52 protein-coding genes, 1 tRNA gene and 1 riboswitch (1 of these 54 only partly in view) are annotated in these 57,671 nt (G+C 45.2%); of the genes, 43 read left to right on the forward strand and 10 right to left on the reverse strand.

The genetic code is table 11. The features are described from left to right. The first annotated feature begins 163 nt into the window (after positions 1-163). The 3 genes from ACT89M_RS10305 to ACT89M_RS10315 all read left to right on the forward strand — a co-directional run bounded on the left by ACT89M_RS10305 (position 164) and on the right by ACT89M_RS10315 (position 3,418). The gene (locus ACT89M_RS10305; RefSeq protein WP_090924760.1) at positions 164-1,441 is read left to right on the forward strand and encodes a DNA polymerase IV; all 1,278 of its coding nucleotides are present in this window, start codon (positions 164-166) and stop codon (positions 1,439-1,441) included. A gap of 120 nt (positions 1,442-1,561) precedes the next feature. Beyond that, positions 1,562-1,804, forward strand: a complete 243-nt coding sequence (locus ACT89M_RS10310) for a ferredoxin (protein ID WP_090924741.1) — start codon at positions 1,562-1,564, stop codon at positions 1,802-1,804. Between the two features lie 174 nt (positions 1,805-1,978). Continuing rightward, on the forward strand, positions 1,979-3,418 hold the full coding sequence (locus tag ACT89M_RS10315) for a L,D-transpeptidase (protein ID WP_154886560.1): 1,440 nt from the start codon (positions 1,979-1,981) through the stop codon (positions 3,416-3,418). 86 nt (positions 3,419-3,504) lie between these two features. Here ACT89M_RS10315 and ACT89M_RS10320 read toward each other — a convergent pair whose 3' ends face one another. After that, on the reverse strand, positions 3,505-3,642 hold the full coding sequence (locus ACT89M_RS10320) for a hypothetical protein (protein WP_167375854.1): 138 nt from the start codon (positions 3,640-3,642) through the stop codon (positions 3,505-3,507). A gap of 254 nt (positions 3,643-3,896) precedes the next feature. Here ACT89M_RS10320 and ACT89M_RS10325 point away from each other — a divergent pair, with 254 nt between their 5' ends. The 3 genes from ACT89M_RS10325 (at position 3,897) to ACT89M_RS10335 (ending at position 6,452) form a co-directional block, all read left to right on the forward strand. Then, positions 3,897-4,994, forward strand: a complete 1,098-nt coding sequence (locus ACT89M_RS10325) for a quinone-dependent dihydroorotate dehydrogenase (RefSeq protein WP_154886558.1) — start codon at positions 3,897-3,899, stop codon at positions 4,992-4,994. Between the two features lie 134 nt (positions 4,995-5,128). Then, on the forward strand, positions 5,129-5,944 hold the full coding sequence (gene yjbM, locus ACT89M_RS10330; protein ID WP_090924744.1) for a GTP diphosphokinase: 816 nt from the start codon (positions 5,129-5,131) through the stop codon (positions 5,942-5,944). Then, positions 5,931-6,452 (forward strand): DUF309 domain-containing protein, encoded by a 522-nt coding sequence (locus tag ACT89M_RS10335; protein ID WP_154886556.1) that lies wholly within the window; start codon positions 5,931-5,933, stop codon positions 6,450-6,452. Before yjbM ends, ACT89M_RS10335 begins: the two co-directional genes overlap by 14 nt. Positions 6,453-6,559: 107 nt before the next feature. Here the strand turns inward: ACT89M_RS10335 and ACT89M_RS10340 are convergent, their stop codons facing one another. Beyond that, positions 6,560-7,108 (reverse strand): thioredoxin family protein, encoded by a 549-nt coding sequence (locus ACT89M_RS10340; RefSeq protein ID WP_090924746.1) that lies wholly within the window; start codon positions 7,106-7,108, stop codon positions 6,560-6,562. A gap of 220 nt (positions 7,109-7,328) precedes the next feature. On the opposite strand from ACT89M_RS10340, the gene ACT89M_RS10345 reads away from it, so the two are divergent. The 6 genes from ACT89M_RS10345 (at position 7,329) to ACT89M_RS10370 (ending at position 14,076) form a co-directional block, all read left to right on the forward strand. Then, on the forward strand, positions 7,329-9,023 hold the full coding sequence (locus ACT89M_RS10345; protein WP_154887417.1) for an RsmB/NOP family class I SAM-dependent RNA methyltransferase: 1,695 nt from the start codon (positions 7,329-7,331) through the stop codon (positions 9,021-9,023). Beyond that, positions 9,020-9,781, forward strand: coding sequence for a pseudouridine synthase (locus tag ACT89M_RS10350; RefSeq protein ID WP_487345221.1), 762 nt, complete (start codon positions 9,020-9,022; stop codon positions 9,779-9,781). The genes ACT89M_RS10345 and ACT89M_RS10350 overlap by 4 nt, the downstream gene beginning before the upstream one ends. Before the next feature lie 22 nt (positions 9,782-9,803). Beyond that, positions 9,804-10,607, forward strand: a complete 804-nt coding sequence (locus ACT89M_RS10355) for a Cof-type HAD-IIB family hydrolase (RefSeq protein ID WP_253495647.1) — start codon at positions 9,804-9,806, stop codon at positions 10,605-10,607. Positions 10,608-10,736: 129 nt separating this feature from the next. After that, positions 10,737-11,828 carry a hypothetical protein gene (locus tag ACT89M_RS10360; RefSeq protein WP_308722071.1) on the forward strand — a complete coding sequence of 364 codons (1,092 nt, stop codon included), beginning with the start codon at positions 10,737-10,739 and terminating at the stop codon, positions 11,826-11,828. A 202-nt stretch (positions 11,829-12,030) separates the two neighbouring features. Continuing rightward, positions 12,031-12,579, forward strand: a complete 549-nt coding sequence (locus ACT89M_RS10365) for a GNAT family N-acetyltransferase (RefSeq protein ID WP_308722070.1) — start codon at positions 12,031-12,033, stop codon at positions 12,577-12,579. A 372-nt stretch (positions 12,580-12,951) separates the two neighbouring features. Further along, entirely contained in the window at positions 12,952-14,076 is a 1,125-nt protein-coding gene (locus ACT89M_RS10370; RefSeq protein ID WP_154886547.1) for a glycosyltransferase family 4 protein, read from the forward strand. 69 nt (positions 14,077-14,145) lie between these two features. Here the strand turns inward: ACT89M_RS10370 and catA are convergent, their stop codons facing one another. Both catA and ACT89M_RS10380 read right to left on the reverse strand, forming a co-directional pair. Continuing rightward, positions 14,146-14,796 (reverse strand): type A chloramphenicol O-acetyltransferase, encoded by a 651-nt coding sequence (gene catA / locus ACT89M_RS10375; protein WP_154983993.1) that lies wholly within the window; start codon positions 14,794-14,796, stop codon positions 14,146-14,148. Positions 14,797-14,944: 148 nt separating this feature from the next. Further along, complete coding sequence (locus ACT89M_RS10380) at positions 14,945-16,003, reverse strand: YkvI family membrane protein (protein ID WP_154886543.1); 1,059 nt, start codon at positions 16,001-16,003, stop codon at positions 14,945-14,947. A gap of 204 nt (positions 16,004-16,207) precedes the next feature. On the opposite strand from ACT89M_RS10380, the gene ACT89M_RS10385 reads away from it, so the two are divergent. From ACT89M_RS10385 to ACT89M_RS10400, 4 genes are all read left to right on the forward strand, one after another. Continuing rightward, the gene (locus tag ACT89M_RS10385) at positions 16,208-16,789 is read left to right on the forward strand and encodes a xanthine phosphoribosyltransferase (RefSeq protein WP_090924753.1); all 582 of its coding nucleotides are present in this window, start codon (positions 16,208-16,210) and stop codon (positions 16,787-16,789) included. A 98-nt stretch (positions 16,790-16,887) separates the two neighbouring features. After that, the gene (locus ACT89M_RS10390; protein ID WP_024629266.1) at positions 16,888-17,217 is read left to right on the forward strand and encodes a hypothetical protein; all 330 of its coding nucleotides are present in this window, start codon (positions 16,888-16,890) and stop codon (positions 17,215-17,217) included. A gap of 119 nt (positions 17,218-17,336) precedes the next feature. Further along, positions 17,337-17,555: a hypothetical protein gene (locus tag ACT89M_RS10395; RefSeq protein WP_090924754.1), complete on the forward strand. Its 219-nt coding sequence runs from the start codon at positions 17,337-17,339 to the stop codon at positions 17,553-17,555. 182 nt (positions 17,556-17,737) lie between these two features. Continuing rightward, the gene (locus ACT89M_RS10400; protein ID WP_090924755.1) at positions 17,738-18,067 is read left to right on the forward strand and encodes a carboxymuconolactone decarboxylase family protein; all 330 of its coding nucleotides are present in this window, start codon (positions 17,738-17,740) and stop codon (positions 18,065-18,067) included. A gap of 138 nt (positions 18,068-18,205) precedes the next feature. Here ACT89M_RS10400 and ACT89M_RS10405 read toward each other — a convergent pair whose 3' ends face one another. Then, positions 18,206-18,670, reverse strand: a complete 465-nt coding sequence (locus ACT89M_RS10405; protein WP_145412618.1) for a C40 family peptidase — start codon at positions 18,668-18,670, stop codon at positions 18,206-18,208. A gap of 5 nt (positions 18,671-18,675) precedes the next feature. After that, positions 18,676-18,807, reverse strand: a riboswitch (cyclic di-AMP (ydaO/yuaA leader). A 375-nt stretch (positions 18,808-19,182) separates the two neighbouring features. On the opposite strand from ACT89M_RS10405, the gene pelA reads away from it, so the two are divergent. Further along, positions 19,183-20,136: a pectate lyase gene (pelA, locus tag ACT89M_RS10410; RefSeq protein WP_261769170.1), complete on the forward strand. Its 954-nt coding sequence runs from the start codon at positions 19,183-19,185 to the stop codon at positions 20,134-20,136. 202 nt (positions 20,137-20,338) lie between these two features. Beyond that, positions 20,339-20,423, forward strand: a tRNA-Leu gene (locus tag ACT89M_RS10415). A 187-nt stretch (positions 20,424-20,610) separates the two neighbouring features. Here the strand turns inward: ACT89M_RS10415 and xynC are convergent. Further along, on the reverse strand, positions 20,611-22,296 hold the full coding sequence (gene xynC, locus ACT89M_RS10420) for a glucuronoarabinoxylan endo-1,4-beta-xylanase XynC (RefSeq protein ID WP_154960127.1): 1,686 nt from the start codon (positions 22,294-22,296) through the stop codon (positions 20,611-20,613). Positions 22,297-22,665: 369 nt separating this feature from the next. On the opposite strand from xynC, the gene ACT89M_RS10425 reads away from it, so the two are divergent. From ACT89M_RS10425 to ACT89M_RS10495, 15 genes are all read left to right on the forward strand, one after another. Beyond that, on the forward strand, positions 22,666-24,012 hold the full coding sequence (locus ACT89M_RS10425) for an ABC transporter substrate-binding protein (protein WP_154886538.1): 1,347 nt from the start codon (positions 22,666-22,668) through the stop codon (positions 24,010-24,012). 116 nt (positions 24,013-24,128) lie between these two features. Next, positions 24,129-25,010, forward strand: a complete 882-nt coding sequence (locus ACT89M_RS10430) for a carbohydrate ABC transporter permease (RefSeq protein ID WP_090924368.1) — start codon at positions 24,129-24,131, stop codon at positions 25,008-25,010. Then, positions 25,010-25,834: a carbohydrate ABC transporter permease gene (locus ACT89M_RS10435; protein WP_487345222.1), complete on the forward strand. Its 825-nt coding sequence runs from the start codon at positions 25,010-25,012 to the stop codon at positions 25,832-25,834. The genes ACT89M_RS10430 and ACT89M_RS10435 overlap by 1 nt, the downstream gene beginning before the upstream one ends. 86 nt (positions 25,835-25,920) lie before the next feature. Beyond that, positions 25,921-26,913, forward strand: a complete 993-nt coding sequence (locus ACT89M_RS10440) for a LacI family DNA-binding transcriptional regulator (RefSeq protein ID WP_221786535.1) — start codon at positions 25,921-25,923, stop codon at positions 26,911-26,913. 192 nt (positions 26,914-27,105) lie between these two features. Beyond that, positions 27,106-28,050, forward strand: coding sequence for an alpha/beta hydrolase (locus tag ACT89M_RS10445; protein WP_221786536.1), 945 nt, complete (start codon positions 27,106-27,108; stop codon positions 28,048-28,050). A 146-nt stretch (positions 28,051-28,196) separates the two neighbouring features. After that, complete coding sequence (locus ACT89M_RS10450; RefSeq protein WP_221786537.1) at positions 28,197-29,174, forward strand: carbohydrate kinase family protein; 978 nt, start codon at positions 28,197-28,199, stop codon at positions 29,172-29,174. Then, positions 29,164-30,633: a sucrose phosphorylase gene (gtfA, locus tag ACT89M_RS10455; protein WP_154960128.1), complete on the forward strand. Its 1,470-nt coding sequence runs from the start codon at positions 29,164-29,166 to the stop codon at positions 30,631-30,633. The genes ACT89M_RS10450 and gtfA overlap by 11 nt, the downstream gene beginning before the upstream one ends. Before the next feature lie 27 nt (positions 30,634-30,660). Further along, the gene (locus tag ACT89M_RS10460; RefSeq protein WP_308722069.1) at positions 30,661-31,476 is read left to right on the forward strand and encodes an alpha/beta hydrolase; all 816 of its coding nucleotides are present in this window, start codon (positions 30,661-30,663) and stop codon (positions 31,474-31,476) included. Positions 31,477-31,587: 111 nt separating this feature from the next. Then, a complete protein-coding gene (locus tag ACT89M_RS10465) occupies positions 31,588-33,366 on the forward strand; it encodes a sensor histidine kinase (protein ID WP_260510643.1) in 1,779 nt (592 codons plus the stop codon). Continuing rightward, positions 33,366-34,979: a helix-turn-helix domain-containing protein gene (locus tag ACT89M_RS10470; protein WP_154960082.1), complete on the forward strand. Its 1,614-nt coding sequence runs from the start codon at positions 33,366-33,368 to the stop codon at positions 34,977-34,979. Before ACT89M_RS10465 ends, ACT89M_RS10470 begins: the two co-directional genes overlap by 1 nt. Before the next feature lie 198 nt (positions 34,980-35,177). After that, on the forward strand, positions 35,178-36,713 hold the full coding sequence (locus ACT89M_RS10475; protein WP_308722067.1) for an ABC transporter substrate-binding protein: 1,536 nt from the start codon (positions 35,178-35,180) through the stop codon (positions 36,711-36,713). Positions 36,714-36,794: 81 nt separating this feature from the next. Continuing rightward, a complete protein-coding gene (locus ACT89M_RS10480; RefSeq protein WP_090924376.1) occupies positions 36,795-37,718 on the forward strand; it encodes an ABC transporter permease in 924 nt (307 codons plus the stop codon). Between the two features lie 12 nt (positions 37,719-37,730). Then, complete coding sequence (locus ACT89M_RS10485; protein WP_154886526.1) at positions 37,731-38,624, forward strand: carbohydrate ABC transporter permease; 894 nt, start codon at positions 37,731-37,733, stop codon at positions 38,622-38,624. Between the two features lie 30 nt (positions 38,625-38,654). Continuing rightward, positions 38,655-39,461, forward strand: a complete 807-nt coding sequence (locus ACT89M_RS10490; RefSeq protein ID WP_154886524.1) for a Nif3-like dinuclear metal center hexameric protein — start codon at positions 38,655-38,657, stop codon at positions 39,459-39,461. A gap of 112 nt (positions 39,462-39,573) precedes the next feature. After that, the gene (locus ACT89M_RS10495) at positions 39,574-40,446 is read left to right on the forward strand and encodes a divergent polysaccharide deacetylase family protein (protein ID WP_308722066.1); all 873 of its coding nucleotides are present in this window, start codon (positions 39,574-39,576) and stop codon (positions 40,444-40,446) included. Here ACT89M_RS10495 and ACT89M_RS10500 read toward each other — a convergent pair. Then, positions 40,421-41,170, reverse strand: coding sequence for an N-acetylmuramoyl-L-alanine amidase family protein (locus ACT89M_RS10500; protein ID WP_154886520.1), 750 nt, complete (start codon positions 41,168-41,170; stop codon positions 40,421-40,423). The genes ACT89M_RS10495 and ACT89M_RS10500 overlap by 26 nt on opposite strands. Before the next feature lie 191 nt (positions 41,171-41,361). Between ACT89M_RS10500 and ACT89M_RS10505 the strand changes: the two genes are divergently transcribed. Next, on the forward strand, positions 41,362-41,559 hold the full coding sequence (locus tag ACT89M_RS10505) for a YqzE family protein (RefSeq protein ID WP_090924381.1): 198 nt from the start codon (positions 41,362-41,364) through the stop codon (positions 41,557-41,559). A 116-nt stretch (positions 41,560-41,675) separates the two neighbouring features. Here the strand turns inward: ACT89M_RS10505 and ACT89M_RS10510 are convergent, their stop codons facing one another. The 3 genes from ACT89M_RS10510 to ACT89M_RS10520 all read right to left on the reverse strand — a co-directional run bounded on the left by ACT89M_RS10510 (position 41,676) and on the right by ACT89M_RS10520 (position 45,634). Further along, positions 41,676-42,629 (reverse strand): hypothetical protein, encoded by a 954-nt coding sequence (locus ACT89M_RS10510; protein WP_154886518.1) that lies wholly within the window; start codon positions 42,627-42,629, stop codon positions 41,676-41,678. A 129-nt stretch (positions 42,630-42,758) separates the two neighbouring features. Next, a complete protein-coding gene (locus tag ACT89M_RS10515; protein WP_261769168.1) occupies positions 42,759-43,868 on the reverse strand; it encodes a YqhG family protein in 1,110 nt (369 codons plus the stop codon). A gap of 5 nt (positions 43,869-43,873) precedes the next feature. Then, positions 43,874-45,634 (reverse strand): DEAD/DEAH box helicase, encoded by a 1,761-nt coding sequence (locus ACT89M_RS10520; RefSeq protein WP_308722065.1) that lies wholly within the window; start codon positions 45,632-45,634, stop codon positions 43,874-43,876. 227 nt (positions 45,635-45,861) lie between these two features. On the opposite strand from ACT89M_RS10520, the gene ACT89M_RS10525 reads away from it, so the two are divergent. The 9 genes from ACT89M_RS10525 to ACT89M_RS10565 form a co-directional block, all read left to right on the forward strand. Continuing rightward, a complete protein-coding gene (locus ACT89M_RS10525) occupies positions 45,862-48,558 on the forward strand; it encodes an adenosylcobalamin-dependent ribonucleoside-diphosphate reductase (RefSeq protein ID WP_308722064.1) in 2,697 nt (898 codons plus the stop codon). A gap of 340 nt (positions 48,559-48,898) precedes the next feature. Further along, entirely contained in the window at positions 48,899-49,075 is a 177-nt protein-coding gene (locus tag ACT89M_RS10530) for a hypothetical protein (protein ID WP_167375840.1), read from the forward strand. A 23-nt stretch (positions 49,076-49,098) separates the two neighbouring features. After that, positions 49,099-49,947, forward strand: a complete 849-nt coding sequence (locus tag ACT89M_RS10535; RefSeq protein WP_308722264.1) for an ATP-binding cassette domain-containing protein — start codon at positions 49,099-49,101, stop codon at positions 49,945-49,947. Then, a complete protein-coding gene (locus ACT89M_RS10540) occupies positions 49,947-50,663 on the forward strand; it encodes a hypothetical protein (protein WP_308722063.1) in 717 nt (238 codons plus the stop codon). Before ACT89M_RS10535 ends, ACT89M_RS10540 begins: the two co-directional genes overlap by 1 nt. Before the next feature lie 493 nt (positions 50,664-51,156). Beyond that, positions 51,157-53,253, forward strand: coding sequence for an acyltransferase family protein (locus tag ACT89M_RS10545; protein WP_308722062.1), 2,097 nt, complete (start codon positions 51,157-51,159; stop codon positions 53,251-53,253). A gap of 294 nt (positions 53,254-53,547) precedes the next feature. Further along, the gene (locus ACT89M_RS10550) at positions 53,548-54,861 is read left to right on the forward strand and encodes an extracellular solute-binding protein (protein WP_154886506.1); all 1,314 of its coding nucleotides are present in this window, start codon (positions 53,548-53,550) and stop codon (positions 54,859-54,861) included. Positions 54,862-55,013: 152 nt separating this feature from the next. Next, on the forward strand, positions 55,014-55,895 hold the full coding sequence (locus tag ACT89M_RS10555) for a carbohydrate ABC transporter permease (protein ID WP_154886504.1): 882 nt from the start codon (positions 55,014-55,016) through the stop codon (positions 55,893-55,895). Positions 55,896-55,910: 15 nt separating this feature from the next. After that, positions 55,911-56,786, forward strand: a complete 876-nt coding sequence (locus ACT89M_RS10560; RefSeq protein WP_154886502.1) for a carbohydrate ABC transporter permease — start codon at positions 55,911-55,913, stop codon at positions 56,784-56,786. 30 nt (positions 56,787-56,816) lie between these two features. Continuing rightward, positions 56,817-57,671 carry the beginning of a sensor histidine kinase gene (locus ACT89M_RS10565; RefSeq protein WP_308722061.1) on the forward strand. The gene runs 963 nt beyond the window's last position, so 855 of the gene's 1,818 nt are visible here — the first part of the coding sequence; the start codon lies at positions 56,817-56,819; its stop codon lies beyond the right edge, outside the window.

The following is a 57,671-nucleotide window of genomic DNA, read 5'->3' on the forward strand; positions in this document are numbered from 1 at the left end:
ATGGGAGAATGTAGTTGTTACAATAGTACTTCTGATTGTGATTGGTCTGGTTGTGAGGGCCGTGTTCAAGAAACAAAAATAGACCTGGATGAAAATAAAGCGAACTCCCGGCCGGGAGGAGAGAAAGGGTGGGGGCGTGAAGTCTTCAGACAACAATCCTCCAATGAATGTAAGCGAGTATTATCCAGCGGCTGGCAGAGTGATTCTGCATGTCGATATGAATGCCTTCTATTGCTCCGTACATGAAGCAGAAGAGCCGGAGTTATATAGAGGAAAAGCGACTGCTGTTGCGGGTAGCAGCGAGTTGCGTAAGGGTGTTATTGTCACTTGTTCTTACACAGCCCGAAGCAGAGGGATTTCAACCGGCATGGTTGTGCAACAGGCGATGAAAAAATGTCCTGATCTGATTGTCATTCGACCGGATTTCCACCTGTATCGTCAATACTCCAGGGCGTTTATGCAGATTGCGTATAGTTATACGCCTTTGCTGGAAGCAACCTCAATTGATGAGTGTTATCTGGATATTACGGGTTCGAAACAATTCGGTACACCTATTGAAATCGCTGAACAGATTCAGCAGAGAATCATGGAGGAACTTGGCCTGCCCTGTTCCATTGGGATTGCGCCGAACAAGCTGCTTGCCAAAATGGCTTCGGATCTGAAAAAACCGAACGGCATATCGATTTTGCGAATGAGGGACGTGCCGCGCATTTTATGGCATAGACCATGTAACGAGATGTTTGGCATTGGGAAAAAGACGGCCGAGAAGCTTAAAAAGCTGGGCATTGATACGATCGGCCAACTGGCTAAGTCGGACGAAAAAATGCTGATAGACCTGTTTGGTGTAAATGGAACTTGGCTCAAAAATTCGGCTAATGGCATTCATCATTCGCCTGTCGTTGCGGAGCGGGAAGCGAATAAATCGATTGGGCATACAACAACACTGCCAGCCGATGTCTCTGAAATGGGGGATATCCACCGCGTGTTTCTCAACATCAGTGATCAGGTAGCCCGAAGATTACGCAAACACGAAATGCTCAGTCAAGGCATACAGATCACGATTCGTACACCTGATATGAAAACGATCACGAGGTCCCGCATGATGGATATACCTACAGAGGACGCGGCAGTCATCTATCGTGAGGCCTGTAAGCTTTTTGCAAAACACTGGGGAAATGGAAAACCTGTACGAATGCTTGGCATCACGTTGCAGACATTGATTCCGCGAGAAGAGTCGGCTGTACAGATGGATTTGTTTGAATATGAACAAAAGCCGAAAAAGGAAAGTTTAATTCGAATTATGGATCAGCTCCGGGATAAATTCGGTGAGAATGCGGTAGTGACTGCAGGGATGCTGGGGGATGACCCTTCCGTATTGCTTCGTAATCACAAAGTAAGGGGAACGTCACTGCAAAAAGATAACTTGCAAAGTTTCGACTAAACAGGGATAATATAAAGTTGTGGTTGTTGCAATTTGATTTGTAATTATTCAAACTTTGGTTTAATATGTTTTTAGATAAAAACACGGTTCGTGGTGAACTCTAGGAGGAGAGATTGTACAATGAGTAAATATACTTGGGTTGAAAAAGACACATGTATTGCATGTGGCGCTTGCGGAGCAACAGCTCCAGATATCTATGATTATGATGATGAAGGTTTGGCAGAAGTGATCTTTGATGGCGATGCTAACAAAGGAATCAAGGCCATCCCTGATGATTTGTTCGATGATATGCAGGATGCATGCGATGGTTGCCCTACAGACTCCATTAAAGTAGCGGACGAGCCTTTTAATAAAGAAGGTTAAGTTTTTTTATTTCATGTACATCAAAGCACATTTTTTGTCGCAGAGACAGGAGGTGTGCTTTTTTATATGTTAAATTCAAATGGTTAGTACCAAGTACTGAAGTCCTATGCATATTTTGACGCTGGATGCCGATATATAACTCTATAAGCTTAAGCCGGAATAATGGAGGATTAGATGCAAAATACGGATCTAAGGTCATATGTCAAGAAACATCCAGATAATAAAATGGCATGGTATTTGTTAGGCAAAGAGTACCTTGGCGAAGGACAGGAAGGAAAGGCCAATTATTGTTTTCAGCAAGCGGGCGAAGTGTATGAAGCTTTCGAGCGGAGTAAAGCTCCTGCTGACATATGGATGGACTATCAGGATAAGTTAGTAGAGATGTCTGAGCTTAAGGAGAAAAAGAAACGCAGACGCAAAATGTGGCTGACTCTGTTAATGGTACTACTTTTGGCGGGTTTACCGCCTGCAGATGCCCCTGGTGCCCAGAAAGGGGCGACGGATGCCCTGTCTGAAGCCTTGGAGTCAGAGGACGACACACCTCCTGCAGAGCTTGCTAAAGAGCAACAAGGAGTGAGTCCAACGTCCACAGAGCAGAGCAATGTATTCACAGCGGCCGGATTTGGCAATGGAAATGATGGAGGGGATGCTCTTGCTGCTGCCTGGTCCGGATCAGGTGCCGGAATGAATACGACGGCTGTTCTCGGAATGCAGACATCAGAGAAATGGTCTGTCTGGAAGCGGGATATGCCAGTCAAATACATTATGCAGACCAATGAAAAAGGCAAGCTCACGGCCCAGAGTTATGATGCAGAACAATGTAACTGTGAACCGCCTAAAGTATCCTCTAAGATCAAACGTATGGCCTCCGCGTGGACAGCTAAACAGGAGACAGCCGCAGCGTTGTCAAGTGCAATCCTTTCATATCATAAACAACACAAAGCCTGGCCAAAGACTGTCACAGCACTGGCCCAGCCGTTTCCTAACAATATTTTGGGAGAAACTTCAGCTGAAATGAGTGAGATGTTTCCACAGCTGTTAGCCACTCATCAAGCCAAGGCTCAAGAGGCAAGTTCTAACGGTAACGGGAAACAACAGGCTACCGCATCATCCAAGAAGACAAAGGCACCGTTTGCTGATACGTTAGGGGGACAGCCATTTTTTGAAGAGCCGCTTGAGATTGTGATCGACAAGAGTAACCACAGGTTGGCACTCATCAGCGGAGATACGATCATTCGGATGTATGAAGTGGGTCTGGGCGGAGAGCGGACGCCTGAGGGTTCTTATGTCATTACGGATAAAGTGGTTAACCCGAATGGCCACTCTAATGGGGAGTTCGGGACTCGAGGCATGCAGCTCTCGAATACGAATTATGCCATCCACGGGACTAATGAGCCTGATAGCATCGGCCTTGATGAGTCCCTTGGATGTGTGAGGATGAGCAAAGCGGATGTGGAAGAGTTGTTCGCTCTTGCTCCACAAGGAACTCCGGTGCGCATTGGTAAAAATCTGCTCCCAGAGCTAACATCTGTGCCAAAAGCCGAACAGCGGTATAAGTACAAACTTGTTCCTCAGCAGAACAATCCAAACAAAACATATCACTGGCTAAATTGACCCTGCAGTTCTCTGATATAATCGTAAAGTTCCCTTTAAGCTCAGAGATTACTATATGTAAGTTCGGTTAGTCGATGCTGATTCAACTACATATTGGCAATAATAAGCAAAGCACCAATGATAACGATCAAACCGCCAACGCTGGCTGCTGTCCATATGATGGCTTTGCGATTGACCTCTTCTTTTTTTTGTTGCAATGCAGGTGGTTTACGTTTCTGAGCCATGGCTTTTTTCCTCCTTCATAGGTATCGAAATGGTCTAGAGTAACCATGCTTTCATTGTAAAGAATTCAGCCTGCTATTTCCAGTGGGTAGGTCGATTTCTTATGCTTAGATCATCTGATTTGAAATTTGTTTGTCTATGCGTAAATGACTTTCTTTTTGAAGGAGAAACGGCTAGACTTGTGTGTAGAGTTTTTTTACATATAAGAGACGGAGAGCGGCCATATGGCGTACCGAACCAGAACGGAGTGAGTGATTTGTTATACAAAAGTCTTGCTAAACCTTTATTGTTTAAAATGGACCCTGAACAGGCCCATCATCTGATTATTGGTGGCCTAAGCGGTGTGGGTAGTGTCCGTCCAGTTCCATCCGGACTACGTGTCATGTACGGCGTGCGTGAAACCCCGGATCTGGCGGTGGACATGTTCGGTTGTCATTTTCCTACACCGGTTGGTCTAGCCGCAGGTCTGGATAAAAACGGACAGGCTGTTACCGGTTTCTCTTCGATTGGGTTCGGATTTATGGAGGTTGGAACGGTGACACCGCTCGCACAGTCCGGTAATGATCAACCCCGTCTATTCCGTTTACCGCCAGATGAAGCGCTGGTGAACCGGATGGGCTTCAACAATCTCGGTGCAGAAGCGATGGCGGGTGAACTTGCGCGTCTTCAAGAGCGTCGTATCCCTGTAGCGGTCAATATTGGAAAAAATAAAGTCACTCCAAATGAGGAAGCTCATCTGGATTATGCGAAATGTATACAAGCGTTATATACTTATGCAGATTTGTTTGTGGTCAATATCAGTTCACCAAATACACCGGATTTGCGTAATCTGCAACATGGGAATGAATTGAAAGAACTGCTGGCTGCAGTAATGGAAGAGATGAATCGCCAACAGGCTAAGGTTGGTGGAGCAGCCAAATCCGTACTTGTCAAAATAGCTCCTGACGTGAATGAGCAAGAACTCGAATATATGGTTGGTACGATTGCGGCGAGTGGGGTGTCGGGTATCATTGCGACGAATACAACGATTAGTCGTGAAGGTCTCTCGCATCAGCACGCGAAGGAAACGGGCGGGCTCAGTGGAAAGCCGCTACGTGAACGTTCAACAGAAATCATTCGTCAGGTATACAGACAGACTGAAGGCAAGCTCCCCATCATCGGCTCCGGTGGCATTTTTACCAGTGAGGATGCTTATGAGAAAATTAAAGCCGGAGCAAGCCTGGTAGAAATCTATACTGCGTTAATCTATGAAGGACCAGAAGTAAACCGTAAAATCCATGCTGGATTGCGCGAATTACTGCGTAAGGACGGATATCATCATATTTCAGAGGCGGTTGGTGCAGACCACCGTTAAAGAGCGATATACCCCCAGAACACGGAATAATAGAAGCGTGGGAGAGTGTAGAATGGATCGGGACTCTTCCCCCCGGCAAACATCATGTATAATGGATAAGAACAGGGGATGCTATAGAGACAGGAGGCTTAACGATGGACGGTAGAGACTGGGGTACATTTTTACTTCCTTATGAACAAGCGGTAGAGGAATTGAAGGTCAAATTCAAAACGATGCGGGCCGAATTGAAGAAACGGGAAGAATATGCCCCGATAGAATTCGTTACGGGCCGTGTCAAAAAAATCTCCAGTATTCTGGAAAAATCAAGACGTCTGAATGTGGCACTGGATGATGTGGAGACGGGGATAGAGGATATTGCGGGTATTCGGATTATGTGTCAATTCGTGGATGATATTAGGCGTGTTGCCGAGTACATCAGAGCACGGAAAGATTTAACCGTATTGATTGAAAAAGATTATATAACCAACTTCAAAGAAAGTGGTTATCGCAGTTTTCATATGATCATTGAGTATCCTGTACAGACGGCCTTGGGGCAGAAAAAAGTGCTTGCCGAAATTCAGATTCGGACACTTGCCATGAATTTCTGGGCAACGATTGAACATTCTTTGAGCTATAAATACCGGGAAAGTCTGCCGGAAGACATGCGAGCGAGACTTAAGAAAACAGCAGAGGCCGCTTTCGTCCTCGATAATGAGATGTCAGCGATCCGTCTGCAGATTCTGGAAGCGCAGAAGGCTTTCGAGGATGATTCCAATATTGTGTCAAGAACGCTCAGTATCATTCAACAGCTTTATTTCTATCATCTGGTTCATGAGGCAATTGAAGCACAGAGACGATTCAATGACTGCTGGGAACGGAATGATATGGAGGGGCTCAAAGTGCTGCTGGATGATGTGAAGGAACTTCTGAACAACGCCAGAAAGGGCGAAAATCCAGATGAGCAGTTATGAACCGCTCTACATTGATTATCTGATTTATTTTAATCGGGATCGGGATTATTTCGAGTGTCATGAGGTGCTTGAAGAATTGTGGTTGGAAAGAGATCGAGACCCGCTATACAAAGGCCTGCTGCAAATCGCGGTGGGACTGTATCACTATAGAAATCGTAATTTTCGCGGTGGACGAATGATGCTGCAAAGTTCTCTCGAACTGCTGGAATCGTATCCTGACAGTATTCTCGGTATCCATCTGGGCGATTTGAAAGCTGACGTTCACAGAATTGTAAACGAGTTACAAGATCATGATTCTGAAAAACTGGAGTATCGTGATCTGTCTATCCTTATTGAGGATAAGGCACTTGTACAGCATATACAGAAAAGGTCGCTGGAGCTGAAACCTAATGTTCCGCAGCGGCGAAGTCCAACCCGGGGACGAATTTACGAAGAGAAAATGAAGGCACTACAGCAGACGGAGTTACAAGAGCACGACGAGAACGCTAATCATCAAGCAAATAATTAGGGTCCTACATCCTATGTTTGTATAACAAGACACCCCGACGACTCCTTTACAGGAATGATCGGGGTGTTTTTGGTTTATTGAATTTAATTTTACCAAAGTTCATTGAACTAGCTTTTACTTGGAGTTGCACTGCCTTTATACTTATCAAAAAATTGCTTGTAGTCGTCCAGAGTATAACCGTTGTCGCTTCCGTTCTCTTTCAAACCGCCAACCATGCGGTCTTTCTCAACGCCATCTTGGTAATAAACGAGAGTAGGTGTGAATTCAATGTTGTAATCTGTCCAGCCGGATTCGAACTCGCGCAGGTTAAACTGTGGAAGCTTAATTCCTTCACTGTCTACCAGCGGCATCAATTGTGGTGTCGTTGCACGGCAGTGTGAGCAGTCGGAAGCAAAGAAATAAACAAAGAAGCTATCTTTGTTATCAATTCTGGTTTTCAGATCAGCCGGCAGAATGATTTGTTGATAGTTAGGATCTTTGAGCAACTCTCTTGTAGCCGGATTAAGCTTGGAAGCTGCAATGCCATAAGCGTTTTCTACAGTATCCATCTGTTTCTTGGATTGTTGGTTCACGAGAACCAGCGCAGCAATCATGACGACTAGTATGCCGAGGAAGATAAGGATTGTAGCGCTTTTCTTTTTCTTCTTGGAATTCATTGTTCATCCCCCATTTTTCATATCGAGATAAAATTTGCAACAAAAATGCAGGCTGGGATAATATGCATAAACAACCGAATTTTTGCTGATAAAACAATCTATTAGCATTATACTACATTACACGCTGTAGTGGAATACACATGATAGGATAGGCAAGCAAAATCAGGATATGATAACATAGAGCAATATGTCATTTTAACAGGATAGGATGAGTGGAACTATGGCCGTACAGTTGCCTTTGGACTTCGCAGAGCGAATGAAACGTTTGCTTGGCGATGAATTTGAATCTTTTATACAATCGTATGAACAATCCCCGCATGCCGGGCTCCGCGTAAATACGCTTAAAATATCAATGGAACAATTTAAAGAGATTGCCCCGTTTGACTTAAGACCTATTCCGTGGTGCGAAACGGGTTTTTACGTGCCTCATGGGGTGAAGCCTGGCCTACATCCTTATTACCACGCGGGTCTCTATTATATTCAGGAACCGAGTGCAATGGCTCCCGTGGAGCAACTGAACGTCCAGCCTGGAGATCGCGTGCTCGACTTGTGTGCTGCTCCTGGGGGGAAAACAACCCAGATTGCTGCCAAGTTGCAAGGTAAGGGGGTGCTTGTCACGAATGACATTCATTCAGAGCGTACCAAAGCACTTGCCAAGAACGTGGAGCTGTACGGCGTAAGAAATGCCGTTGTGCTGAATGAGTCACCTGAGCGCATCGCGGATGCGTTTCCTCATTATTTTGATAAAGTGTTGATCGATGCACCGTGCTCAGGCGAAGGCATGTTCCGTAAGGATGAAGACATGGTGAAATCCTGGGAACATCATTCTGTGGAGAAGTGTGTGTTGATGCAGCGAGATATTCTCGAAACGGCAGCGCGGTTATTGGCTCCAGGAGGAACGATTGTTTATTCGACCTGTACCTTTGCGCCGGAGGAAAACGAAGCGATGATTGCCGAGTTTTTGAAGTTAAATCGTGATTTTGCTGTAGTTAATATTGCTGATACCGCTGGATTTGCCCCAGGACGTCCGGATTGGGTGCGTGAGATGTTGCCAGATCAGGCGACGGAGACAGAAGAAGTGCTGGATCAGACGCGTGGCACAGCCCGATTGTGGCCTCACTTGTTAGAAGGAGAGGGACATTATGTTGCTGTGATCAAACACTCTGATGAATCTAATCTAGAGTTAGGTAAAGAGTTACATGAAGAAAAACGTGGTGCTGGACAACGTGTGCCTGAGTCCAGATTGTTGCATGAACCGAGTGAGGATCGTTCCTTTTTACGATCGGCTTCGCTTCCTATAACCAAAGCCGATCGTAAAAAGGAACGTTTGTTACGGGTTGAATCTAGAGCAAGCAACGACAAAAGTACACGCGGTGGTAAACACACCGCGAAACCAGGCAAGAAAGGGAAAGAGGCTGGTGGTCGCAAGTCTGACCGAGGGCAAGGAAGAGCTTCGGATTCCAGCTCCGTTGATCCATTAGCGGTCTATGCTCAGTTTGTAAATGAGAATCTGGTTATACCGCTTGAAGGTGAAACGGTATGTTACGGGGATCGTGTATACCAGTCAACGGTAGGTGCTGCCCGTCTGGAAGGGTTGAAAGTGATTCGCCCCGGATGGTTTATGGGCACGGTTAAAAATGGGAGATTCGTTCCGTCCCATCCCCTGGCGTGCGCATTGCGTGCATCCGAGGCACATCGAAGTGTGCATCTGTCTTCTGAAGATGGAGAAGCAGTAAGGTACTTGAAAGGGGAAACGCTGAATGTAGAGCAAGAACGGCTTAACCTTCTGGAAGGAGCAGCGCCTAAGGGGTATGTGCTCGTATGCGTGGATGGATATGCGGCCGGCTGGGGCAAATGGTTGGATGGTGTATTGAAAAATGAATACCCTGCAGGATGGAGGTGGACATCGGTATGAGTGGGAAAGGCAAACAAACACAGCGATTGGATAAAATTTTAAGTCATATGGGTGTAGGTACGCGCAGCGAGCTTAAAAAAATGGTGAAGCAGGGACGTATTCATGTGGATGGCAAAGCGGTAAAGGACAGCGGCATTCAGGTTGATCCGGCAATAAACATCATTGAAGCAGATGGTGAGCGGATTGTTTACCGTGAAATGATCTATCTGATGCTTCATAAACCGCCGGGTGTTGTATCTGCGACGGAAGATGCTCGGGATAAAACCGTGCTGGATCTGCTGCGCAAAGAAGATCGGATCTTTCAACCATTCCCGGTAGGGAGGCTGGACAAAGATACGGAGGGACTTCTTATTTTGACAAATGATGGCCCTCTTGCCCATGATCTGTTATCCCCTCGAAAACATGTACCCAAAACATACGAAGCACGGGTGCTCGGGAAAGTGGATGTGGATGACGTGCAGCGTTTCGCAGCCGGCGTTAGACTCGATGACGGGTATGAGGCCATGCCGGCGGAGCTGACTGTGCTGGGATATGAAGAAACAGATGAAGGCGTCGTATCGCTTATTTCGCTTATTATCCATGAGGGGAAGTTTCATCAGGTCAAACGCATGTTCCAGGCTGTGGACAAACGTGTCATCTATTTGAAACGTGTAGCCATGGGAGAACTTAAGCTGGATTCCGATCTGGCAATCGGGAGTTACCGCGAGTTAACTGCAGAAGAGCTGACTTGTTTGCGAAATAACAATGCAACCAACTAAACACAGATGGGATGAGAAGCATATGACGTACAAATTGATTGCACTGGATGTTGACGGAACTTTATTGAATGATGATCATGAATTGACTGAATGGACACAAGAAACACTGATTCAGGCCTCACGCCAAGGGGCAGAGATTGTGCTTTGTTCAGGCCGAGGCCCGGCCAACACGATTCCTTTTATGAAACAGATGGGTCTGAATGGTTATGTTATCACGCATAATGGTGCGGTTACTGCGCATGTGGAGACACGTGAAGTTATTCATCAGTTTGCTCTGGATACCCAGGGACTTGAACCTATTATGACGTACTGCCGTGAAAATGATGTGCATTTTGACATCAATACCGCTTTTGGTCTATATGTGGATCAACCCGAAGGTTTGGAATTACAGGTAAGGCAGATGTATTATAATTTCCTGGCTGAGCCGCTTAAGCTACCCCGTTGGGCAGATATGACTGAACCTCTGGCGAAGTTTACAGCTTTTGGCCCCATCGAGCAGATGGATATGGTCCAGCGCGAGTGGACGTCCTGGAATCTGCCGTATTACATGACACGTAGCGGTGACTTTTTCATTGATCTGATGCATCCCGAAGCTTCCAAAGGTACGGCGCTTAAAAGGCTGGCTGATTCCAAAGGTATTGTGCCATCCGAGATCATGGCCATTGGTAACTATTTCAATGATATTACGATGCTCACTTTTGCCGGTAAAGGGATTGCGATGGATAATTCTCCAGAAGAGGTTAAGGCCGCATCCGATGAAGTGACCTTGTCCAACAATGATGAAGGGGTTGCGCACGCGATCCACAAGTATATTTTGTCCGTATAAATCTTCCGCTTCTTCCTTACTTGATCTACGAAAAAGGCTCCATCATCGTTCGAAAATGTACAGTGCCTCATAAACTACTGTCTCTAGGGGCATCCTAAGAGAATACGTTAGGAATGAGGAGGACTGTCAATGGTACAGATTGATTTAACGGCGGATCTGCGCACAGCAAGTGGTGAAGTGCAGGATATTATGGTAGATGGCAGATATACAGGCTCGCTTTTACTGATCTACAGAGAAGGGGAGCGTCTGTCAGGCAGCCTTCAACTGGAACAGGAGTCTATAGAAGAGGAAGTAGAGCAGCTCATTATTGATAAGGTACATGCTTATGTTCGTACGCTTGCAGATGCGGTGGCGGCATCCTACTATGAAGTTTTGGTGAGCTGTGGCGCGTTGTATTCCGTCCTGCAACCAGCGGAACGAAGTGATGAGACGTTATGGTCTTATCGCGGAACAGCGGCTACGGAAGATGATGACCTGTATGACGAAGAGAGCCGTTATGGTGATGACTTTCCAGGCGAGCTGAATATCATTCCCGCATCTCGGGATGGATCGTTTACATATGAAGACCAGGAACATTTGCTGGAAATGGAGATGATCAGTGCCGGTCGTAACTTATCTAGCTATGTATTCAATGATGTTGAAGGGGAAGAGGTAGCAGAGGCTACGCTCAAACAGTATGGAGCCGATGCACAGGGGGAGATTCACTGGTACGAAGAACCTGACGACATGGTACAGGAAGCTGCGGCAGAATTGCTTGTACGGGAACTGGATGAGGAGATCATCGATACGATTACCATTCGGATATGGCATCAGGGGAACGAGTTGCAGACGCTAGAATGGGTGCATCGTGATTTTTCCGAAGAGCTGGAGGAAGATGAAGAGCAAGATAACTCCATTGATGCGATCGGAGATATGATTGAGCCAGAAGAGGCGGAAGAAGCATGTTATGTAATGCTCAGGAACAAGGATCGGGAGTTCAGAATCTATGATCTTTTCGTTCAGGAGCGCGGAGGTCTGCCCGTGGGCACAGCGACCATCGATACGTCACATTCCGATCTGACAGGTTATATGGATTACGATGTACCAGGCACAAGTGAACAGCGTAAAACCCTGGTAGAAGTGCTAATGAGGGAGCTAAACAGAGAGATTGAATTCGACTCATTACATCTCACCATGCTGTACAGGAATCAAATTATTGATGAAGCCAGAATGGATGGGTAAGAGGCGAAAGCCTTTTATCCATTTTTTTTGTCTTTATGCTTTTTGGTTTTGATTTTGACGGAAAAAAAATTTCCCGTTATTATTACGACTAGTTCTTATAATTAATGCAGTGCGATGGTATCGAATGGGAGCGACTTTTGGATTTGGACGTAGTTCAAACCAAGGGAAGCGAGCAGTCGAAACCGGAGCATATAGGAGGGACATGATGACACACACATTCACCATTCACAGCCAGTACATTAATGATGGCTTTCAAGCTGTTCAAGCACAGCCGGAGGACACGGAAGAGGTGCTCTCATTGCTTGCAGAGACGGCATCCTGGTTGAAAAGTAAAGGCTCTTCCCAATGGGATGCATTGTTACAAGGGGAAGATTCTCATGATACACCTTCGGCCATTCGCCGAGGGGACGTCTTTGTTTTCAAAAAAGAAGCGCAGATTGCTGGAATGGTCATTCTCATGCAGAAGCCGAGTCCATGGGATCTCAAGCTGTGGGGAGATCAGGCCCACGCGGAAGATGGGGCGCTCTATCTACATCGGCTTGCCATACGAAGAAAATATGCTCGAACAGGTCTGGGGAAGTCCATATTGGAATGGTCGAGTCGTGGCATACAATTCGCAAATAAGTCTCTCGTACGATTGGATTGCGGGGCTGACAATGTCACGTTAAACACGTTTTATGCAGGAAATGGATTCGGCTATGCAGGTAAGCATGATGGGTTCAGCATTTACGAGAAACCGGTTGAATTGTAGCAAGAATTCGTAACGAGTTGTTGATGACATCATGAGGAAGGACCTGGAAGCAGTTAAGCTTATGCGTCTAATTTTCTATATTCAGCTTAGTCCTTTGATGAAGAGATAAATGTAAAACATAAGCTTCTGCATGTGGAGTTGACTGAATATGTTGTATATACGACTCAATAATTAAGTTGTCAAAGCGGTGGATGTTCTTGCTTTTCTATGTCATAATAAACATTAATGGTATGCAATAAAATGCATGAAAATACATTTTCGTGTAAAGAACGGAGTTGGAGGCTCAAGAGCCGCTTTACTGAACATATGTTCTAATATATCATAAATGAATGTGGAAAAAGAGAAATGAAGTTGGAAAGGGGGATAATGACGTTGAAATTGCTACAGGCCCTATTCTTTCCTCCGGAGCAGCCCGGAGGTGTATCCTCTATGATTCCTTATATGCAGGAGAGGTTTGCAAGCCCAAGATGGGAGATGGACCTGTTTTCCTTGCCCAAACGTATTCGTAACAAAGGGAGAGAGGAAGTACAGTTTGATACGTTTGACTGGACCATCTATCAGGATAGTCCTGTGGTACAAAAGTATATTCAGACATATCGTGACTATCTATGGTGGACCAAGCTTCGCATTCAGAAGCCCTATGATCTGATTCATGCGCATCATCCTATTGCAGGGCTTGCCATGAAGTCGGTGTTTCCTGAGGTTCCCCTCATTCAAACCATTCACTCCAGTTATGAGAGAGAGCTTATTTTGAATGGCCGTATAGAGCCTGACGGGCTGGAACATCAATTCCTGCAGGCCATCTATGGAGAGCTTGAGTATCGTGCAGAGCGTCTGCTAACGGTATCTGATTCGTTCCGTCGATATTTGAGCCCGTATGTGAAACATCCAGACCGCATCGGCATCATTCCGAATGGTTTTGATGAGAAGCGGTTCAAACCGATTCCCCATGATAATGCGGTCCCGCAACTGGTAACGGTCTGCCGGCTTGTTCCTGCCAAGGGGCTAGATATTTTGTTTAAAGCATGTGCGGAGTTAAAGGATAGGGGACATGATTATGTACTTCATATTATTGGAGATGGACCGATTCGTCCTGATCTGGAAGAGCTCGCACAGCGTCTGGGAATTTATAATGAAACGATTTTTTATGGATATACGCTACATCCTGAAGAGTTTATGCCATTCTTTGATGTGTTTGTACTGCCATCGCGTGCAGAAGCCTTCGGTTCAGTGTTCGCCGAAGCGGCGCTTAGCTGTCTGGCGCTTGTAGGCACCGATGTGGGGGGAATCCCTGAACAGATTGAGGATGGTGTAAATGGACTGCTCGTACCGCCTGAAGATCCAACTGCGCTGGCTGATGCCTTGGAAAAGGTCATGCTGGACCCGGCATATCGCTATGAACTGGCTCGTTCCGCTTGTGAAAAAGCCAAAACATTTTACTCGCTGGGTAGATCGGTGAATGATTTGAAAAAAATGTACTTGCAATTTCAGTCGTAAAACTGGGAAAGCAAATATATGAAACAAGCCGCTGTAGTGATACAGCGGCCTTTTTGTATATAACGGATTTTACAACAGCCAATCCTCTGGATTGTTTGCTAATTCCTGAACAGCATTCATGAACAATCCGGCATGGTACCCATCACAAACTGAGTGATGAACCTGTAGTGATAATGGTAAAAATACCGAATTACCTTTGTGGATGAATCCCCCTGCCGTAATGATGGGAAGAAGGTAACGGTTATTATTGTTGATATTTAAGTTAAATCCAGTAAAAGATGTCCAAGGAATCATCGAAAGGGAAAACACATTTTCAGGTATAGGTGTCTTGGGAAACAATTTGCCTGAACGTTTATATTTTTCTACATCGATAATGTAGGCATCTTGAAACGTGTTGAAATCATCGGTAACACGAGTCCAAATGGCAGAGAACGACTCAGATGAGTGATCAAAGATGGTATAGAGCGGTTCCAGCATATCCCAATATCCCAGATCTCCATCCTTGTTGTAACCCGTTCTAAAAGCACGATTTGAGTTAACCACACTTGAAATTAAAAAGATAAATGCAGGATAGAATCGATATTCTTTTTGTTTGATGAGTTGATATACAGCAGTTACATCCATTTCATTGGTTAGGCTGAATGAAGTATTTTGATTCATATAGTGATGAAATATGTCTGTTCTATTCCAAGTGTTAAAATCAATTTTGTTAAAATTCATTAGATGAGCCTCCTAAATTTTGTATAAAACGAATTTAGGAGGCCAAGTTGTCTGCTTTTTTCATCAGAACCCATCCTTTACTAAGGTTTGCTTTAAATTGTACCATAACTTTATCCATTTAAACGGCTTCAATCTCATATCTAAGCCTTCAATTCATATTATTCCGACCACGAAATGTACCCCAGCGATCCCTAATGAGCTTACCCGCCCAAAAGAGTGCCATGCATCCGAAAATGGGATAAAGAACGGATAAAAGGGAGCTGAATCCAAATTGGCTAAACGAGTAACATAACATCATGATGACTAGTGTAATCAACCGGGGATGAACATCGATATGTTGTCTAAGTTGCAAAGTCATGCCGTAGATGTCGGCAACAAACGTTGTAAATATTTCCATGAAAATCAATGAGACATATACAGATTGCACTATCCATCCCAGTTGAAAAGCGATACTTCCCATAGGGATTTCAAACTGTACGATGCCTGGCATCTGGGCCGACATTGCAAAATGGGCTGCCATCAGCATAAAACCTACGCCAATCCCGCCTAGAATTCCGCCCCATTTTAATGTATTGCGATGACGAATCTGATTGCCTACAGGTACAAGTACCGCTTGAGCGAGCGCAAGGTTAAATGCGGTGTAAAGTAATGGGGAAATCCATACCTGAAACGGATTGCTATCTGTTGTCAGTGTGACAAAACGAAAGACACCCGGATGATGTAGCGTACTGAAAATCATAAGCAGGGACAGCAGAAGCATCATGGGCACCACAATACTGTTCATTTGCAGAATGGCCTGCATTCCACGTCCCAGAAGAAGATATGTACCGATCAAAGTGATGATCAAACCTGTTTGGTAGTGCAAACCCAGATGTTCCATAAAGACAGAACCCGCCCCGGCGAGCATCACGCTGTTTACACCGATCAGAACAATAAGAGTAATCCATGTAATCCATTTGCCAGCTTTGTGACCAAACAGATGTTTGTTAAGATCCTCATAGGAACGCGAACGGGTATCATGAGCAATAAGCATCATTTTGGTTCCGAGCCAGACAAAGAGCATGGTGGACAAAGCAATGGTGATTGTGGCCCACTTGCCATATTGGGTAAAAAACTGCAATATTTCCTGTCCTGTGGCAAAGCCGGCCCCGACAACAGTTCCGATGTATGTGAATGCAATCTGTAGCACCCGGAATACCTGTTTCATGTGTTTCCCCTTTCAGGTCCCGGGATTGTTGGACATGCGGGTACCATAGTACAAGTTATGCTTGACCAATGAAAGTCATGACTGCAGGATCGGCTAACGACTCTGAATTATCAGGTTCTGTGGACTTAGGGTTGATTTCGCTTGAACTTGTAGCTGGATATATGATACTTTATACCTCATAGGATAGGCTTGGGAGGTCAAATCATGGACGTATTAAAACAACGAATTTTACAAGAGGGTGTCGTCATCTCGGATCAGGTATTGAAACTGGATGGTCTTCTGAACCATCAGATTGATCCTGCATTAACGATGGAGATGGGACGGGAATTTGCTGCTCGTTTTCGCGAGAGTGGAGTTACTCGGGTGATTACGGTGGAATCATCAGGGATTCCGGTTGCTTTTGCCGCAGCACATGAACTGGGAGTACCTTTGGTATTTGCCCGCCGCAAAAAAACGCTTCTGGCCGATCCTGATGCCTACTGCGAACGTGTACCATCCTTTACGAAAGGAATCGTAACGGATATTATGGTGTCTCGCGAATACATTCATGAAAATGACCGCATTTTGTTCATTGATGACATTATTGCAAACGGAGATGCCGCCCGCGGCGTAATTAAAATTATTGAGCGTTCCGGCGCAGAACTTGTGGGATTTGGTGTTGTGGTGGAGAAGAGCTTCCAGGCTGGTGCCCGCACCATCCGTGAACAAGGGATTCCAGTAGAAGCTCTTGTACGCATTCGTTCACTGAATAATGGCACCGTGCAATTCGACGATAATGAAATGTGACTTTTTGAAGGAAATTGGGCCTAATTTTTGAAGTATGACTTTGCATGGCCTTAGATTTCCTTTATAATGGGGTTATGTTAGGGAGAGGAGGCAACACCATGGGGAACCAACCGGCAACAGAACAATTCTTTATTGATAAGCTGGCGGAATCGAAAGTTCATTTTGAACGTGCCCTGGATTGTAAACATACGGAATTCGATGACCTTTATCCCTATATGATTGAACATCCTCAATTTTTCTGGTACAAACGCTATGTTGCCTGGTCAGAATTACTGACGATTGTAGGCTTGTGTGAAGAGTTGTCCTTCTCTTGGAAAGAACAATTTACACCGCACCAAGTAGAGTACCTTGAAGAACGTGTGATGTCCGCCAAAGTGCTTGATTTTTGGTTCGAGAAGAACGACAGCAAAGAGCACGCGCAGCGGTAACTCTCAGTCGGGACATTTTTTTTCGAATGACATGACAGTCCAATACAGTCACGTGAGACCTAAATGACTTTTCATTTAGGTCTCTTTTTGTAAAGAAATTTGAGTATAGGAGTTATGACATGATTAGTGATACAGAATTGGATGCCCTGCGTTTGTCAGGGGAGAAGGTAAGAGTAGTGCGGGATGAACTGGAGTCTAATGATGTAACGGGCATCGTGGTAGCCTGGGATGATGAGCAAGTACTTATTCGCAGGCAAAATCGCCGTGTTGTGAAGCTGGATCGGTCTTACCGTTATCAGCTGTTCAGTGAGCCTCGTCAAAGTGTTTTAAGTGAATAAATGACATGAGTGCTTAGCTTAACGGATTCACGTTACCGGAAAGCTCCTTCAAAGAGAATGTCTGCTACACCAAATGTTTGGAATTACCATCAGGATCAGGCATATTTGCGACGCACGCGAGAGAAGATAGGTACAGTGGAACAATTCGCTGTATTTACAGCCGAAAGGGTGTGTTTCAAGTCATGACATTGATGAATGATAAAGTTCATGCGTATAAGGATCAGATTGGCGCATTAAGCGACGTTCTCCCGGATGTGGTGAAATCATATCATGAGTTTACGGGAGAGTGCTTCCAGCCGGGTGTGCTTGACGCCAAAACCAAGCAGTTAATTGCGCTAGGTATCGGTTTGTTTGCTAATAACGAAGTGTGCACGTTCTATCATGTGGAGGAAGCCCGGTCCAAGGGAGCGACCGATCAGGAGATCATGGAGACGGTAGCTGTTGCTGGTGCAGTGGGCGGCGGACATGCTCTGTCACAGGGAGCAATGAGGGTGCAGAAGGCGCTCCATTAGTGAATGAAGTAAAACAAAAATTAACAAGGTCATACACCTCTTTAATAGAGGCGTATGACCTTGTTTTTTTATAGCTCATCTTTACTTTCTTTACTGTAAGGAGGTAGCCAAAGGCTACTCCCCGTTCTTTAAATTCAATTAAAGTTTACCCAACATTTTGTTATACATAAATTGACCTGTCACCCGTCTTGCGGTTACATAACGATCACTGAAATACGGATTGGACAACTTGGTGATGCTGACACCTTTGCTGCTGGAGGCATGTGCGAATTGACCTCCACCGATGTATACTCCTGTATGTGAGATGCCTCTACCTGTTGTGTTGAAGAAGACCAGATCTCCTGTACGAATGCTTGCTTTGGAGACAGGTGTTCCGGCTTTCGCTTGTTGTTGCGACGTGCGAGGGAGCTCAATGCTATATTTGTTGAAAAGATATCTCATAAACCCGGAACAATCGAAGCCAGCCATGGTTGTGCCGCCCCATTTGTACGGGATGCCTGTCATATTGTTAACCATCGTATTAATTGTGCTTGCCTCTGTGCTTGTTGCCCCGGATGTAAATAGTACAGCAGCCCCAAAAATGGAAATAATCAGTTTTTTCAAAATCAATGTTCTCCCTTCGATGCCTACGGAGTTAGCTAAGGGTTCGGTAGAAGGTTCCCTATATTTCCTATGTATAAGAATAATTCACCCAAAATGGTTCCCCCGTTTTCAATCCTGAAACTCGGCAAATGAATAATTAAGTTTTTGTAACTATTTGAAACTATATTGCATAAATGCGTAATTGTCAAACCTGTTTAAAGGTGTTCATTTAGCCTCAATGTTAGCGGAATTATCGATTTTAGTTATCATTTTGTTGAAATTAGGGAGTTAAAGATTACAAAAAAGTCATTTGTGTTTCATATGAGAGAACTTGGATATTAAACAAGATTGTTAAAGGCTAAAATGGAAAAAATTCTGTTTAACAAATTTTTTTGGTTTGTTGCATATATTGACAAAAATATATTTATTGCATATTATAACCATATTAAATACATAATTTGTATTTAAATTGTTTTCATTGGAATATATGTGATATAAGTAATCAAATTTGTGAATGGGGAGAGTGTTGTCGAGTGAAAGCAAAAAAATTAGTAACATTTGTACTGGCGTGTTCTATGGTATTCTCCGTAGCGGGAATGGCTATCCTTCCTGTACCGACCGTATCGGCAGCTGATGCTTCCGGTACAACGGCGAGTATGTCCGATATCTTAAAGAATCAGCGCCCCGATGGAGGCTGGAGAAAAGATTACAGTCAGACGTCAGGTGAATGGGCCAAATCAACGATTGATAACAAAGCTACATACTCAGAAATCAGAAGGCTAGCAAGTGAATTCAAAAAAACAAATGATCCGCGATACTCAGCTGCAGCGATCAAGGGCATCAACTTTTTGCTTAATATGCAGTACTCCAATGGCGGTTGGCCTCAAGTCTATCAAAGTTCCGGCTATCATAAACATATTACCTATAATGATGATGCGATGATTAATGTGATGTACATGCTTGATGAAGTCGCAGGACGTAAGGGGAACTTCTCCTTTATCGACAGTTCTCTTGCAAATCGCAGTAAAAATGCAGTTTCCAAAGGAGTCGATGCTATCCTGAATACCCAGGTGGTATCCGGTGGGAAGTTAACGGCCTGGGGACAACAGCATGATTCCAGTTCACTTAGACCTGCGGGAGCCAGAATCTATGAAGTGCCTTCATTAACTGCAGGTGAAAGCGTGAACATTGTGAAGTTTCTGAAAACGAGACCGGCTAATTCAAGAATCACTGCATCTATCAAAGGTGCCGAAGCCTGGTTTAATAAAGTGAAAATTACAGGATATCGGTATGAGAGAGCGAATGGGGATAGCCGAATTATTGCTGATTCCAGTGCATCACCGATTTGGGCACGTTTCTATGAACTCGGTACGGACAAACCGATCTTTGTGGGACGTGATGGCGTTGTGAAATATAAGCTGAGCGATATAGAAAAGGAAAGAAGAGGCGGTTATGCATGGTACGGCAACTGGCCGTCCAAGCTGTAGAAAATGGTTTATTTAACCGAATTTTCTAATAAGTCCACTACTTACGGATATATAAGCTTAATCTGAAGCAGGCCTGATAAGTGCGAATCGGATACATATCTGTTTCGCACTTATTTGGTGATGAATAGATGTGTTGACATGTTAAACTACGCGTGGTATATTATTTCTTGTCGCCGATAATGATTGGAAAGACACAATATATGCGGTCGTGGCGGAATTGGCAGACGCGCACGGTTCAGGTCCGTGTGGGCTAACCCCCCGTGGAGGTTCGAGTCCTCTCGACCGCATTAGATAGAAAAAGACCTCTTAGGCTATTGCTAAGAGGTCTTTTTCTATCTAATGATATAAAGAACAATCAACAGTCTTTAATTACAGTATTGTCTCAAAATAGACGAGTAGAGCAACTTAGGTCTATTCAACATGGGAGCTTGGCTACTTTTTGCCCAGCTAAAAAAAGGTTTAGAATCAGATAACTTATGATGCTGCTGTCACCGTAATGTTATCAATGTTCGGTCCCTCTGTGCCTGTTGTTACGATTCGGAGTGTATTCGTACCTGAATTCATAGGCACTTGAATTGTTTTTTCACCCCAAGTAGACCAGCTTCCTGTTTGAGTAAAGGGCTCATTACTGAGTACTTTTGTGCCATTAACATAAATATCTAGAGTCCGCGTACCACTTTCCAAAGCGTAACGAAACTTTACATTTTTGGTGCCTGTGATTGTGTTATTGATATCATTCCATTGGATTGCGGAGCCTGTATAAGCGTTGAAGTTAACATATCCAGAACCGGTGAAGCCCGGATAAGCTGTTTCAATGACTGCATCCGTAAGTGTTGTTCCTGTTTCGGCCTCATAAGTGGTGCCCGTGCCTACATTGCCGCCACCGTTGCCGCCAGTAATATTAGCAACAAATGTTGTTACACTCTGTGCTGGGAGTTGAGCTGTGAATGCGCCATTGGAAACGTTAATTGGTGCAAGACTTGCCAGATTACGACTGCTGTCTGTTACATACGAAGATACAGTGGATGCATTGCCATTTTGCAACACAAAGCGTTGACTTTTTGCCGAAGTGCTGCGGTTAATGGCTACGATGACGACCTTGTTATCACCTTTGTAAGCGGACACGTAAGTATTTGTATCCGGATTTTTGGAAGCATCTACTCTGACATAGCCTGGGCGAACAAATTTGGAGAAATGGGCCATATTGTATCCGCGCTTACTGATTGTACCATCTTCCTTCATTGGTCCATATTGCCTGCGGATATACCACCATACATAGGCTTGGAAGTCGCCTTCAACCATGGCATTATGCATGTGGTAGGAGACGTCTAAGGCTTCCGGCCAGCGGTCAGCGGAATTGTTGTCACTGTTAGGATAATACACTTCGGTCATCCAAAGCTCTTTGCCAGCTCCCTTTTGTTTGAAAAGAGGATAGGCAAAATTGTTGACCTGTGTTCCATACAAATGCGCTCCCAAAATGTCCATGTTAGCAAGTGCTTGTGGATCATTCAGGATTGGGTCGGATATGTTTTTCAGGTATTGGAAGGATTCTGGAGCCATGACTTTGGTACCTTGGATGCTACCTGCATTTTCTTTCATGAAACGCAGGATTTCCTGTGGAGTCCACCAGGTCCAGTCATGGGCATAATCCGGTTCATTTTGAACGGATATGGCATACAGATTCACGCCGTTATTTTTCATAAATGTTACAAAGTCATTCAGATGTTGTGCGTAAGCAGCGTATTTGTCATAACGTAACCGCTTAGCATTGGTATCACCATTTCGATTAAACGTCTCAACCATGCTGCTTGGAGGGTTCCAAGGCGAGGCAAAAACGATAGCTCCCTTTTCAATCGCACGTTTGGCTGTAGCAACTTCAAGAGCCCAATTATTGGGGTTCGGGTCTACCCAGATTCGGAGTACAGAGAATCCTAGCTGATTCTGACCATTTCCGAAAGCGGTTTCACGTTGTGCTGCAGTTAAGTCACCAACCCAAACGGGATGGTTGATACCACCAAAGCCACGGATTACTTGTTTTTCCGAGGATAAGTTGATGTTGGCGTCACTTGCTGCAGATACGTTGGTTGGAGTCAACATTAGGGGGAGGGCAGTTAAGCAGGCTAACAACAGGTTGACTGATTTTTTAAATTTAAACCTCATCTTCAATGTGTTCACTCTCCTCAATATAGATGTGACTTGCGAAAGCCTGGACAAGAAAAATAAATTTCTCGGCATAACTTCGAAAAGGGAGGCATCACATCCTCTCAGAAATGATTGGGATAGATCTTTTGACAAAAAAAGGATTTGCTTTGTAAATTCTACTATATTATTCCTGTAAAAAATACCCGATATATTGCAGTTGTTTGTAATTTTTTATGTTTTTTTGACTCGAATGCTATTTTCATAGGATAACAGCGCTGTTTAAAATTTATGTCAACCGGTTGACATATCGAATCATCAGTGTTTATGATAAAGCTGTATTCAAAATGTAAACGCATTCATAACAAACATCAGGGGGGAAGTTAAGAAATGAAAAAGACGTGGGTACCGTTTGTTGGCGTATTGATACTGATGTTGGTCATTACCGCCTGTTCCTCGGGTAAAACAACGGATTCTTCAGCAAAGGGCTCTGACAAACAGGCTGGAGAGGCTTCAAAAGAGGTGAAATTGACCTTTTTTAACACATCCGCAGAAGTCAACGGTGTTTTTGAGAAATTGTTCAAGACGTATCATGAGCTGCATCCTGAGGTAACCATTGAGCTTATTCCTACCCCGATTGGTGGAGCGCAGCTGGAGAAGTTCCAATCCTTGCTTGCTTCAGGCAATCCGGCAACAATTGCCAATCTGGATGCAGGCACAATCTTGCAATATAAAGACAAATTCCTCAATCTGGATTCGGAAAAGTCAACGTATGAAGGGTTAACGAAGCCTGGTGCGGTAGATGGAGCGCTACTGGATGGTCAGTTTTTGGGTATCCCTTGGACAGCACAGGGGTATGGCCTTTTATACAATAAACGGGTTGTAGAAGAGGCGATGGGTGGCCCTTTTGATCCAAACAGCATTAAAACTCGTGACGATCTGGAAGCTGTTTTCAAAAAAGTAGAGGCGGCTGGCAAAGCACCTGTCATGCTTCATGGCGCAGACTGGTCACTTGGAGCGCATTATCTGGGACTTACCTATTCTCTTCAATCGAGCAACGTGGAAGACAATCGTAAGTTCGTGAAGGACTTGGAAAATGGAACTGCGAAGCTCACGGACAATGCTGCATTTAACGGATTAATCGATACCTTCGATCTGCTGAAAAAATACAACGCACGTAGTAAAGATCCACTCGTGGCAGATTACACCAAGGATAGTACGGATTTCGCCAAAGGAGATGCGGCTTTTTATTTCATGGGTGACTGGACATGGGCTGTTATAGGTAATCTGGAAGGCCGCGACAAAGAGTTTGGCATTATCCCTGTTCCGATTAGCAACAACCCTGAAGATTACGGAAATACTCAAGTAGCTTACAGTGAACCGAAACTCTTTGCTATTGATAATTCAGGTTCTACGGAAGCGCAACAGACTGCGGCCAAAGCATTCATTCAGTGGATGGTGACGAGTGATGAGGGGCAGGATGCGATTGTAGCGCAAATGGGGCTGGCACTGCCATACAAAGACGTCAAAGTGAAAAGCAGTAACATTTTATCTGAAGCAGTGAGTAGTTACGTAGACCAAGGTAAAGTGTTGAATATCAGTGTGATTAATTATTTACCACAGGATTATTGGGCGAAGACGGGTGCATCTATGCAAAAATATTTGGCTGGTGTAATTGATCGAAATGGACTGGCAGAGGAAGTGCAAGCTTACTGGGCTAGTCAGGCAGGAAAATAGAATTATAAACGTTCGAAAGGGGATGTGCATCCATACAGGGGGCGCATCCTCCAATATTCCAATCGTTCATCAAATCTTTCATCAAGCCGTTACCAAGGGAACCACAGGAGGTCAACATGGATAGAAAAATACGGATGAGAAACGCGGGAACCTTCTTACTGTTTGGAGCTCCTTCCGTTGTCGCTTTTCTCGCAGTGGTTGTGATCCCGTTCATCGTTGGATTGTACCTTACGTTCACCAATTGGGATGTTCGTACCGGGGATAACACATTTATTGGTATATCCAATTATATCGCGGTTTGGCAGGATACCGTGTTCTGGACTCAATTATGGTTTACCCTTAAATATGTATTTTTCACTGTCATTATCGCAAACGCTGCTGCTTTTTTTATTGCTCTTGTGCTGACGGGTGGTGGGAGAGGCGAGCAATGGCTTCGCACTGGTTTTTTTACACCCAATCTGATTGGGGGCATCATTCTCGGATATCTTTGGCAGACTTTGTTCTCACAAGTACTTCCTTACTTAGGGCAAAAGTATGGCTGGTCTTGGTTTGAAACATCCTGGTTAACCAATACAGACACAGCTTTCTGGGCGCTCGTCATCACAACGTCATGGCAGTTGATTGGTTATCTCATGATCATCTATATTGCCGGCTTTGCCGGGGTTCCGAATGATGTGCTCGAGGCTGCCAGCATCGATGGGGCAAGCCGCATGGCAACGATACGCCGGATCATGTTACCGCTCACCATTCCAGCCATTGTGATCTGTGTATTTATTTCGATTTCTCGATCGTTCCTGACCTATGATATTAACCTTGCGTTGACCAAAGGGGGGCCGTTTAACTCTACGGAGCTCGCGACTTATCATATCGTGCAAAAGGCATTTCTGTCTAACCAGTACGGGGTCGGTCAAGCGGAGGCTGTGGTGCTCTTCGCCGTAGTCGCCATTATTGCGTTGACGCAATCGTATCTGCTGAAGAGATTGGAGGTCGAGTCCTGATGTCGATCCGCCAATTCCTTCCTTCGTTGAAGAAAATACTACTATACGTGTTGCTGTTTCTTTTTCTCACGCCGTTTTTGTTGATTATTATGAACTCATTCAAATCGACCCAGCAGTTCGTAGAAAATCCGTTATCGTTGCCAACGGGAATTCAACTGGACAACTATGTCAGTGCATTTGACAATATGAATTTTCTGGATGGATTTCTGAACTCGTTGCTGATTACCGTCGGCTCCGTGTTGCTGATTCTTTTTTTCTCATCCATGACGGGGTATCTGTTTGTTCGTTTTAAATGGCGTGTGAATGGCATTCTTTTCTATGCGATGCTGGCTTCACTTGCTCTTCCGTTTCAAGTTTTAATGATCCCACTGGTGATGTTATACGGCAATATGAGTCTGCTCGACTCCAAAATAACCTTGCTGTTTATGTACCTGGGTTTCGGTGTACCTTTTGGCGTATTTACGTTCCATGGATTTATCAAGGGTATCCCTTATGAACTCGAAGAATCTGCTTTTATCGAAGGGAGTTCGCTTATGCGGACGTTCTTCCAGATTGTGCTTCCTTTGTTAAGGCCGGTATTTGTGACATTAATTGTGCTGGATGTGTTATGGATCTGGAATGACTACTTGCTACCAAGCCTGGTGCTGTTATCGCCGGAGCACAAAACATTACCACTATCTACGTACAATTTCTTCTCGTCCTATTCAGTGGATTATGCGCCGCTCATGGCTGGGTTGATTATGACGATTATTCCGGTACTGATCATGTATTTGCTTCTGCAAAAACAGATTATCAAGGGGATTACAGAGGGGGCACTGAAATAGCACTGAAGTACCAAGAAGTGAACTGGAGTGAAATGGAAAACGATTAAGCTTATAATGGATTAAAAAGAGCAAGGTGGTTAACGGTTATGCCCAAGATTGATGATGTTGCCAAAAAAGCAGGAGTATCGGTTACAACCGTGTCCCGCGTATTAAATAATAGAGGATACATTAGCGAAGAAACGCGCGAAAAGGTCTATCGGGTAATGAAAGAGCTTGATTATCAACCCAACGAGATGGCCAGAGCTTTGTTTCGTAAAAAATCGAATATGATTGGTCTGATCATTCCAGATGTATCCCACCCTTTTTTCAGTGAGATGACTTATCATCTGGAGTATTATGCGGACAATTCTGGTTATAAGCTTTTATTGTGCAACTCCAATCGAGATGTTAGTAAAGAAAGCAAATATATTGATATGTTGAAAAAAAACAAGGTGGATGCCATCATTACAGGCAGTTCTGTTCTTGATGTACAGCATTACCTGAATCTGAATCTTCCGATTGTTTCATTGGATCGTGAAGTGGCCGACAACATTCCGGTCGTTTCTTCGGATAACGAGATGGGGGGCAGGCTGGCTACGCAGCTACTCCTTGATAAAAATTGCAGCCAGCCAGCCTTTCTCTATCGAGGGATTGGAGGGCCACACCATGTCGCTTTGCTGGCAAATGGCCGAGCACAAGGATATGAAGCCGTGATGCAGCATGCAGGACTTGAACCGATTCATCTGCAACTGGATGCTTCAGCCGGGGATGAGCTGGAGATTCAAGAGGAGATCATAGGCTTCCTGGAGCAGCATCCAGCCGTTGATGGTATATTTGCGAGCAGTGATGTCATCGCTGCTGAAGCTGTGCAGGCTTCTCGCCAGGCGGGAAAACGTATCCCTGAGGATATGCGAATTATCGGTTATGATGATGTGAAAATCGCTTCTCTGCTCAGTCCACGTCTGAGTAGTATACGGCAGCCAATACAGGAGATGGCTGAACGAATCATCGGCTTGGTTCTACAACAGATTCAGGGAGAAGAAATTGCTTCGGGTACAAACCTGTTCCCAGTCCAGCTGATTGAGCGGGAAACGACATAGAAGGGGTGCTTTCAAGAAAGCACTCTTCTTGTTTGCTATATATGTCAACCGGTTGATATATAAGGTGTAAGCATATCTTTGTTCATTATATTTTTCGTAATAATGTTCTTGTATATATCGATTGTTCAACTTATATCGTTCATGACTATAGCTTCATTAATTAAACATTGGATCGAGACAGGGGGATACAGAATGGATTTTATTAATAGAGTTGCACCGGAGCTAAGGGCGGGTCTGTTAGGACTTGAAGTTATACAGCTGCCTGAAGACCTGATGAGAGCACGTAAAAATGCAGATCCGAATGTATCACAAGTTGATCAGACTTCAGACGCAGTTCAAATCGTAAATGAGTATATTCAAGGATCGGATGGAAACGAACTGCAACTGCGCATTTATTCACCTGTACATGAGAATACACAAGAGAGGCCGGCACTGCTATGGATTCATGGGGGAGGAATGATTCTGGGAAGTCCAGAAGGGGATGACCAGCTCTGTACAGATTTTGCGATTCGAGCTGATTGCATCGTTGTCTCTCCGAATTATCGATTGGCACCCGAACATCCTTATCCTGCAGGACTTGAGGACTGTTATAGCACACTTCAATGGATGTCAGAAGAAGCCGAGGCACGAGGCATAGATCTGAAGCGTATAGCCGTTGGGGGAGCCAGTGCAGGAGGCGGGCTGGCGGTAGCCCTCACCCTTTTGACAAGAGATCGCAAAGGGCCTGAACTGTGCTTTCAGCTACCGCTATATCCGATGCTGGATCATCGGAATGGCACATCGTCCAGCTATGAGATGACACATCCTTCGATATGGAATCGGGCGCATAATGTAGCGGCCTGGAAGATGTATCTCGGACACCAATTTAACATTGAAGTTCCTGTATATGCTTCTCCCAGCCTTGCTACCGATCTTACAGGCCTGCCGCCTGCGTATATTTGCGTGGGTGAGCTGGATCTGTTCCGGGATGAGATCTTAGAGTATGTGTCTCGTCTGTCCAGAGCAGGAGTTAAGGTTGAATTTCACTTGTATCCCGGGTGTTATCATGCTTCAGAGCATGTTGCTCCCGAGGCAGAGAGTAGTCAGCTGATTCGAACGGAGTATATTGAGCGTTTAGCTCAGGCGTTAAAACGTTAACCGGAGAGGGCAACCTCTGATTTTTGAAAAAAGTGATCGTCTTAATGAAAGTATTGTACAGCAGATAGCCCTACAATAAAGGAGTCATGTCAGTCAGGTGACAGCTTTTTGAATGAATACCGTGATTGGTTCAGGGAGGAATCAGGATGATTGGGCTGGATGAACGGATGAAACTGGAGGATCGCTTCAATGATCTCTTGGCCATAGGGGAACTGCTAGTAGACATGATATCGAATGAATATGGTGATCATCTGGGTTCTGACGGGTATACGCGTTTTGTTGGAGGCTCCCCCTCCAACATTGCCATTAATGTCAATCGGCTGGGTATCCGTTCGCATATCGTCTCAGCTGTAGGGGAGGACGGATTCGGCACTTTTCTGCTGAATCGTCTGGGTGAAGCGGGCATGGATACTGGCGGGGTTCGGCGCGTTAATGAAGCGACAAGCATGGTTGTTGTTAGCAAAAGCAAGGGTACACCTGTCCCGATTTTCTATCGGGCGGCTGATTTTCAACTATCATTTGAGGCAACTCTCGTGGAATGGCTTCGCAATTCCAAAATCGTTCATTTCTCTTGCTGGCCGTTATCTCGCCAACCTGCCAGAGAAACCATTGAAAAGGTTATTGTTGAAGCAAGAAAGCATGGTGTATTGATCGGTTTTGATCCCAATTTCCATAAGATGATCTGGCAACCGGGAGAAGATGGTGCGGCTTATGTGCAATCGATTATTCCGCAGGTGGATTTCATTAAACCTTCCAAGGATGATGCAGATCGTCTTTTTGGTGAAGCATCTGCCGAGGAACATCTGAAACATTTTCTAGCGTTAGGGGCACGACTGGTCATTCTGACGTTAGGTGAAGAGGGAGCACTGGTTTCGAATGGCCAAGAAACAGTGGAATTTGCGACCTGTGCAACGAAGGTTGTAGATACTACAGGAGCGGGTGACGCGTTCTGGTCAGGGTTCTATACAGGTCTGGTAAAAGGTTACACAGTTCAGGAAGCCTTAAAATCGGGTTTTGCTGTAAGCGCGTACAAATTGAAGTATCACGGTGCGATTGTAGAACTGCCAGCTCTGGGGGCAATCAGAGAACAGTATGGACTGGAAGAGGGGGAGCATTTTGCTTAAAAATCAGGTTCAGTTAATTACCTATCCGGATTCGCTTGGTGGCAATCTGAGTACACTGAATCATTTGCTTCAGAACGAACTGGCTGGTCTGTTTACAGGAGGCGTGCACATTCTGCCGCCTTTTCCTTCATCAGGAGACCGTGGATTCGCTCCATTAACTTATCTGGAGATTGATCCTGCCTTCGGTACATGGGATGACATTCGATCAATAGGCGAACATACGGATATACTGGTTGATCTGATGGTTAACCATATTTCACAGCAGTCGCCTTATTTTCAGGATTTTCTGCTGAAAGGCCGATCATCCGAATATGCCGATCTCTTCTTGACTCTGGATAAGGTTTGGACGGATGGAGTGCCTGTGCAGAAGGATATTGACCAGATGTTTTTGCGTCGTGAGGTACCCTACTCTACGTTTAAAATCCATGAGAGCGGTGAAGAGGAGAAGGTATGGACAACGTTTGGCAAAACAGACCCCTCAGAGCAGATTGATCTGGATATACGTGCGGCGATCACACAGCAACTGCTGCGTTCATTTTTTGAGAACTTCAAAAGTAACAATGTCAAAATTGTGAGACTGGATGCCGTTGGCTATGTTATAAAGAAGCTGGGGACCAGTTGTTTCTTTGTTGAACCGGATATTTACGTTTTCCTTGACTGGGTGAAGTCACTAGCGGACGAACTGGAGATCGAGTTGTTGCCGGAGGTTCACGCCCATTACAGTGTACAGTACAAACTGGCCGATTTTGGCTGCTGGATTTATGATTTTATATTGCCATACCGGGTGCTGGAGACGTTAGTCAACCGCTCAAGCCGGGAATTACGTCATTATCTGGCGGACAGACCTGCCAATCAGTTCACCATGCTGGACTGTCATGACGGCATTCCGGTCAAGCCCGATCTTGATGGACTGATACGCACAGATGAGGCGCAGCGGCTGGTGGATATCTGTCTGGAGCGGGGAGCCAACCTTAGCTTGATTCTGTCAGATAAACATAAGTCAGAGGATGGTTTCAACGTGCATCAGATCAGGTGCACATATTACAGTGCTTTGAACGAGGATGATGATGCTTATCTGGCTGCGCGTGCCATTCAGTTTTTTGTACCAGGCATTCCCCAGGTCTATTATGTCGGACTGTTCGCCGGGAAGAATGATCTGGCACGGGTAGCCGAAACGGGTGAAGGTCGAGAGATTAATCGGCAGAATTACACAATGGAGGATATCGAGCAGCAGTTGGACAAAAAAGTGGTGCAGCGTCTTATGAAGTTGATCCGCTTCCGCAACAGCCATCAGGCTTTTCAGGGCGAATTCAGCGTTCTGGATTCGCCGGATAATCAGCTCTGTCTGAACTGGAAGCTGGAAGGGCAACAGTGCAGTCTGACGGTTGACCTCCAAACGTATCAATCCATGATACACTACACGGACCCGTCAGGGCATCTCGAAGCTTATCGGATCTAAACCATAATCAGGAAGGAAATTGCTAAAATGGCTACAGTACAGGTGAACTTTTTCTCAAAAAGCATGCGCAGAGAGGTATCGTTTAATGCTCTGCTACCTTTAGACTTGCCTGTCATTCCGGGTCAGTCCGAAGTAGCGAACGAACAGGAGCCGCTGAAGTCTATATACCTGCTGAACGGATACTCTGGCAGCCAGTGGGACTGGATCACCTTCTCGCGTATTCGCGAGCTTGCTGACCGGCACCGGTTCGCTGTGTTTATGCCGGCAGGTGAAAATCATTTTTATCTGGATAATGAAGATAAGGGTGATCTTTACGGCCAATATGTAGGCAAGGAATTGGTAGAATTCACACGCAGGTTATTTCCTCTCTCTATGCGCCGTGAGGACACATATATCGGCGGATTGTCGATGGGAGGGTATGGTGCGATCCGGAATGGTCTGAAATATGCGGAGCATTTCGGTGGCATCATTGCACTCTCCTCGGCGATTTTGCCATACAAAATAGCGAATGCGCAGCCGGGTTACTCTGACGGAGTAGCGGATTATAAATACTTCAGCCGGGTTTTCGGGGATCTGAGCCAGCTGCAAGGTAGTGATAAAGATCCGGAAGCTTTGGTGATGCGGTTAAAGAAAAAGGGCGCGTCGATCCCTGACATTTATATGGCCTGCGGCACTGAGGACTTTTTATTGGATGTGAATCAACGTTTTCGGGATTTCCTGCAACGTGAGCATGTTCCTGTGACCTACACGGAGAGTCCGGGGGTGCATGACTGGGATTTTTGGAATGTCTATATCGCTCTTGCACTGGAATGGGCAGGACAGGGCAGACGGCCTAACGAATAAGCAATTATCATAGATCTGTACCAAGCCTCTGGGGGTCGTGTGTCATCAGCGACTGTTCAGGGGCTGGTTGATTATCCGGTCAAGCACGGAAGACAAGAGAAGAGGGAACGCATGAAGAGAAAACACTTATTCCGTAACAGAAGCATCGTATTCAGACTGTACACCCAGATCACGGTTATTTTGGTTATTCTCTTCGCAGCTCTTCTTTTGAGCAACATTTATTCGCTCCAAGTGGTTCAGAATCACATCGTTAGCAATTCGGAACACACACTGGCGATCTACACGGAATCTATTCATAATAACCTGGATATCTACGCCAAAGACCTGATGGAGGTATTCGAGAATCAAGCCGATTTCGCCAGGGACTATGGGGAGCAATATATACGTTCTGGTCACGAAGGGGACTACTTTAAAGAAATGCGGCTGATCAACGCGCTCAAGTCCAAAATGACGAATAATTATGCCAGCGATGGCATGTTTGTTCAAATTGCACGTGATGAAAGACTGCTGACCTTGTTTGGCAATCGGATCAATTCCTCGAATAAACTGGCTTTATCCGACTTTTTGAAGCACCAGAACTGGCGGGACATTCAGATACAGGATCATAAGGAAGGTCAGTGGAGCATTGTACAAGTGAACGACGTATTTTATTTGTTCAAATGTATCACGTACGGGGAAGTGAGCTTTGGGACGTTTGTTCAGGCTGATCATTTACTTTCACGCACAAGTCGGGAAGCAGATTCAGCCAGCCAATTTATGTTAAGTGGTCAAGATGGTCGTATTCTGACAACGGTCAGTGGAAATGTCATGACAATAACAAAGGATTTGGCAGCGACCGAGCAGGAGCTGGGTAGTCGTTACCTTTTTGTGAGCAAACCGATTGCCGAATTCGGTCATATGACCAATATCGTTGCGAAACAAAGTGTATTTTCCGGACTGAAATTAATTCAATGGCTGATCATCGTGCTGGGTGTCGTCTCCATGGTCGTCGTGCCGCTTGTCATGAGATTTATCACCAAGGAGATGCTTCGTCCGATCCTGGAATTGGTCCGAGCTGCCAAAGAAGTTGAAAAAGGACAGACGTTATTCCCTCCTCCTTCCAGAGAGTATTCGCTTGAATTTATGAAACTGTTCCATGCATTCCAATCGATGGTTCATGAGATTACACATCTGAAGATTCAATCCTATGAAGAGAAAATTGAGAAGAGCCGCGCAGAGTTGAAAGTGTTACAGATGCAGATCAGACCTCATTTTTATCTGAATGCCATATCTACCATCTCCAGTCTCACCTATCAAAACCGGAATGAAGAAATTCGGCGTATGATCCAGATGTTATCCCAGCATCTCCGTTATATGTTCAAGGCGGAACAGATGCTTGTCAGCATTGATGAAGAGATGGGGCATGTTGAAAATTACATTCGTATGCAGGAAATTCGCTACCCGGATCAGATCTTTTATATGACGGACCTGGAAGCGGCAGCGGGTGATATTCGTATTCCGCAACTGTTGATTCAGACATTTGTGGAAAATTGCTTCAAACATGCCCTTACGTATGGAGAAATGTTATCTATTTTTATCCGGGTACACATGGAGCGGACAGCAGATGATGGGGCTTATGTTCAGATCGTGATTGAGGACAACGGTGAAGGATTCCCGCAAGCGTGGCTTCAACAATTCCAAACATCCATAAGGGCAGGGGATGAAGGTGAGCACGTAGGCATCGCAAATATTCATAAAACATTGCAGTTATTATACAAACAGGATAATTTGCTGGTGCTGTCGAGCGGAGGGGAATCTTCAGGAGCCAAAATCGAAATACGGATACCTGTTTCAAACGAAACGATTCCGGTGTCCATTTCTGAGTCTAGCATTAGAGTGGGGGAAAATTGATGAAGTGCATGTTGATTGACGACGATATCCCTACGGTTCAGGTGTTAACAGAACTTATCCCTTGGACAGCATATGGTTTTAACGAAGTATCACAGGCTCACTGTGTTCAGGATGCACAGACGTTGTTTGACGCAGGTATTCCCGATTTGGTCATTTGTGACATTGAGATGCCGAGAGGTTCCGGAATTGAGATGATTCAGTGGATCAGGGAACAAGGATATGACTGTGCATTTATATTTTTTACGTGTCACGAGAGTTTTGACTTTGCTTCCACTGCGATTTCATTTAATGCGGACTCTTATCTGCTCAAACCCTTGAATCAGGAGAAGCTTGAGGCAGCTGTCATGAAGGCGGTGGGTGGATTGAAGTGGAGAAGGCAGATGGGAGAGTATCAGAAATTCGGCATGGCGTGGCTGAAAAATAAAGGACTGGTCGAGGCCAGCTTCTGGACCGATATTCTGATGGCTACCATCTCGCCCCGGCTCGATCTGATTCAGGGGGAGATTCTTAAACGGGAGCTGACGATCAAGACAGAGCAGTCGTATGTGCTGGTGCTTGCAAGTGTATTTTTATCCGAGATCGATGAAAAATGGAATGAAAGTACGTTTCGATATGCATTTGCCAATCTCAGTTCCGAAATTATGCTGTTGCGACTTGAGTATGACCGGATTGTTTCTTATCAGAAAAATAGCATGTTGTATGTTGCTGTTATTTTGGACGAAGATGATACTAGCCAGGTTCAACTAGAAGAACGAGCTGCATTGCTGATTCAATTGATGAATGAATACTTGAAATGTATGGGAACCTGTTATATTAGCGAGGCGAAACCGATTAACGAGCTGTCTGGTGTAAAGACAGAACTGGAACGCATGGATCATTCAAATGTGATGTTTCGAGGCAAAGTTCATGGACAGCATACCGTATTTCAACGAGAACAACCGGAACGATACGATCTGGATACAGAGTTGTATACCAGCTTGTTTATCGAGCGGGAGAAAGCCCAGATTGTGAACCGGCTGAAAAAAGATTTGGAACAACTCGTTGCCAAAAACCAGCTGCATGCTGAAACGTTGCAAGTGATACGTGAGGATTTCCTTCAAGTGGTTTATGCGATTTTGGCTAAGAAAAACGTACAGGCACATCAGCTGTTTACGGATCAGCTTGCGCAGCAGTTGTATGTTAAATCGGAGCACAGCCTTTTTGATTTTATGAAATGGGCTCACCTTGTCACAGAACGTACAGTCGAAACGATTAAGGAAAGTCAACGTTCGGAAGGTATTGTCGATAAAGCGATGCGTTATATACACGACAACTACACCAAGGATCTAAATCGTGATGAAGTGGCTGCTAGTGTATTTCTAACGCCGGACTATCTTGCGAAGGTATTCAAACAAGAAACGGGACTAACGATGAAGGAATATCTGAATGACTATCGAATTAAAGCGGCAAAACTTATGTTAATTGAAAGCCGCCTGAGTATCGGACAGATTGCGATGGAAACCGGATACGAAACTATTTCATACTTTTCTACCGTTTTCAAAAAGCTTACAGGAGAAACGCCCAACGCCTACAGATCCAGACAAAGTTATGACCGGGAGAAGAATGGAGTTTAACGTTTGGAATTCAGGGACATTTGCCCATAATGTACGACTCTGCTTCATTTTGAAGCAGGGTTTTTGTTTTAACTGAACTGATGCAAAATTTAAACCGTTTTTACGAAAAAACAGACCGTTTTTGTTAAAGCTGTAATCACTCCAATTTTATAAAATGAAAACGAATACAAGCACGACATAAGGAGGTCATGAAGCAAGATGAAAACAAAGAGATTATGGGGTTCCCTGCTGTCACTGGTGCTTTGCGGTTCTCTTCTGGCGGGATGTGGGACGGAATCTTCATCTTCAAGTGCGCAAGAGGGGAACGGTTCACAGAAGGTGGACAAAGTGGTGTTCGCCATGCCTTCATTTAACCGTATTCCCGATGATATCAGTAAAGTTACAGCCGCAATCAATGCCATTACCGTTCCGAAAATCGGGGTTGAGGTGGATTTCAGACTATATGGTCCGGCTGATTATGCTCAAAAAGTAAATCTTGCACTACAAAGTGGTGAGCAAATGGATGTGTTCACAACGTTGGGGCAATTCACGAACTATGCATCCAAAAACCAGTTATACCCACTGGAGGAACTATTGCCGCAATATGGTAAAGAGTTGACGCAGATTTTGGAAAAGGACTTTGGTCCGAATCTGCTTGAAGCAACCACGATGGACGGACATATTTACGGTGTTCCGGTAAATAAAGGCATGTCGCTGCCAACCAACATCGTATACAATGCCGACATGCTGAAGGAATCCGGTCTTACAGCGGATCAAATGACGTCACTGGATGATCTGCCGGCTGTATTTGAGGCAGTCAAACAAAAACATCCAGACGTGATTCCCTTCGGTCCAGTCAATGTGAATCCAAGTGATACCAATCTCGTTCTGGCGCTTAAAGGGATGCACAAGATCGATTTCCTGTCAGATACAACCGGTATTGGTGTGGTTGTAGGTAATGACGGAAAAGTTCAAAATTTCTATGACACAGATGCATTCAAACAGGGCACCAAGATGATGAGAAATTGGTTTGAAAAAGGGTTTCTAGAGAAAGATGCCGCGACGACATCCATTTCTTTCTCCGATACGATTGCTTCAGGGCGCGGTTTTTCCTTCCTGGGCGGATACAGCGGGATGGAAGCAGCTAAAGCGCTGAGTGCACAAACGGGCAAAAACCTCGAAATGAAACGTCTGGTGCCGTACTACTTTGATACCGGTGCAGTTAATCTGGTGAGCTGGATGGTGTCCAGTACAACCAAGGTTCCCGAAGGCTCCGTCAAGTTTCTGAACATGTTGTATACTGATCAGCAGTTGATTAATACGATTCTGTACGGTATTGAAGGAGAGGACTATGTCAAAGTAGATGAGCATCATGTGAAGTTCCCGGATGGCATGGATGCATCTACCGTTCCGTATACAGCGATGCTGAGCACGGGGATTGTAGGCTCGGAATCATTGCAATACCAGCTGGAGGGCGTTAATTGGTCGGATGTGGAGTTGAAACTGAAGGAGAACAAGGAGACAGAGCGCTCACCGTACTTCGGATTTATCTTTGATCCGAGTGAAGTGAAGACACAAATGAGTGCTGTTACCAATGTGGTCAATCAATTTTTACCTGCGCTTGTAACGGGTGTTCTTGATCCTGATGCGACGATTCCTCAATTCGTAAAAGCATTAAATGATGCGGGAGCTTCGGATATTATTGCGAGCAAACAGAAACAGCTGGATGAGTGGATCGCGCAGCAGAAGAAATAAAACGTGGATAAACGTTTAATGTGGGGCGCTGTATAGCTAAGAAGCATTGCAGCGCTTTGCATTAAGGATGAGAATGGAGCGATGACTGTGAAAACCAAATCCGGAGGGCTCAGAAAAACATTGCCGCTACTGCTGCTCGCTGCTCCTGGTCTGTTATATTTTCTAATCAACAATTATTTGCCAATGGCCGGTATCTTTATCGCATTCAAGGATGTGAACTATGCCAAGGGCATATTCGGAAGTGATTGGGTAGGCTTTGATAATTTCAAATTTTTATTCCAGACGAGTGATGCCTGGATTATGACTCGCAACACCTTGTTATACAATTTGGCGTTTATCGTACTGGGGACGATGCTGTCGATCTTGATTGCAATTCTAATGTCGGAATTGTTAAAAAGCGTTTGGTCTAAGCTGTTCCAGTCGGGACTTGTTTTACCTAACCTGATTTCGATGGTGGTTCTGTCCTATATCGTGTTTGCCTTCCTGAATGCAGACAGCGGTTTTATTAACAATTCAATATTGAAACCCCTTGGTATTCCAGAGATTAACTGGTATTCCGAGGCCAAGTATTGGCCCTATCTGCTCGTGTTTATACAATTGTGGAAAACAGCCGGCTACGGTTCCATTGTGTATATCGCCTTTATCTCCGGGATTGACAAAAGTATCTATGAAGCGGCCAAGATCGACGGGGCAGGCAAACTCAAGCAGATTCGCATGATTACGCTACCTTTATTGAAGCCAACCATTATTATACTGACCCTGATGTCCATTGGGCGCATATTCAACTCCGACTTCGGCTTATTCTATCAGGTGCCGATGAATGCCGGAGCGCTGTACAGCACAACGCAGACCATTGATACGTATGTGTACCGGGCGCTAATGCAGGTCAATGATATTGGGATGTCAGCCGCTGCTGGCTTGTATCAATCGGTTGTGGGATTCATTTTGGTCATGGCTGCGAATGCAATTGTCAAAAAGGTAAATCCTGAAAATGCATTATTTTAGGGGGAAACACGAGTGATACAAACTAAAGGTGAACGCGCTTTTCATGTGTTTTCCATCGTCGCTATGGTTATGTTTACGTTACTGGCATTTCTACCATTTATGCTGATCATCATGGCATCCTTTACGGAAGAGTCCTCGTTAATTCGTAACGGTTACAGTTTCTTTCCTGAAAAAATGAGCGTGGATGCTTATGTATACATGTGGTCTTCTGCTTCTACATTTGTGCGGGCGTACGGTGTATCTTTTCTTGTTACTACATTGGGAACGGCACTTGGGTTGTTAATTACAAGCATGCTGGCTTACCCGATGTCGCGCCAGGATTTCAAATATCGTAATGTGCTGGCGTTCATTGTATTTTTCACGATGCTGTTCAGCGGAGGAATTGTACCTTCCTACATTCTGTGGACGAAATACTTTCAGATCAAAGATACACTGGCCGCCCTGATTATCCCGAATCTATTAACGAATGGATTTTATGTACTGCTTATTCGAAATTTTTATAAAAATAATGTACCTGTTGAATTGATCGAATCGGCTCAGATTGATGGAGCTTCAGAGCTCCGTATTTTCTACCGTATGATGCTACCTCTGTCTGTGCCTGTACTGGCAACAGTCGGACTGTTTATGGGACTGGCGTATTGGAATGACTGGATTAACGCCCTTTATTTTATTACGAAGCCCCAGTACTATGGAATACAAAATATGCTGATTCGTCTGATGAATAACATTCAGTTTCTCAAGTCAGGTCAGGCCAGCAGTATGCTTGGGGCCAATGCTGCTGATCTGCCAAGTACGGCAGTCCGCATGGCGATGGCGATTATCGGTATATTGCCTATTCTGGTCGTATTTCCTTTCCTTCAGAAGTACCTGACCAAAGGTATCATTGTGGGTGCAGTTAAAGGTTGATAACCATTTTAAAATGTAGGGGGAATCCACGTGAATGTACAGCAAGTGATGGAGACGGTTATGCAGGATTCCTGTGGAGATCAGCGTCTATCACCAACGGGCGATGTTCTTGTTACAGGAGAAGCGGACACTGTAGTGACAGGCATTGTGACGACGTATATGGCAACGGTCGAGGTTATTCGGCAGGCTCATGCAGCAGGAGCTAATCTGATTATTACACATGAGCCTACCTTTTATACCGGGGCAGATCAGCTCGACTGGATACAGCAAGATCCGGTATATGAAGCCAAGCGCAAGCTTATTGAGGATTACGGCATGGCGATCTGGAGATATCACGATTATATGCACATGGCGAAGCCGGATCGAATCTATACCGGTCTGATTCGAGAGCTGGGCTGGGAGTCAAATCAGGTTGATTATGCTTTTCCGTGGATTTATGAGATTGAACCCATGCAGCTTCGCGATCTGGCCGAAGAGTTAAAGGAAAAGCTAAAGATAAATGTATTGCAGGTCGTGGGCAGCCAGGATATGACATGTTCTCGTATCGGAATCCTTGTTGGAGGCGGAAGCCTCGGATTAGGCAAGGAATCGATGCCGATGGAACTGATGAAAGAGCAGCAACTCGACGTCATGATCTGCGGGGAGATTACGGAATGGACGTTGTGTGCGTACGTCAATGATGCATCGATGCTTGGATTAAACAAGGCTATGCTGGTCATCGGTCATGAACGAAGCGAAGAATGGGGAATGAAACATATGGCGGAGTGGCTACAGCCGCTCGTTGGGGATATTCCGGTTCATTTTATCGATGCAAAAGAACCGTTCCTATATTTGTAACACAATCAACAACATTCAGATGTTCCTAGAATGAATTGGGAAAGGGAGCTTACATAGAACTGAGTCTGAAATCAAACAATGAGAACACCACGTTTGAAGGAGGCTGCAGGATATGATACGAAATCAAGCGAAACAGGGATATTCGGTTAAAATGAGGTTTCAAATGCGGATCTTCCTGTGTTTCATCATAGCTGTTATTGGAGCAGGAGGAACTGGGGTTTCTGCCAGGCCAGCCATGTTACCGGAGCCGGCTTCATCATCATCTCAGTTCAATCGAATGGCCATCATCATCGATGATGTGGGCAACGATATGAAGGGCACAGCAGAAATTCTCGATATGCCTGTGAAGCTGACTGTAGCTGTGATGCCTTTTTTGAAAACGACGAAGAAGGATGCGATCGCTGCACATGAGAAAGGCATGGATGTAATTGTGCATATGCCGATGGAACCCAAGAAAGGCAAGCCGGAGTGGCTTGGCCCAGGGGCAATTACATCCAATCTGACAGATGAGCAGGTTCGCCAGCGGGTTGAAAAGGCAATTGATGATGTGCCTTATGCCATCGGCATGAACAACCATATGGGTTCTAAAATCACTTCCGATAAACGCATCATGTCCATTGTGCTGGATGTATGCCTGGAACGCGGCCTCTTCTTTGTGGATAGCCGTACAAATTTTCGTTCCGTGGTTGGCGATCTTGCCATAGCCAAAAATATGCCGCCTGTAGGCAATGACATTTTTTTGGATGATCAAAATTCAAAGGCACATATTCGCAAGCAACTTGATTTGGCTGCTCAGCAAGCAGTTGAGAAGAAAAGCTGTGTTGTCATTGGTCATGTCGGTCATACAGGCATGAATACTTCGGCAGTGATACGGGAGTCGGTCTCCCGCCTGCAGAATCAAGTTCAGTTTGTAGGAATCGGTGATATGGTAAGGGATGTATGGCACTGGCAGGTTGCACCTACACTACCGACAGATAATAAATAATACCATCCGCAATCGACTGGGCAATTCGCTTTTGCTCTGCCGGGTCACTGATTCTGGCCCGGTCGGCTGGATTGCTTAAAAATCCGGTCTCCACAATGACTGCCGGATGTTTCACATAATTTAGCATGTAAAACGGTTTGCCCCAGACCACTTCACGGTGTGTACCGCATAATTGGTTCATGGCATCCTGGATCGATTGTGCCAGCAGATAACTGCGGCCCTCTTTCTGATGAAGCACTACCGGGCCGTGCGTAGCTGAACGAGGGCTCCAGTTGGCATGAATGCTAACGACGATATCGGTGCTGACTTCCTCACTAAGGCTTTTGCGCTGTGCGAGATCCCTGATGTGACGTGAGCGACTGTTTAACCAACGGTTCTCATCACTAAGTGCGTAATCACCTAGACGGTTAATGATGACGGTGTAACCTTTGCCGCGAAGCAGTAAGTATATCTTTTGACTGATCGCTAAATTAATGTCTTTTTCCAGAACACCTGCTTCGGATGTTCCTCCGTCAATACCTCCGTGGCCAACATCCAGCAGGATAACGGGTGCGGCAAAAGCATGATGACTTGAATGATAGGAATCGCCATCGATAATTGGCATGATGGACGGCCGATAGGCAGATGGATCGTGACGAGTCAGTGTAGAAGCAGAGGAGAAACCGGTCATAGGATAAACACTAATCAGCAGGGCTATAGAAGTTGTCAGAAGTAGCTTAAACATCGAATTATACACTCCTTCAAAATATAAGTGTTGAAGCGAAAAAGGCAGGATGGATACCTTTGGCATTAGACTGTGCATTTTAGATCATTTCATACGCTATTTGCACAAAAAAATGTTTAGTTAAATCACGTCTTGCGCACAATAGAGATAACGTTAGATCACGGATGTGCGGAAGAAGAGGAGGCTGCTTTATGGCTAAAAGTGATGAACTGGTTAAATATATTACGCAACGTGTGGTACATTACATCGACACGCCGAAGGATGAGCGAAAGGAACGGAGAGCACAAAGCAGAAGGAAAGAGCCCTGGTCCATGAAATGGTTTGGCATGATCCCATTTGCGGTATCCTTATGGGTAGACAAGAAGAAACGAAGATCAGAGAAGAGTTGAACCGCTTCCTTAAAAAAGATGAACACGAGTGCCAATTCAAGAAGACGCAGTCCTGTATTAGGATGCGTCTTTTTATGAGTCATTTTGAGTTATAAAAAAGATTATGAGTGCATGTGCTAAGAATTAATCTTGTAAAAATGTCCATCATGCAAAAGCTTGTTCAAGGGAATGAAGCGTTGTGTGGAGTTAAAGCCACCAAGACCGACGTAAAGATCAAACGCTGAACCTGCAATACTCCATATCTGATAACCGCTTACTGGCAAAGGACCACCGTAGAACAGATTCCATTCTTCTGCTGAGAAGACAAGGGCTTCTCTATGGTTCTGCTGGAGCTGTTGCTTCACTTGAGAGGGTTGCAGAGGTTCAGATGTCAGCCAGGTTAGTTGAGATGAAGGGTCAAAAGCAGGCTGTAGAATAACAGGACTCGTATGAAATCTTGTTGGTTCAGGTATAGCTATCTGTTGTTGCAACTCCTTTAACTCGTAAAATTTTGTTTCAGAGTCAGTCTCTACACGTTCTAACCGATCAGCCGGCAACAAGTCTCCATTGGATGCATCGATGTACATCGCGGGATGATTTACACGTTCCACTTTCCAATAAGCCAAAAGAGGAGCAGCATATCGACGTGTAATCTTATCACCAGCAGTTTGTAATATTTTCATATCCAAACCCTGTCGTTCTAAAGCCTGTCCTAGCAACTCGTTATTAAACAAGGAATGTTCTCCCTGACCATACTCACTGAGAAGAAGCTGACCTTGCGAATTTATAGAAATAATCATATATCCAACGGGCTTGTCCTGAATGCTGGCATGCACAAACCAGCCATGGTTACCTGGCCCTAATGGATAATATTCAAGCTTCGCTACAAGCCAATCTGGATTGGAGGTGCCGAGTGCGTTCACTTGCAGTTCCGCGAATTGCTCTACAGAAGCGGGTGCAAACCTGTTCGTTGGTGCCGCTGCATGAGCCGTCGGCCAGATGGAGAGAAGAGCAAAGCAGATGATCATGCTCAAGAAGATCGATAGGCAATGCCAGATATTTCGTCGTTTTGACCGGGGCCGTTTTTTCATCGTAAACACCTTCTTCCTGACTTCATTGTAGAGGATAGGGGGTGCAAAGGGTGCTGCAACCTGTCGGTTCAACGGTTATGAATAAACACTACTTTTGCCAGCATTTGCAGGAAAAGTAGTGTCTTCGTCTTATCTTAAGTGAAACATGCCGCTGCTTATGGCAGTGACCTTCACCTTCGGCTCATATTGCCAGATCATCTCGGTTCGCCTGTTCTCATACTGCAGTTTCATCGCTTCACGATCTATGACCGCCTGTTTTGCTTTTTCTTGCTCAGGGTCTACATCATCTTGCGTCTGTTGTATGGTAGATTCGGAGGCCAGTTCCACGTCAGCTGGGACCGATTCTAATATGCCGCGAACCCGATTAATAACAGGACGAACCGTTTCATCTTCAGTAACCGCAGGCATGTCTTCTCGCAGTACGGCTTCATAGTAGGCGTCCACCACATCGAGTTCGAGTTGCAGGCGTTCTTTCGCTTTTTCCGCCCAGCTATAATCGAGCCTGCTTAAGTGAGCGGTGAGATGTGATTCGAGAGCAGCCCCTGCATCAGCGAGCGAAATTTTCGGTGACTGGGCATGCATATTTTCAGCCAGTCTTGGACTGAGATCACGCCGGCTCAGCTTGCTTCCGAACTTTTCGATGATTTCACCCGATCTTAGTGAAATGCCAAGGAAGTGTAATTCCTCCCGTTTCAGGTCACAAGCAAACTCGACTTTAAAACAAACCCCTAGCCAAGGTTCATACACAGCCGGAGATGTGGCCCTGATCTGGCGTTTGGCGGCTTGTTCAAACAGGTTTACGAAGGCGCCACCTTCGCGGGCTGCGGTAAATATCTGCTGTAATCTGCGGCTACCATACACAACATCTTCTCGCAGAATGCGTCCGGGACCAAGCTGCGGCATGGAAGGCGTGATGCCAAAATAACGTCCGAGTATCGTTTCTTTCGGAGCATCAGGTGGCGTTTGAACAGGCTGAGACGCTTTGGCCTTGGCTTCCGCCGCCTCAGTGATCTGCTGATAAGCTTCCGGGTCAAAAACAAAAGTAAATGACATGGTCTCAGGCTCCACCCCTACACGCTCCACAAATCCCCAGTAATACGGACGGTTCGTTAATGCCTTGTCTGCTTCAGGTGATAATTTAACCGTCACATGAGCAGGTGACCGCTCCATGATCTGGCAATCCAAAGCTTCCAGATAGGTTAGGACGTAAGCTTGGATCTCATGCGGTGACATAGTCATGGATATCAGTTGCCCCCTTTGTGAAGATCAAGTTTGGTGATTAAAGGCACCTCGTCAGCAACTTCGCGCTGAATTGTGTTCAGCGACTGTCCGAGGGTGTCCATTTTACGGCGAATATCTTCTTCGTTCTGCGATTCCAGCATAATTTTGTACAGACTCTTTTCGATCGATTCCTTTTTCTCCAGCCGTTCGAGAATAACATCCAGTCCACCGATGACCATCTCGAACATATTAATTTTCTCATGCAACAGATTCAGAATATGTTCCTCAATCGTACCTTTCGTAGACAGGTTGAAAATGTTAACGTCATTCTGCTGACCGAGCCGATGAACCCGGCCAATCCGCTGTTCTACCCGCATCGGGTTCCACGGTAGATCAAAGTTAATCATATGGTGACAGAATTGCAGGTTGATGCCTTCACCACCAGCTTCCGTTGCAATCATCGCCTGAACACGGCCACGGAAAAGATCCATCATCCAGTCCTTTTTGCCTCGATTCATCCCGCCCCGATAGGGAACAGCCGTTAGTCCGTTGTTACGAAAATAATTCAGCAGATATTCCTGCGTCGCTCGGTATTCCGTGAAAATAATGACTTTTTCATTCATATCTCGAATCAGTTCCATCGTTTTTTCGGCTTTTGTATTTTCTTTAATCGCCTTGATATGAGCCACCAGTTCCCAGATTTTATCCCGCAGTGGAGAATCCAATGGTAGCTTTTTGGACAGATTGACGAGTGTTACAAACACAGCGTCCCGACTGCTACAGACTTCCCGTTGCAACGTAACGAGCGAAAGCATGCTGCTAAGGTTGCCGCCTGCTTGCTGGTATTGATCTTTGACAAACGAGGTTACCCCGTCATAGAGTGCTTGCTCTTCAGGCGAAAGTTGCAGATCCACGTTAGACACGTTGCGTTTTGTAAATTGAACGGGGCCTTCGCCACGCCTGTTACGGATCATGACTTTGGACAGCTCATCTTTGAGCTGCTCCTGATTTTTGGGCACACGTTTATCGACGACAAAGTTGGCGGCAAAATCGCCTTGACGACCAAGCTGACCGGGCTTCAGCAGGTTAATGAGATTGAAAAGCTCGCTCATGTCGTTCTGCACAGGCGTAGCAGTGAGTAGCAGGCAGTATTTTTTGCGTAATTGCAGCATGAATTGATAATTGGTTGTTTTTTTATTTTTGAGTTTATGTGCTTCATCAATGATGATCATGTCATAGTCCATACTTAGTAACATATCTTTGTGCGGGTCTCTCTTGGCAGTGTCCATAGAAGCAACAACGACTTCATTTTGCCAGGAATAAGCCTTTTTCTGTGCAACTGCTGGGATGCCAAATTTGGTATTGAGTTCACGTACCCATTGCAATACCAGAGAAGCGGGGACAAGAATTAACACTTTAGATACAAGACCACGAACCATATATTCTTTCAAAATCAGGCCAGCTTCAATCGTTTTGCCCAGACCTACTTCGTCAGCGAGAATGGCTCGGCCTGACATTTCGAATAATACTTTGCGTGCCGTATCCATTTGGTGAGGAAGTGGGGTCAGATCTTGCAAATGTTTCAGACATTGAATTTCGTCAAAGTTCGGAATGAGATTCGTTTCTTCAGCCTGAATACCGAGTTGAAAGAGTCGGTAATCCCCCCAAGGACCGCCCTTGTCCAAACGAGATTCAAGCTGTTCCAGCCAGCTTCGATCAAACTCAAGAGGAACAGGTAAGTCAGCTACAGGTTGATTCATATGATGCGGATGTTTCCGGTTCATGATGCTTCCTCTCCGTTCTTGTGTTATTCGTAGGTAATAGTATGGACGAAGGAAGGCAAGTTCATAACCCGTTTCAGAGGATCTATGATATAGATCACATAGAAAATCAACATATAGTGTAATATAATGGTTATAAATCACTACATGTAGTATATAGGCATAAATTATTCTCAAAGACAGCATTGAATTTAAAATGAACGGTTTATTCGGGGAGGTTGATTGCAGAGATGGCATCCAACAATACAGGAACGAACCAACAAGTGAAGCATCATGAGAACAAACATAAGCTGGAAGGGCTCAGCGAGAAAATATTTCTGGATCGGTACGCATGGAAGGACGCCGATTCAAATCATGCAAAAGTCGGAGATATTGTACTTGTATTAACGAAAGATGATCCCAAGTTTCCGGTGAAGGAAGTCGGTGAGATTGTTGAACGGCAGGCACAACTAGTTAAAGTGCGGACACGTAGCGATACGATCATTGAGACCGATGTGGAAAAGTTGACACTTACGATAGAGAAAACACCGGAAGAGATGTGGGATCGTCTTGCCCGAGCGATGGCAGCTGTTGAATCGACACCTGAACAACAGGCTGTTTGGGAGAAGAAGTTTCGCTTGGTGCTGGATGACTGGAAACTGGTTCCTGGTGGACGTATTGCTGCTGGTGCAGGGGCCAGTGATGAGTTGACGCTGTTTAACTGTTATGTCATTCCTTCTCCGCAAGACAGCCGGGGCGGCATCATGAAGACGTTGACCGAAATGACTGAAATTATGGCTCGCGGCGGTGGCGTGGGTATCAATCTGTCATCCCTTCGTCCGCGGCGGGCTGTGGTGAAAGGTGTGAACGGCTCGTCCAGCGGATCGGTATCCTGGGGCGGTTTGTTCAGTTATACGACGGGGCTTATCGAACAAGGCGGTAGCCGCAGGGGTGCGCTGATGCTGATGATGAACGATTGGCACCCGGACGTGCTGGATTTTATTACGGTTAAACAAACGATGGGGCAAGTGACCAATGCCAATCTGTCGGTCTGCGTAAGCAATGCGTTCATGGAGGCTGTGAAGCAGGACGGTGATTGGGAGCTTGTTTTTCCCGATACGAGTGACCCGGACTATGATTCGCAGTGGGATGGGGATCTGACCAAATGGAAAGAGGCAGGCCATAACGTTATTCCATACCGGACAGTGAAGGCACGTGAAATATGGTATACGATTATTGAATCCGCCTGGAAATCAGCCGAACCCGGTGTTGTATTTATGGAGTATTACAATCAGATGTCGAACAGCTGGTATTTTAATCCGATCATCTGTACTAATCCTTGTGGGGAACAGGGCCTTCCAGGCTGGGGCGTATGTAATTTGTCAGCAATCAATTTGTCCAAATTCTATGATGAAACAAACCACGATGTGGCATGGGAAGAGCTGGCGGAAACGACGCGCATTTCGGCAAGATTTCTGGACAATGTGATTGACGCGACGCCGTATCATTTTGAAGAAAATCGATTAAATCAGCAACGTGAACGCCGGGTGGGGCTAGGAACCATGGGACTTGCGGAGCTGATGATCAAACTGCGTATCCGTTATGGCAGTCTTGAATCGCTAGATTTTCTCAATAAACTGTATGGATTTATGGCAAAGGAAGTCTATCTCGCTTCAGCGGAGATTGCCGCGGAGAAGGGGGCGTTCCCGGCGTTTGAGGCAGAACCTTACTTACAAAGTGGATTTATGAAACAGATGATCGCGACGTACCCAGAGGTTGGAGAGGCGATCCGTCAAAAAGGAATTCGTAACGTGACGCTGATTACTCAGGCGCCTACGGGAAGTACCGGAACGATGGTGGGCACATCGACTGGCATTGAGCCGTATTTTGCTTTTAAGTATTTTCGCCAGAGCCGTCTTGGGTATGATGAACAGTTTGTGCCGATTGCTGAGGAGTGGCTGGAGCAACATCCTGGTGAGTCCCTACCGGATTATTATGTGACGGCGATGGATCTTTCGGCCGAAAATCATATTCGCGTGCAAGCTGCCATTCAGAAGTGGGTGGACAGTTCGATCTCAAAAACGGCAAACTGTCCGGCTGATTTTACGGTGCAGGATACGGCAGAGCTGTATGAGCTAGCTTTTGATCTAGGTTGTAAAGGGGTAACGATCTATCGGGACGGCAGTAGAGATGTTCAAGTACTTTCTACTTCGAAGAAAGAAGACACCTCAGCTATTGAGGGGCAGAATGCGGATAAAGAGGAATTCAACAGTCTGGTAGCTGAGTCCGTTTCGGTAGCAAATCCGGTGTATGCAGAGCGAGAGTCCAGTTTGCCAGACTTGGGAGAACAGACTACGGGTGTGGTGGATAAACAATATAAACGTCGTCCACAAGTATTGCGCGGAGCAACGTATAAGATGCATACGCCGTTTGGCATGGCTTACATTACGATTAATGATCTGGACGGAACACCGGGTGAGATTTTCCTCAACGTAGGCAAGGCAGGCTCCGACGTGTTTGCGATGGCGGAGGCACTGGGCCGGGTGTGCTCTCTATTCTTGCGATATGGCGATCATGGTCATAAGGTGGAGTTGCTTATCAAACATCTGAAAGGCATCGGAGGTTCAGGGGCCATTGGTTTTGGAGCTAATCGTGTGGAATCCATTGCGGATGCCGTCGCGAAAGCGTTGGAAAGCCATGTTCAGATAAATGAGGATATTGGAGTGAAGAATCCGATCAGTGCTAAGCGTATGAACAGCAGCAACAATACAAAGGAAGTTCTGCTGAACACGCAGACACCGACCTCACAACTGGACGATGCTGGAGGTGAGGGGCAAAAGACTCCTATACAATCTATCGACTTATGTCCTTCATGCGGCTCGGCGTCCTTGATCAATGTGGAGGGCTGCAAAACATGCAGTAACTGCGGATACAGCAAGTGTAATTAAGCTATTCCAGAACAAATCTGGAGTGAATTGTTGCTCTAATGAGCCTGAACAAGGATGTTCAACCTAAAAAGTGTACAGACGAAGTGCTGACATACCAGCACTTCGTTTTTTGTGTTGCTAGACTTCAATCGAACTGCCTAGACGTCGATAGGTCTCTTTAGTCAACGGTGTACATTGAATCTAGTTTCATCTGAATTATTTATTCATTAGACATCCCTTTAATCTTAAATATGTTAAAATAAGGACGGTGTTCTTACAAATCCAGTTAAAAGAGGCACATATTCCGTTTAAATGAATGTTCATGTCAGGTTCTGGACGAAGGAAGGAGGTAGCATCTATCATGAATAAACATTGGAAAAAGTACTTGTTTTTGTTTGCTCTGATCGTGCCGATCTCAGTAGGTACCATTTTTACGCTCCCATATCACCATCGATATATTGCAGTAGCTCTATTTCCACCTCTATTTTGGATGCTCTACTATTCATGGATCACATTAGAAAGAAAACGGGATCGTTAGTAAAGGGTGGTGGAAAGGTGACAATGAAGGCGTTATTAACATTAAAAGAAGCTTCTAAGAAATACGGCGGCCGAGAAATTTTAACAGATGTATCGCTTGTGATTAGCCAAGGAAATTGCATTATTATAAGAGGAAACAACGGTTCCGGGAAAAGTACGATGCTCCGAATGGTGAGTGGATTAATTCCATTAACGTCGGGTCAAAGGTTACTTGAGCATAGGAATCTGGTGATTGGATATACCCCGGATCGATTATCGAAACTAAGGATGACTTCGACGGAGTATCTGACACACATGGGCAGAATATCAGGTATGACTAAGAAAGAGTTGAAAGAACGTATCAAGGAGTTGCATGATTTGTTTCGTCTTGAACAGAGTGATCAGTTGAAGATGAGTCATTTCTCAAAAGGAATGTTGCAGAAAACAAATGTAATGCAAGCTATGATTAAGCCGCCAGACCTTCTGGTATTAGATGAGCCTTTCTCAGGATTGGATGAAGAGTCAACGGGGCATTTGCTTCATTCTCTGAACAAAATTAAGGAAGAAGGGACATCGATTTTGGCAGCCGTGCACGATCCGTTATTAGCAAGTCAATTGGAAAGCAACACATACTGGATTCATCAAGGAAGACTGAGTAAGGAGAGTATACATACGTCTTCTGAGCAGAAGGTTGTATATTTTGAGCTGGAAGGCAGCATAGATTTAAGCGTTGTTGATCATCTTCTTGAATTTTTCCCCGATATTACATATAAAAGAAGTGAAAATGGTTATATGGTCATGACTTTTATGTATAAAGATTATCGTAGTTTTTTACCCGAATTTATAAATAAAGGTGGAGAGATTGTTAGTCTAACGAGAAAGGAGCTAGGCTAATGATTTCATTACTGTCATATTTACATACCTGTTTCATGCGTTCTTATCGCTATGGTCCGGCTACTTTTGTATTTTTTATGGGGATTATTTTCGTATACAGTGTCGTTCCGAATCCAGTAATGGCTAGTTATGCATTTTCAACAACATTTATTTTTATTATTTCTGTTGTTATTTGTTATACGTTGATTGATATGGAAACGACAAATCAGGAATCGGTTACGGTATTGCATAGTGGCGGTTTGGTAAAACTTTATGTTGCGAAATTGTTATATTGCTGGCTTTTTACGATTCCACTCGCTCTGTATGCCGTTTCGTTCCCAGCCATTTTTCAAAAGTTTGATCGAACTCCGAGTGTTGAAGAGCTAGGCATGGCCCTGATTTATCATTTGGTTTCATCTTGGCTGGGAATTGCTTTAGCCTGCTGGTTTAGTTCTAAGTTTGTTCGTTCCCGAGTCATGTCTTTTTTAATGCTGAGTGTGCTCATTGTTATTACACTTTCTGTGAAAGGTATAGAACAGGTGTTGCCAGACGGATTTACACCAATGATTTATCTGTTGCCTCCTCTAAGTAGTACTATAGATGTGTTAATTAATTATGATGCACAAAGTCTATTTAAGAAGCTAATGGTAATAATTATACCGCTCGTATATGGTGCGATTACAGCAGGATTATTTGTTTTAATGATTCACAGACGCAAGCTGGATTCAATGCAATGATATTCTCGTTCCACCTCTAGAGTCCTAGGAAGGAAGAAGCAATTATAAGCAAAACTTTCAATCCGCTCTGAGTTAGGTTTATAATGGATAGTGGCTGCTGAGCAAGTCGGCGGCCTTTTTCTATTGAATAAGTTCAGGTAATTATGTCCAGTCGATGAAAAGCACTATATTAAACATTAAATATAGAGTATGATTTTACAGCTGATTATGCTGGCAGAAAAGGTTACATCGGTTAAACGGGTTTGTAACTATTCTTGTCAATTATGAAGTTGTTTTCAGGCGTATAATGCTAAACGTAATCGTGAAATCACGAGAAAATATAAGTTAGATTCACAATCAATACAACTAAATCTATAGGCAGTTCGTCTTCTTTATGTTGTAAATGAAAGATGGAAGGTGCAATACGTATGTTAATAACAACTAGAATGAGCCAGTGTAACAGGATGCCCCGATCTCGATGGATGTGGACTCGCAGTAACAAGGAGGGGCGAGCATGTCACAATCAGTGAAAAAAAAGAGGCATATGAACGGACTGGATGGCTTACGAGCCATCGCGGTACTTGGCGTGATTGCTTATCATTTAAATTTGGATTTCATTCCGGGCGGGCTGCTCGGTGTAGGTATATTTTTTGTTCTGTCAGGCTATCTGATTACCGATATTTTGTTATCCCAGTGGCGGGAACATGGGCGCATTGCGCTTGGAGATTTCTGGTTAAGGCGGTTTAGGCGCTTGTTGCCTGGCATGCTAACCATGACAGCGGTTGTGATGCTCTGGCTGTTATGTACAGACTCGTCCCGGCTTGCTTCACTCAAAGGGGATATCTTATCCGGTGTTACGTACATAAGTAATTGGTGGTATATCTTTCACCATGTTTCGTATTTTGAAAGTTTCGGTCCGCCATCACCTTTTGGACATTTCTGGTCACTGGCTGTTGAGGAGCAGTTTTATCTGCTTTGGCCGCTTCTGTTAATTGCAGCGATCGTTTTGTTCAAAAGAAAGGGATGGCTGGTCGTCTCCATTGTCGTTGCAGCTGAACTTTCAGCTGGCGCCATGGCCATCATGTACAACCCGGATTTGGACCCGAGCCGTGTATATTATGGAACAGATACCCGTGCATTTGCCTTGCTTGCCGGGGCAGCGTTAGCTGTAGTCTGGCCAAGCCGGAAGCTGTCTGGCACATTGCCTGCGATGAATCGGCTCGTATTGGACGGATCAGGAATTGCTGCCCTAGCGGTGCTAATCTATATGATGCTGAATACGAGCGAATACGACTCGTTCCTGTATCAGGGGGGCATGGTGATACAAGCGATTGCCGCAACCCTGCTGGTGGCAGTACTTGCCCATCCTTCGTCTTTGCTGGCAAGGATTATTGGGGCAAAGCCATTGCGCTGGATTGGTGAACGTTCGTATGGAACATATCTGTGGCATTATCCGATTATTGTTCTGACCAGTCCTGTTGTAAATACAGGGGGTGCACATCCTGTACGTATGTTGCTACAAGTCGTTGCAACGGTTGTACTTGCATCGATGTCGCTAAAATATATTGAAAACCCGATTCGTTATAACGGTTTTTGGGATTCCTTGTCAAAACTGTGGGGAAGAGGGCGTACCTCTTTCGTTCCCCGTCAGGTATGGTGGAAACGAACAGGCCTGCTGATGACGTTCCTGTTACTATGTTATGCCATATCGCAGACGGTACTGCCAGTAGCAGCCAATTCAGATTCACATTCGGTGTCCCTGTCTACGGTGTTCAATGGCGAAAAGTCTGCTGAAGAAAAGGGTCAGGACGTTGTACCCGTTACAACAAAACCTTCGGATTCCGGGGAAAAGAATCCATCTGTTCAGTCAGGTACGGAGTCGACGTCAGACGGGAAAACGAATGGGAGTCACAAGCCTGGAACTGCATCTACAGATGGGTCTAAATCGGCCAAGCCGGACGATTCATCCAGCGATAGCCGGGATCAGGGCAACTCACCATCTAATCCTGACAATAATCCTGCTTCCAATTCGTCTGATTCAGGAAACAAAGAAACCGACCCATCGGGTTCGAAACCAGATGAAGGCACAACCGATGCAACGGATTCAGGGGCAACGGATAAACCTGTGACACCTGTCACTAAGAATGGAAAAGTCCAATATACAATTATCGGAGATTCCGTTATTCTGGATGCCAAGCCTTATCTGGAGCAGAGCATATCCGGTGTGTACGTAGATGGCCATGTCGGCCGTCAGATGTGGCAGGCTGGAGATGTGCTGAGGGATCTGAAGCGTAACAAGCAAATGGGCAATCAGGTGGTACTTGAGCTTGGAACGAACGGTTCCTTTAATTCCAAAAATTTAAAGTCCGTACTTGATGGATTGAAGGATAAAACACGGGTTTATCTTGTCACGGTACGTGTGCCGCGTCCTTGGGAGCGAACGGTGAACAAGGCTCTGACGGATGCAGCCTCCAGTTACAGTAATGTTTCTCTTATTGATTGGAATCAGGCTAGTGAAGGGCATGACGAATATTTTGAAAAAGACGGGGTGCATCTGACCGCCGAAGGTTCTGAAGCTTTTGCAGCATTGGTGAAAAACAGTCTTCAATAACCGAACGATTAACATGTAGAATCCTTTAATACGAACTTATCCAGCTATTATATCTTTGAATCATGCAATACATGTTCAGCACATGGAGTATACGTCCAATTTTAAAGTCTCTCCCTGAGAGCAATGGGATTGAAGTTAGTCTTGACTTCATGACATTGTCCCGGGAGGGCTTTTTTTGATATGTAAACAGTGAACCGATATTATTCACCCCTGCATCCGTGGATCGTCACCTTACGTTATGGTAGCGTTACCATTTACAATACAGATATTAAGTGCTCAAGGGGGAGTATAACGATGTGGAAAAAATGGTTTTCAGGCATAGCGGCACTAACCTTATTCGCCGTCATTTTGGCAGGGTGCTCAAGCGGTGATTCTTCCGAAGGTGGTAGCGGCAGTGACAAAGTCACCGTGAGCATCTGGCATAACTGGACAGGGCAAGACGCTAAAGCGGTAGCGATGCGTAAAATTATTGAAGATTTCCGTACCGCGCATCCAGATATCGAAGTGGTGGATGAAGGCTTGCCTACGGACGGTCTCAAAACAAGGTTACGTACGGTTGCAGCAGCCAATGAGATGCCGGATCTCTTCGTGATGTGGCCGGATGCAATGACCAAGGAGTTTGTTAAAGGAGATCTGTTGCAGCCGATCAACGCAGATCTGGATGCGAAGCCGGAATGGAAAGAGAATTTTATTCCGAATGCACTGGATGGATACACAGTAGATGGAAATATTTATTCCGTTCCCATGAATCTAGCGCCCAGCTCTTTTATTTATTACAATGAGGCACTCTTCAAAGAGAATAACGTAAAGGTTCCTGAAACGTGGGCTGAATTGGAACAGGCGGTTGCTTCGTTTAACGAAAAAGGAATCATTCCGATGGCTCTCGGTAACAAAACGAACTGGGTTGCCCAGTCTACCATTTTCAGTACGCTGGCTGATCGGGTGACGGGTACAGACTGGTTTTTGAAAGCCGTAGCTCAGGATGGTGCAAGTTTCACTGATCCGCAATTTGTTGAAGCGCTGAAGAAAATGCAGGAGCTTGGAAACATGAAGGCTTTTCAGGACGGATTCAACAGTATTGATGAAACCCAGATGATGCAACTATATTTTCAAGGGAAAACGGCGATGGTCATGAACGGTGGGTGGGCGCTCGCCAACCTCGTTAACAATGCACCGGAAGAGGTGCTGAAAAATACACATATTACGATTTTGCCTCCAGTTGAAGGTGGCAAAGGTGAACCAAGAACAACATCAGGCGTTGTAGGAACGGGTCTTGGTGTTAGCAAAAAGTTGAGTGGTGCTCAAAAAGACGCCGCGATGGAGCTATTCTACGCCCTGGCTGGTCCGGAAGGTCAAAAAGCTACGCTAGACAGCAGTACATTGGTCAGCTATAAGATTGATCTGGATAAGTCCAAAGCTCATCCGTTGTTTGTAGAATTGTACGATCTAATGCAGGAAGTGAAGATTACGCCGGTATACGATTCCAAACTGGGATCGGCTACGGTTGAAGTGATTAATAACGGGTTACAGGAGCTGCTGATGGGCGGCAAAGCGGAAGATATTGCAGGCCGAATTCAGGCAGCTCAAGCGAATGCGATGAAACAATAGATTGTTTCCTGCTTATAGAGGCTGATTAACCTAACCTAAATAAAGTAAAGTACAGTTCATTCCCCTTCCCGGCAGGGGAGGGGTTTTTAGATAAGAGATTAACGTCCGTTACCGGACAGATTAGAAAGGCAATACGAGGGGAAGTGAAGCCATTGAACGCATTGCAAAGTCGGCGTTTTATTATGCTGGGGCTTGCTCCGGCAGTTATTATCTATGCATTGTTTGTGTTTGTGCCTGTTGTGTGGTCTGCATATTACGGCTTTTTTAACTGGTCTGGCATTGGTGCATCGACATATATTGGCCTCAGCAACTATGTGGAGATCTGGAATGACGCGATCTTTTGGAGGGCTTTGAAAAATAATGTCATTTTTGTGCTGGCTTCGGTGTTTGGCCAGATTCCATTAGCACTCATGTTGGCAGTTATGTTACACAAAAGCAACCCGCTCCAGCGCTTTCTGCGCTCGGCCGTATTTCTGCCGATGGTATTGTCCACCGTGGTCATCGGAATGATCTGGCAGTATATCTATCATCCACAGATCGGTATCTTGAATTTCCTGCTGGATGCACTAGGGCTGGAGAGCTGGAAGCTGCAATGGCTGTCCGATGCAAAGATCGCGATATTTTCTCTTGTGCCACCCTTGCTCTGGAGTTTTGTTGGACTGTATTTGATTATTTTCATCTCCGCTTTGCAGAACATCCCGGGTGAAATCCATGACGCAGCCAAAATAGATGGCGCATCTGGAATCCGCAAACTGGTTTCTATTTCTCTGCCGATGATTTGGGGCACGGTACAAGTTGCCATTATCTTATGTATTTCAGGCAGTCTGAAGTCCTTTGATCTGGTCTATATCATGACAAAAGGTGGGCCAGCTCACGCAACGGAGTTGCTCGCTACGTATATGTATAACTCTACGTTTACAACGTACCGATATGGTTTTGGTAGTGCGATCTCTACAACGATTGTTCTAATTTCCTTGTTACTCATCGGAACAAGCCAGTGGGTGACCAGTCGGAAGCGTAAAGAAAACGGATAGAAAGGAGGCACGCTTATGCGAACAACACCTGTGACTATATCAACACCACGAGGCCATGCAGGGCATTCCATTCGGCAGATTCGTAAAGGAATCTTTTGGACGCTGCTGACGGTCTATGGTATTTTAACATTGTATCCGTTTTATTGGCTTGTGATTAGTGCGTTCAAAACAAATGAGGATTTCTACAGCAGACCTTTTGGTCTACCGGCACACTGGAATGTGGTCAATTTTACAAATGCCTGGGAAAGCTCGAAGCTCGGAACGGCCTTTGGCAATTCACTAACCGTATCGATCGGCTCGCTGATCCTGACGCTGTTTATCGCGGCGCTGGCTTCATTCATTCTGGCGCGGTTCCAGTTTCGCTGGAAAGGGCTGATTATGACGTTTTTCGTTGTAGGCATGCTCATCCCGATCCATAGTACACTCGTTCCGTTGTTTATTTTGATGAAACAGATGTCCTTGCTCAATACGTATTGGGCTTTGATCCTGCCGTATACTGCGTTTGCTTTGCCAACGGCAATCTTTGTGTTGACAGCTTATCTAGTCAGCATTCCGCGCGATATTGAAGAGGCAGCTTTTATGGATGGAACCGGACTTTGGGGACTTTTTACCCGGATCATGCTTCCCATGTCGCTTCCTGCACTGTCTACGGTGACCATTTTGAGTTTTTTACATGCGTGGAACGACTTTTCCTTTGCCCTTGTATTTATTAATAAAACAGGATTGAAAACGTTACCGCTTGCCATTGCAAACTTCGCAGATGGATATCAGACCGATTATGGTCTAACGCTTGCTGCCATGACCCTATCGGTTATTCCTACGATCATTGTCTATTTAATCTTTCAGGAACAGGTGATGAAGGGCATGACAGCAGGCGCAGTCAAAGGGTAAGCGAGGAGCGTATCCAAAGGAGGAACAGAGTTGGTTCGCTGGCTTACATCATCACTGCAACGAAAATTGTCCGTGGTGGTCACAGCTTCGATGATTGTGCCACTTGTAGCGCTTGGACTATTTGCTTTCCTATTCTCTTCACGGATCACGGAGGAAAAAACGAAGCTATCGGGGATGGATACACTCAAGCAAGTGGAAGCGAATCTTCGTTATATGCTTCAGGATGCAGAGAATTTATCGATTTTCCTCATTGGAGAACGGGATATTCAGCAGTATCTAAGCCGGGACGAGGATCATGAGACGGATCGTCTGGACATTGTGGGACGAATGACCAATCTGGCTGCATCCAAAAAGTACATTGCGAACATTGCCATTTACCCCGGACGCTTTGATGCTGCGTTGTCCACGGCCACTTGGTATGAACCGGACGGAGGTAGTCTGTTTTCCCCATCTCTCCCTAGTGGAAACGCGGATAAAAGGTGGACGGGTGTATATCCCGTTCGCAATTATGCTGGAATTCAAAACGTTATTACGTTGATCAGGCCAATTCGCAGCATCCACAATTATCGTCCCATCGGCTGGCTTAGCATCAGTTTAAATGAAAATGCGATCTCTAAAGGATGGCCAGCATTTGGACTGGGTAGAGGGGAAGGTAGCCTTGAACTGATTGGCAACACAGGAGAGGTTCTGTCCTCCATGGATAAATCCCGGCTTGGGCTACATGTATCTGATCTCGAACCGGGACTGATTACGCGCATTCAGAAGGGGCATAGTGGGACGACTACGTATGGTGAGGAAGAAAGAAAACGTACGGTCCTTTATTACCCTGAGGAACTGACGGGGTGGACGCTGGTTGGTATGGTTCCTTACGAGCAATACCGTTCA

The organism is Paenibacillus sp. NN59, assembly GCF_057597225.1.

Bases quoted from the DNA above. Each gene is read 5' to 3' on its own strand.
- ACT89M_RS10480 (WP_090924376.1), top strand. From the start codon at position 36,795: ATGACTGTGAAAACCAAATCCGGAGGGCTCAGAAAAACATTGCCGCTA.
- ACT89M_RS10545 (WP_308722062.1), top strand. From the start codon at position 51,157: ATGTCACAATCAGTGAAAAAAAAGAGGCATATGAACGGACTGGATGGC.
- ACT89M_RS10550 (WP_154886506.1), top strand. From the start codon at position 53,548: ATGTGGAAAAAATGGTTTTCAGGCATAGCGGCACTAACCTTATTCGCC.
- ACT89M_RS10400 (WP_090924755.1), top strand. From the start codon at position 17,738: ATGACATTGATGAATGATAAAGTTCATGCGTATAAGGATCAGATTGGC.
- ACT89M_RS10540 (WP_308722063.1), top strand. From the start codon at position 49,947: ATGATTTCATTACTGTCATATTTACATACCTGTTTCATGCGTTCTTAT.
- ACT89M_RS10335 (WP_154886556.1), top strand. From the start codon at position 5,931: ATGAGCAGTTATGAACCGCTCTACATTGATTATCTGATTTATTTTAAT.
- ACT89M_RS10360 (WP_308722071.1), top strand. From the start codon at position 10,737: ATGGTACAGATTGATTTAACGGCGGATCTGCGCACAGCAAGTGGTGAA.
- ACT89M_RS10465 (WP_260510643.1), top strand. From the start codon at position 31,588: ATGAAGAGAAAACACTTATTCCGTAACAGAAGCATCGTATTCAGACTG.
- ACT89M_RS10530 (WP_167375840.1), top strand. From the start codon at position 48,899: ATGAATAAACATTGGAAAAAGTACTTGTTTTTGTTTGCTCTGATCGTG.
- ACT89M_RS10430 (WP_090924368.1), top strand. From the start codon at position 24,129: ATGGATAGAAAAATACGGATGAGAAACGCGGGAACCTTCTTACTGTTT.
- yjbM (WP_090924744.1), top strand. From the start codon at position 5,129: ATGGACGGTAGAGACTGGGGTACATTTTTACTTCCTTATGAACAAGCG.
- ACT89M_RS10380 (WP_154886543.1), bottom strand. From the start codon at position 16,003: ATGAAACAGGTATTCCGGGTGCTACAGATTGCATTCACATACATCGGA.
- ACT89M_RS10505 (WP_090924381.1), top strand. From the start codon at position 41,362: ATGGCTAAAAGTGATGAACTGGTTAAATATATTACGCAACGTGTGGTA.
- ACT89M_RS10520 (WP_308722065.1), bottom strand. From the start codon at position 45,634: ATGAACCGGAAACATCCGCATCATATGAATCAACCTGTAGCTGACTTA.
- ACT89M_RS10345 (WP_154887417.1), top strand. From the start codon at position 7,329: ATGGCCGTACAGTTGCCTTTGGACTTCGCAGAGCGAATGAAACGTTTG.
- ACT89M_RS10445 (WP_221786536.1), top strand. From the start codon at position 27,106: ATGGATTTTATTAATAGAGTTGCACCGGAGCTAAGGGCGGGTCTGTTA.
- ACT89M_RS10355 (WP_253495647.1), top strand. From the start codon at position 9,804: ATGACGTACAAATTGATTGCACTGGATGTTGACGGAACTTTATTGAAT.
- ACT89M_RS10390 (WP_024629266.1), top strand. From the start codon at position 16,888: ATGGGGAACCAACCGGCAACAGAACAATTCTTTATTGATAAGCTGGCG.
- ACT89M_RS10305 (WP_090924760.1), top strand. From the start codon at position 164: ATGAATGTAAGCGAGTATTATCCAGCGGCTGGCAGAGTGATTCTGCAT.
- ACT89M_RS10320 (WP_167375854.1), bottom strand. From the start codon at position 3,642: ATGGCTCAGAAACGTAAACCACCTGCATTGCAACAAAAAAAAGAAGAG.
- ACT89M_RS10425 (WP_154886538.1), top strand. From the start codon at position 22,666: ATGAAAAAGACGTGGGTACCGTTTGTTGGCGTATTGATACTGATGTTG.
- ACT89M_RS10470 (WP_154960082.1), top strand. From the start codon at position 33,366: ATGAAGTGCATGTTGATTGACGACGATATCCCTACGGTTCAGGTGTTA.
- ACT89M_RS10500 (WP_154886520.1), bottom strand. From the start codon at position 41,170: ATGTTTAAGCTACTTCTGACAACTTCTATAGCCCTGCTGATTAGTGTT.
- ACT89M_RS10385 (WP_090924753.1), top strand. From the start codon at position 16,208: ATGGACGTATTAAAACAACGAATTTTACAAGAGGGTGTCGTCATCTCG.
- ACT89M_RS10510 (WP_154886518.1), bottom strand. From the start codon at position 42,629: ATGAAAAAACGGCCCCGGTCAAAACGACGAAATATCTGGCATTGCCTA.
- ACT89M_RS10450 (WP_221786537.1), top strand. From the start codon at position 28,197: ATGATTGGGCTGGATGAACGGATGAAACTGGAGGATCGCTTCAATGAT.
- ACT89M_RS10340 (WP_090924746.1), bottom strand. From the start codon at position 7,108: ATGAATTCCAAGAAGAAAAAGAAAAGCGCTACAATCCTTATCTTCCTC.
- ACT89M_RS10475 (WP_308722067.1), top strand. From the start codon at position 35,178: ATGAAAACAAAGAGATTATGGGGTTCCCTGCTGTCACTGGTGCTTTGC.
- ACT89M_RS10525 (WP_308722064.1), top strand. From the start codon at position 45,862: ATGGCATCCAACAATACAGGAACGAACCAACAAGTGAAGCATCATGAG.
- ACT89M_RS10495 (WP_308722066.1), top strand. From the start codon at position 39,574: ATGATACGAAATCAAGCGAAACAGGGATATTCGGTTAAAATGAGGTTT.
- ACT89M_RS10460 (WP_308722069.1), top strand. From the start codon at position 30,661: ATGGCTACAGTACAGGTGAACTTTTTCTCAAAAAGCATGCGCAGAGAG.
- ACT89M_RS10560 (WP_154886502.1), top strand. From the start codon at position 55,911: ATGCGAACAACACCTGTGACTATATCAACACCACGAGGCCATGCAGGG.
- ACT89M_RS10435 (WP_487345222.1), top strand. From the start codon at position 25,010: ATGTCGATCCGCCAATTCCTTCCTTCGTTGAAGAAAATACTACTATAC.
- ACT89M_RS10365 (WP_308722070.1), top strand. From the start codon at position 12,031: ATGATGACACACACATTCACCATTCACAGCCAGTACATTAATGATGGC.
- ACT89M_RS10440 (WP_221786535.1), top strand. From the start codon at position 25,921: ATGCCCAAGATTGATGATGTTGCCAAAAAAGCAGGAGTATCGGTTACA.
- ACT89M_RS10350 (WP_487345221.1), top strand. From the start codon at position 9,020: ATGAGTGGGAAAGGCAAACAAACACAGCGATTGGATAAAATTTTAAGT.
- ACT89M_RS10515 (WP_261769168.1), bottom strand. From the start codon at position 43,868: ATGACTATGTCACCGCATGAGATCCAAGCTTACGTCCTAACCTATCTG.
- ACT89M_RS10535 (WP_308722264.1), top strand. From the start codon at position 49,099: ATGAAGGCGTTATTAACATTAAAAGAAGCTTCTAAGAAATACGGCGGC.
- catA (WP_154983993.1), bottom strand. From the start codon at position 14,796: ATGAATTTTAACAAAATTGATTTTAACACTTGGAATAGAACAGACATA.
- ACT89M_RS10315 (WP_154886560.1), top strand. From the start codon at position 1,979: ATGCAAAATACGGATCTAAGGTCATATGTCAAGAAACATCCAGATAAT.
- xynC (WP_154960127.1), bottom strand. From the start codon at position 22,296: ATGAGGTTTAAATTTAAAAAATCAGTCAACCTGTTGTTAGCCTGCTTA.
- ACT89M_RS10310 (WP_090924741.1), top strand. From the start codon at position 1,562: ATGAGTAAATATACTTGGGTTGAAAAAGACACATGTATTGCATGTGGC.
- ACT89M_RS10395 (WP_090924754.1), top strand. From the start codon at position 17,337: ATGATTAGTGATACAGAATTGGATGCCCTGCGTTTGTCAGGGGAGAAG.